Origin of the sequence: Cellulophaga baltica, from assembly GCF_018861125.1 — a bacterium.
GTDB lineage: Bacteria > Bacteroidota > Bacteroidia > Flavobacteriales > Flavobacteriaceae > Cellulophaga > Cellulophaga baltica_A.
This window is the reverse complement of sequence record NZ_JAHKQN010000013.1, coordinates 709,612-767,282: the sequence shown is the minus strand read 5'-3', so window position 1 is coordinate 767,282 and position 57,671 is coordinate 709,612. Positions and strand designations below refer to the sequence as shown.

General features: G+C 29.2%; 58 protein-coding genes (2 of these 58 only partly in view). 46 read left to right on the top strand and 12 right to left on the bottom strand.

Annotated features, from left to right (window positions below; genetic code table 11):
• The 10 genes in view from rfbD to KO500_RS05995 are tightly spaced (at most 21 nt apart) and all read left to right on the top strand, a layout consistent with a single transcriptional unit that may run on beyond the window.
• A protein-coding gene (gene rfbD / locus KO500_RS06040) for a dTDP-4-dehydrorhamnose reductase (RefSeq protein ID WP_215955601.1) crosses the window boundary here: on the top strand, window positions 1-487 show its 3' portion. It extends 293 nt beyond the left edge of the window; the window shows 487 of its 780 coding nt (coding positions 294-780); its start codon lies beyond the left edge, outside the window; the stop codon is at window positions 485-487.
• Between the two features lie 21 nt (window positions 488-508).
• Entirely contained in the window at window positions 509-1,696 is a 1,188-nt protein-coding gene (locus tag KO500_RS06035) for a UDP-N-acetylglucosamine 4,6-dehydratase (RefSeq protein WP_215955600.1), read from the top strand.
• 5 nt (window positions 1,697-1,701) lie between these two features.
• A complete protein-coding gene (locus tag KO500_RS06030) occupies window positions 1,702-2,841 on the top strand; it encodes a LegC family aminotransferase (protein WP_215955599.1) in 1,140 nt (379 codons plus the stop codon).
• Window positions 2,838-3,482 carry an acetyltransferase gene (locus KO500_RS06025; protein WP_215955598.1) on the top strand — a complete coding sequence of 215 codons (645 nt, stop codon included), beginning with the start codon at window positions 2,838-2,840 and terminating at the stop codon, window positions 3,480-3,482. The genes KO500_RS06030 and KO500_RS06025 overlap by 4 nt, the downstream gene beginning before the upstream one ends.
• Entirely contained in the window at window positions 3,479-4,480 is a 1,002-nt protein-coding gene (gene neuB / locus KO500_RS06020) for an N-acetylneuraminate synthase (protein WP_215955597.1), read from the top strand. Before KO500_RS06025 ends, neuB begins: the two co-directional genes overlap by 4 nt.
• Complete coding sequence (gene neuC, locus KO500_RS06015) at window positions 4,477-5,589, top strand: UDP-N-acetylglucosamine 2-epimerase (RefSeq protein ID WP_215955596.1); 1,113 nt, start codon at window positions 4,477-4,479, stop codon at window positions 5,587-5,589. The genes neuB and neuC overlap by 4 nt, the downstream gene beginning before the upstream one ends.
• Window positions 5,576-6,622, top strand: a complete 1,047-nt coding sequence (locus KO500_RS06010; protein ID WP_215955595.1) for a nucleotidyltransferase family protein — start codon at window positions 5,576-5,578, stop codon at window positions 6,620-6,622. The genes neuC and KO500_RS06010 overlap by 14 nt, the downstream gene beginning before the upstream one ends.
• A 1-nt stretch (window position 6,623) precedes the next feature.
• Window positions 6,624-7,301 carry a cytidylyltransferase domain-containing protein gene (locus tag KO500_RS06005; RefSeq protein ID WP_215955594.1) on the top strand — a complete coding sequence of 226 codons (678 nt, stop codon included), beginning with the start codon at window positions 6,624-6,626 and terminating at the stop codon, window positions 7,299-7,301.
• On the top strand, window positions 7,285-8,673 hold the full coding sequence (locus KO500_RS06000) for a BNR-4 repeat-containing protein (RefSeq protein WP_215955593.1): 1,389 nt from the start codon (window positions 7,285-7,287) through the stop codon (window positions 8,671-8,673). Before KO500_RS06005 ends, KO500_RS06000 begins: the two co-directional genes overlap by 17 nt.
• The gene (locus tag KO500_RS05995; protein ID WP_215955592.1) at window positions 8,673-10,040 is read left to right on the top strand and encodes a hypothetical protein; all 1,368 of its coding nucleotides are present in this window, start codon (window positions 8,673-8,675) and stop codon (window positions 10,038-10,040) included. Before KO500_RS06000 ends, KO500_RS05995 begins: the two co-directional genes overlap by 1 nt.
• Here KO500_RS05995 and KO500_RS05990 read toward each other — a convergent pair.
• The 5 genes from KO500_RS05990 to KO500_RS05970 form a co-directional block, all read right to left on the bottom strand.
• Complete coding sequence (locus tag KO500_RS05990; protein ID WP_215955591.1) at window positions 9,996-10,754, bottom strand: glycosyltransferase family 2 protein; 759 nt, start codon at window positions 10,752-10,754, stop codon at window positions 9,996-9,998. The two genes, KO500_RS05995 and KO500_RS05990, sit on opposite strands and share 45 nt — an antisense overlap.
• Window positions 10,744-11,589, bottom strand: coding sequence for an O-antigen ligase family protein (locus KO500_RS05985; RefSeq protein WP_215955590.1), 846 nt, complete (start codon window positions 11,587-11,589; stop codon window positions 10,744-10,746). Before KO500_RS05985 ends, KO500_RS05990 begins: the two co-directional genes overlap by 11 nt.
• Before the next feature lie 397 nt (window positions 11,590-11,986).
• On the bottom strand, window positions 11,987-13,186 hold the full coding sequence (locus tag KO500_RS05980) for a hypothetical protein (RefSeq protein ID WP_215955589.1): 1,200 nt from the start codon (window positions 13,184-13,186) through the stop codon (window positions 11,987-11,989).
• A gap of 9 nt (window positions 13,187-13,195) precedes the next feature.
• Window positions 13,196-13,702, bottom strand: a complete 507-nt coding sequence (locus KO500_RS17490; RefSeq protein WP_215955588.1) for an acyltransferase — start codon at window positions 13,700-13,702, stop codon at window positions 13,196-13,198.
• Window positions 13,674-14,933, bottom strand: a complete 1,260-nt coding sequence (locus KO500_RS05970; protein WP_215955587.1) for an oligosaccharide flippase family protein — start codon at window positions 14,931-14,933, stop codon at window positions 13,674-13,676. Before KO500_RS05970 ends, KO500_RS17490 begins: the two co-directional genes overlap by 29 nt.
• 163 nt (window positions 14,934-15,096) lie before the next feature.
• On the opposite strand from KO500_RS05970, the gene KO500_RS05965 reads away from it, so the two are divergent.
• Genes KO500_RS05965 through purD form a run of 3 tightly spaced genes read left to right on the top strand, consistent with a single transcriptional unit; the run spans window position 15,097 to window position 18,766 of the window.
• On the top strand, window positions 15,097-16,449 hold the full coding sequence (locus KO500_RS05965) for an exopolysaccharide biosynthesis polyprenyl glycosylphosphotransferase (protein ID WP_215955586.1): 1,353 nt from the start codon (window positions 15,097-15,099) through the stop codon (window positions 16,447-16,449).
• Window positions 16,450-16,471: 22 nt separating this feature from the next.
• Window positions 16,472-17,452 carry a UDP-glucuronic acid decarboxylase family protein gene (locus KO500_RS05960; RefSeq protein WP_215955585.1) on the top strand — a complete coding sequence of 327 codons (981 nt, stop codon included), beginning with the start codon at window positions 16,472-16,474 and terminating at the stop codon, window positions 17,450-17,452.
• A gap of 42 nt (window positions 17,453-17,494) precedes the next feature.
• Complete coding sequence (gene purD / locus KO500_RS05955; RefSeq protein ID WP_215955584.1) at window positions 17,495-18,766, top strand: phosphoribosylamine--glycine ligase; 1,272 nt, start codon at window positions 17,495-17,497, stop codon at window positions 18,764-18,766.
• A 38-nt stretch (window positions 18,767-18,804) separates the two neighbouring features.
• Here purD and KO500_RS05950 read toward each other — a convergent pair whose 3' ends face one another.
• A complete protein-coding gene (locus tag KO500_RS05950) occupies window positions 18,805-19,032 on the bottom strand; it encodes a DUF6341 family protein (RefSeq protein WP_215955583.1) in 228 nt (75 codons plus the stop codon).
• A gap of 39 nt (window positions 19,033-19,071) precedes the next feature.
• Here KO500_RS05950 and KO500_RS05945 point away from each other — a divergent pair, with 39 nt between their 5' ends.
• The 3 genes from KO500_RS05945 to KO500_RS05935 all read left to right on the top strand — a co-directional run bounded on the left by KO500_RS05945 (window position 19,072) and on the right by KO500_RS05935 (window position 21,731).
• The gene (locus KO500_RS05945; protein ID WP_215955582.1) at window positions 19,072-20,004 is read left to right on the top strand and encodes a DUF6427 family protein; all 933 of its coding nucleotides are present in this window, start codon (window positions 19,072-19,074) and stop codon (window positions 20,002-20,004) included.
• Window positions 20,005-20,073: 69 nt separating this feature from the next.
• A complete protein-coding gene (locus tag KO500_RS05940; protein ID WP_215955581.1) occupies window positions 20,074-20,676 on the top strand; it encodes a DUF4254 domain-containing protein in 603 nt (200 codons plus the stop codon).
• A gap of 8 nt (window positions 20,677-20,684) precedes the next feature.
• Window positions 20,685-21,731, top strand: coding sequence for a glycosyltransferase family 9 protein (locus tag KO500_RS05935; RefSeq protein ID WP_252732433.1), 1,047 nt, complete (start codon window positions 20,685-20,687; stop codon window positions 21,729-21,731).
• Here the strand turns inward: KO500_RS05935 and KO500_RS05930 are convergent.
• The gene (locus KO500_RS05930) at window positions 21,728-22,342 is read right to left on the bottom strand and encodes a TetR/AcrR family transcriptional regulator (protein WP_215955580.1); all 615 of its coding nucleotides are present in this window, start codon (window positions 22,340-22,342) and stop codon (window positions 21,728-21,730) included. The genes KO500_RS05935 and KO500_RS05930 overlap by 4 nt on opposite strands.
• 280 nt (window positions 22,343-22,622) lie before the next feature.
• On the opposite strand from KO500_RS05930, the gene KO500_RS05925 reads away from it, so the two are divergent.
• The 6 genes from KO500_RS05925 (at window position 22,623) to KO500_RS05900 (ending at window position 31,120) form a co-directional block, all read left to right on the top strand.
• On the top strand, window positions 22,623-23,321 hold the full coding sequence (locus KO500_RS05925; protein WP_215955579.1) for a TIGR04282 family arsenosugar biosynthesis glycosyltransferase: 699 nt from the start codon (window positions 22,623-22,625) through the stop codon (window positions 23,319-23,321).
• Between the two features lie 90 nt (window positions 23,322-23,411).
• A complete protein-coding gene (locus KO500_RS05920) occupies window positions 23,412-26,630 on the top strand; it encodes a SusC/RagA family TonB-linked outer membrane protein (protein ID WP_215955578.1) in 3,219 nt (1,072 codons plus the stop codon).
• A gap of 4 nt (window positions 26,631-26,634) precedes the next feature.
• Window positions 26,635-28,086, top strand: a complete 1,452-nt coding sequence (locus tag KO500_RS05915) for a SusD/RagB family nutrient-binding outer membrane lipoprotein (protein ID WP_215955577.1) — start codon at window positions 26,635-26,637, stop codon at window positions 28,084-28,086.
• Window positions 28,087-28,089: 3 nt separating this feature from the next.
• Window positions 28,090-29,148 (top strand): nucleoside hydrolase, encoded by a 1,059-nt coding sequence (locus KO500_RS05910; protein WP_215955576.1) that lies wholly within the window; start codon window positions 28,090-28,092, stop codon window positions 29,146-29,148.
• A 1-nt stretch (window position 29,149) separates the two neighbouring features.
• Complete coding sequence (locus KO500_RS05905) at window positions 29,150-30,136, top strand: phosphotransferase (RefSeq protein WP_215955575.1); 987 nt, start codon at window positions 29,150-29,152, stop codon at window positions 30,134-30,136.
• Window positions 30,137-30,340: 204 nt separating this feature from the next.
• The gene (locus KO500_RS05900) at window positions 30,341-31,120 is read left to right on the top strand and encodes a patatin-like phospholipase family protein (protein ID WP_215955574.1); all 780 of its coding nucleotides are present in this window, start codon (window positions 30,341-30,343) and stop codon (window positions 31,118-31,120) included.
• Window positions 31,121-31,178: 58 nt separating this feature from the next.
• Here the strand turns inward: KO500_RS05900 and KO500_RS05895 are convergent, their stop codons facing one another.
• Window positions 31,179-32,228: a ferredoxin--NADP reductase gene (locus KO500_RS05895; protein WP_215955573.1), complete on the bottom strand. Its 1,050-nt coding sequence runs from the start codon at window positions 32,226-32,228 to the stop codon at window positions 31,179-31,181.
• Window positions 32,229-32,356: 128 nt separating this feature from the next.
• Between KO500_RS05895 and KO500_RS05890 the strand changes: the two genes are divergently transcribed.
• The 22 genes from KO500_RS05890 (at window position 32,357) to KO500_RS05785 (ending at window position 52,136) form a co-directional block, all read left to right on the top strand.
• On the top strand, window positions 32,357-32,695 hold the full coding sequence (locus KO500_RS05890; RefSeq protein WP_215955572.1) for a PadR family transcriptional regulator: 339 nt from the start codon (window positions 32,357-32,359) through the stop codon (window positions 32,693-32,695).
• 11 nt (window positions 32,696-32,706) lie between these two features.
• Entirely contained in the window at window positions 32,707-33,357 is a 651-nt protein-coding gene (locus KO500_RS05885) for a hypothetical protein (RefSeq protein ID WP_215955571.1), read from the top strand.
• Entirely contained in the window at window positions 33,354-34,040 is a 687-nt protein-coding gene (locus KO500_RS05880; RefSeq protein WP_215955570.1) for a hypothetical protein, read from the top strand. The genes KO500_RS05885 and KO500_RS05880 overlap by 4 nt, the downstream gene beginning before the upstream one ends.
• Window positions 34,041-34,091: 51 nt before the next feature.
• A complete protein-coding gene (locus KO500_RS05875) occupies window positions 34,092-34,496 on the top strand; it encodes a DUF2059 domain-containing protein (RefSeq protein WP_215955569.1) in 405 nt (134 codons plus the stop codon).
• Between the two features lie 21 nt (window positions 34,497-34,517).
• Window positions 34,518-35,990, top strand: a complete 1,473-nt coding sequence (locus tag KO500_RS05870; protein WP_215955568.1) for a DUF5687 family protein — start codon at window positions 34,518-34,520, stop codon at window positions 35,988-35,990.
• Between the two features lie 34 nt (window positions 35,991-36,024).
• A complete protein-coding gene (locus KO500_RS05865; RefSeq protein WP_215955567.1) occupies window positions 36,025-36,720 on the top strand; it encodes an ABC transporter ATP-binding protein in 696 nt (231 codons plus the stop codon).
• A gap of 332 nt (window positions 36,721-37,052) precedes the next feature.
• Window positions 37,053-39,608 (top strand): tetratricopeptide repeat protein, encoded by a 2,556-nt coding sequence (locus tag KO500_RS05860; RefSeq protein ID WP_215955566.1) that lies wholly within the window; start codon window positions 37,053-37,055, stop codon window positions 39,606-39,608.
• Between the two features lie 5 nt (window positions 39,609-39,613).
• Window positions 39,614-40,027, top strand: a complete 414-nt coding sequence (locus KO500_RS05855; protein WP_215955565.1) for a bactofilin family protein — start codon at window positions 39,614-39,616, stop codon at window positions 40,025-40,027.
• A complete protein-coding gene (locus KO500_RS05850; RefSeq protein WP_215955564.1) occupies window positions 40,005-40,232 on the top strand; it encodes an AtpZ/AtpI family protein in 228 nt (75 codons plus the stop codon). Before KO500_RS05855 ends, KO500_RS05850 begins: the two co-directional genes overlap by 23 nt.
• A gap of 5 nt (window positions 40,233-40,237) precedes the next feature.
• Entirely contained in the window at window positions 40,238-40,615 is a 378-nt protein-coding gene (locus tag KO500_RS05845; protein WP_215955563.1) for a DUF6168 family protein, read from the top strand.
• Window positions 40,616-40,710: 95 nt separating this feature from the next.
• Window positions 40,711-41,907: a F0F1 ATP synthase subunit A gene (gene atpB / locus KO500_RS05840; RefSeq protein ID WP_215955562.1), complete on the top strand. Its 1,197-nt coding sequence runs from the start codon at window positions 40,711-40,713 to the stop codon at window positions 41,905-41,907.
• 39 nt (window positions 41,908-41,946) lie between these two features.
• The gene (gene atpE, locus KO500_RS05835) at window positions 41,947-42,135 is read left to right on the top strand and encodes an ATP synthase F0 subunit C (RefSeq protein ID WP_215955561.1); all 189 of its coding nucleotides are present in this window, start codon (window positions 41,947-41,949) and stop codon (window positions 42,133-42,135) included.
• A 95-nt stretch (window positions 42,136-42,230) separates the two neighbouring features.
• Window positions 42,231-42,731, top strand: a complete 501-nt coding sequence (locus tag KO500_RS05830) for a F0F1 ATP synthase subunit B (RefSeq protein WP_215955560.1) — start codon at window positions 42,231-42,233, stop codon at window positions 42,729-42,731.
• Between the two features lie 4 nt (window positions 42,732-42,735).
• Window positions 42,736-43,275, top strand: a complete 540-nt coding sequence (gene atpH / locus KO500_RS05825) for an ATP synthase F1 subunit delta (RefSeq protein ID WP_215955559.1) — start codon at window positions 42,736-42,738, stop codon at window positions 43,273-43,275.
• Between the two features lie 56 nt (window positions 43,276-43,331).
• Window positions 43,332-44,906, top strand: coding sequence for a F0F1 ATP synthase subunit alpha (atpA, locus tag KO500_RS05820; RefSeq protein ID WP_215955558.1), 1,575 nt, complete (start codon window positions 43,332-43,334; stop codon window positions 44,904-44,906).
• 69 nt (window positions 44,907-44,975) lie between these two features.
• Window positions 44,976-45,836, top strand: coding sequence for an ATP synthase F1 subunit gamma (gene atpG, locus KO500_RS05815; protein ID WP_215955557.1), 861 nt, complete (start codon window positions 44,976-44,978; stop codon window positions 45,834-45,836).
• 176 nt (window positions 45,837-46,012) lie between these two features.
• On the top strand, window positions 46,013-47,476 hold the full coding sequence (locus tag KO500_RS05810) for a lipopolysaccharide biosynthesis protein (protein WP_215955556.1): 1,464 nt from the start codon (window positions 46,013-46,015) through the stop codon (window positions 47,474-47,476).
• 22 nt (window positions 47,477-47,498) lie between these two features.
• On the top strand, window positions 47,499-47,933 hold the full coding sequence (gene dut, locus KO500_RS05805) for a dUTP diphosphatase (RefSeq protein WP_215955555.1): 435 nt from the start codon (window positions 47,499-47,501) through the stop codon (window positions 47,931-47,933).
• 46 nt (window positions 47,934-47,979) lie between these two features.
• Complete coding sequence (locus tag KO500_RS05800; protein ID WP_215955554.1) at window positions 47,980-48,996, top strand: sugar phosphate nucleotidyltransferase; 1,017 nt, start codon at window positions 47,980-47,982, stop codon at window positions 48,994-48,996.
• A 152-nt stretch (window positions 48,997-49,148) separates the two neighbouring features.
• On the top strand, window positions 49,149-50,111 hold the full coding sequence (locus tag KO500_RS05795; protein ID WP_215955553.1) for a tetratricopeptide repeat protein: 963 nt from the start codon (window positions 49,149-49,151) through the stop codon (window positions 50,109-50,111).
• 11 nt (window positions 50,112-50,122) lie between these two features.
• Complete coding sequence (locus tag KO500_RS05790; RefSeq protein WP_354668434.1) at window positions 50,123-50,887, top strand: DUF4292 domain-containing protein; 765 nt, start codon at window positions 50,123-50,125, stop codon at window positions 50,885-50,887.
• Window position 50,888: 1 nt separating this feature from the next.
• Window positions 50,889-52,136: a murein hydrolase activator EnvC family protein gene (locus tag KO500_RS05785; protein WP_215955552.1), complete on the top strand. Its 1,248-nt coding sequence runs from the start codon at window positions 50,889-50,891 to the stop codon at window positions 52,134-52,136.
• 11 nt (window positions 52,137-52,147) lie between these two features.
• Here KO500_RS05785 and KO500_RS05780 read toward each other — a convergent pair whose 3' ends face one another.
• A complete protein-coding gene (locus KO500_RS05780) occupies window positions 52,148-52,657 on the bottom strand; it encodes an acyl-CoA thioesterase (protein ID WP_215955551.1) in 510 nt (169 codons plus the stop codon).
• A gap of 58 nt (window positions 52,658-52,715) precedes the next feature.
• Window positions 52,716-53,687: an SPOR domain-containing protein gene (locus KO500_RS05775; RefSeq protein WP_215955550.1), complete on the bottom strand. Its 972-nt coding sequence runs from the start codon at window positions 53,685-53,687 to the stop codon at window positions 52,716-52,718.
• 104 nt (window positions 53,688-53,791) lie between these two features.
• On the opposite strand from KO500_RS05775, the gene dprA reads away from it, so the two are divergent.
• Window positions 53,792-54,895 (top strand): DNA-processing protein DprA, encoded by a 1,104-nt coding sequence (gene dprA / locus KO500_RS05770; RefSeq protein WP_215955549.1) that lies wholly within the window; start codon window positions 53,792-53,794, stop codon window positions 54,893-54,895.
• A 242-nt stretch (window positions 54,896-55,137) separates the two neighbouring features.
• On the opposite strand, the gene trpS is transcribed toward dprA, so the two are convergent.
• The gene (trpS, locus tag KO500_RS05765) at window positions 55,138-56,106 is read right to left on the bottom strand and encodes a tryptophan--tRNA ligase (protein WP_215955548.1); all 969 of its coding nucleotides are present in this window, start codon (window positions 56,104-56,106) and stop codon (window positions 55,138-55,140) included.
• Window positions 56,107-56,281: 175 nt separating this feature from the next.
• Here trpS and KO500_RS05760 point away from each other — a divergent pair, with 175 nt between their 5' ends.
• A complete protein-coding gene (locus tag KO500_RS05760; RefSeq protein WP_215955547.1) occupies window positions 56,282-57,016 on the top strand; it encodes a lysophospholipid acyltransferase family protein in 735 nt (244 codons plus the stop codon).
• A gap of 6 nt (window positions 57,017-57,022) precedes the next feature.
• Here the strand turns inward: KO500_RS05760 and KO500_RS05755 are convergent, their stop codons facing one another.
• Window positions 57,023-57,671, bottom strand: partial view of a hypothetical protein gene (locus KO500_RS05755; RefSeq protein ID WP_215955546.1) — the end only. 824 nt of this gene lie beyond the right edge of the window; the window shows 649 of its 1,473 coding nt (coding positions 825-1,473); the start codon falls outside the window, past its right edge — the gene reads right to left on this strand; its stop codon occupies window positions 57,023-57,025.

The following is a 57,671-nucleotide window of genomic DNA, read 5'->3' as shown; positions in this document are numbered from 1 at the left end:
AATACACATATCAACAGATTATGTATTTGATGGCGAAAAACTAGAACCATATACAATTAATGATATTCCAAACCCAATTAATGAATATGGAAAATCAAAGTTAGAAGGAGAAAAATATATTCAGAAAATATTAAATGATTATTATATAATTCGAACATCATGGTTATACAGTAAAATACATGGCCATAATTTTTACAAAACCATATTAAAAAAAGCAAAAACAGGAGAACAAATAAAAGTAACTGATGAACAAACTGGTTGCCCTACAGATTCTGTAAATTTAGCTACATTTATCATAAATCAAATTGAATCTAAAAATAAACTATTTGGTATTTATCATTATTCAGATGACAAACAAATGACTTGGTTTGACTTTGCTAAAACAATAATAAATTCTTATAATCTGAACGCGTCACAATTACTTGTTTTAGATAGGAATTATCGTACTTTTGCTAAGAGACCTGTTTTTTCTATTTTAAAAAATTAAAAAAACTCTAAACTTTAATAGATGAATAAGTTAACCTTAATAGGAAGGCAAAAAGAATTATTTACTTCAGATATTGATGAAAATTCAGAAAAGCTCTATAAAATTGTAAGCTCTTCGAAGTTTTTAGTGATTGGAGGTGCAGGATCAATAGGTCAAGCAGTAGTTAAAGAAATTTTCAAAAGAAACCCATTAAAACTTCACGTAGTTGATATAAGTGAAAATAACCTAGTTGAAGTTGTAAGAGACCTAAGAAGTTCTTATGGCTATATCGATGGTGACTTTCAAACTTTCGCCTTAGATATTGGGTCTATTGAGTATGATGCATTTATTGAAAAAGATGGAAAATATGATTATGTTTTAAATTTATCAGCCTTAAAACATGTAAGAAGCGAAAAAGACCCTTACACATTAATGCGTATGATTAATGTAAATATTTTTAATACTGAAAAAACATTACAACAATCTATCGATAAAGGTGTTAAAAAATATTTTTGTGTTTCTACCGACAAAGCTGCAAATCCAGTTAATATGATGGGAGCATCAAAACGCATCATGGAAATGTTTTTGATGAGAAAAAGTGAACATATAAAAATTTCTACAGCACGTTTTGCTAATGTCGCTTTTTCAGATGGATCATTGCTACATGGATTCGATCAAAGAATTAAGAAAAGACAACCAATTGTTGCGCCAAATGACATAAAAAGGTATTTTGTAATTCCTAAAGAGTCTGGTGAACTTTGTTTAATGTCTTGTATTTTTGGAGAAAACAGAGATATATTTTTCCCTAAGTTAAGTGAGCAATTAGATTTAATCTCTTTTGCTGACATTGCAATTAAATACCTTAAAGAATTAGGCTATGACTCTCATTTGTGTAAAAACGAAGAAGAAGCAAGAGAACTTATAAAAACACTCCCGCAACAAGGAAAATGGCCTTGTTTATTTTCTTCTAGTGACACAACAGGTGAAAAAGATTATGAAGAATTTTTTACCGAAAAAGAGACCCTAGATATGGAGAGGTTTAATAACCTTGGGATAATTAAAAATGAATTAAAATTTGATAACGAGAAATTGAATTATTTCACTGAAAACATTCAAATTTTAAAAGAAAAAAAATGTTGGAATAAAGAAGAAATTGTTTCACTTTTTTTTAAATTGATTCCAGATTTTGGACATAAAGAAACTGGTAAATATTTAGATAGTAAAATGTAAAATATATGTTGCAAGAGTTTATATCATTTACAAAAAAAACCTTCAATACTGAAGAATTTATTCCGCTACATGCTCCAATTTTTCTTGGAAATGAAAAAGAGTATTTAAATGAATGCATAGACTCTACTTTTGTATCTAGTGTAGGTAAATTTGTTGACCAATTTGAAGCAGATTTAGCAAAATTTATAGGCGTAAAACATGCCATTGCAACATCTAATGGTACTGCCGCACTACATATAGGGCTTTTAATGGCTGGTGTTCAAGAGGGTGACGAAGTAATTACCCAACCATTAACTTTCATTGCTACTTGTAATGCTATAAGTTACATTAAAGCTCAACCAGTATTTGTAGATGTAGATAAAAAAACACTAGGTTTATCAGCAGAAAAATTGAAACACTTTTTAGATAAAAACGCAGTAGTAGTAAATGAAGAGTGTATTAATAAAATAACAAAAAGAAAAATAAAGGCTGTAGTACCAATGCATACTTTTGGTTTTGCCGCAGATATTACTGAAATTATAGACATCTGTAACCAATATAGCATTAATGTTGTTGAAGATGCTGCAGAATCTTTAGGCAGTTATTACAAAGGAAAACATACAGGAACACATGGTTTAGTTGGTGCATTTAGTTTTAATGGTAATAAAACCATAACTACTGGTGGTGGTGGTATGCTAGTAACTAATGATGATTCTATTGCTTTAAAAGCAAAACACATAACCACCACTGCAAAAATACCTCATCCATGGGATTATGAACATGATATGGTAGGGTTTAACTATAGATTACCAAATATTAATGCCGCGTTAGGTTGTGCACAACTAGAAAAACTACCTTATATTTTAGAACGAAAAAAAATATTATCTAATAAATATGATACTTTTTTCAAAAACAAAACTATACAATATTTAAAAGGGCCTAAAGACTCTAATTCTAACTATTGGCTTAATGCGATAATTTTAGAAAACTTAAAAGAAAGAAATAATTTTCTTAAAGTAACAAATGAAAATGGAGTTATGACTAGGCCTATTTGGAAATTAATGACCAAACTAACTATGTTTAAAAATTCACAAATTGGAAACCTTGATAATGCAGAATGGCTTGAAGAGAGAGTTGTAAATATTCCTAGTAGTGTAATAATATGAAATCACTTTATATTGTAGGTGCAGGCGGTGCCGCAAAAGAAATTTTTTTGTTGATTAAAGAAATTAATCAATTAAACCCTATTTATAAATTTAAAGGCTTTATTGATGTTTCTACCCAAGATTTTCTAAAAATAGGAGATGCAAAATATCCCATTATAAATGAAATAGAATTTTTAAACCGTAATAATAACGAAATAGCTATTATTTTTGGATTAGCTGATATAAATAAACTAAAAAAAATTGTTAGATTATATAAGCAAAATGACAATTTTGAGTTTCCTAATTTAATACATCCAAGCGTACAACTTGATAATAGTATTAACATGGGCATAGGAAATGTAATTACTACACAATGTGTTTTTACAGTTGATACATGTATAGGTTCATTTAATTATATTAACAGAGGAACACATATTGGCCACGATTGTAAAATAGGTTCATATAACGTAATAAACCCTTGTGCAGTTATTTCTGGCGGTGTAGAAATAGGTGATAAAAATTTAATTGGTACTAGAGCAACAATTCTACAATATTTAAAAATTGGATCAAAAAATACAATAGGCGCAAGTGCATTATTAACTAAAAACCTAGAAAATAATTTTTGTATGATAGGTGTTCCAGCAAAACAAATGGTAAAATGAATAAAACACTAATTATTGCTGAAGCAGGTGTAAACCACAATGGTGATATTAATTTAGCGAAAAAACTAATAGATGTAGCTTCTAATGCTGGAGTTGATTATGTGAAATTTCAAACTTTTAACTCAAAAAAATTAGTAAGCAAAAATGCTGAAAAAGCTAAATATCAAAAAGAAAATACAAAAACAAATTCTAGTTCTCAATTAGAAATGCTTCAAAAATTAGAACTAACTAAAGAAATGCATTTAGAACTAATTAGGCATTGCAAAGAACAAAATATTAAGTTTTTATCTACTGGTTTTGATTTAGATAGTTTAGATTTTTTAGATAAGTTAAATATTGATTTATTTAAAATACCTTCAGGAGAAATAACTAACCTACCCTACTTAAGAAAAATAGGTTCCTTTGGAAAACCAATTATTATTTCAACTGGTATGGCTGATTTAAAAGAAATTGAAGATGCAATTAATGTTATTTTAAATGCAGGAGCATTAAAATCTTCAATTACTGTATTACACTGTAATACAGAATATCCTACTCCAATGCAAGACGTTAATTTAAACGCCATGCATACTATAAAACAATCATTTGATGTGCCAATAGGCTACTCAGATCATACCTTAGGTATAGAAATACCTATTGCCGCTGTTGCCCTTGGCGCAACAGTAATAGAAAAACACTTTACACTTGACAAAAACATGGAAGGGCCTGACCATAAAGCCTCATTAGAACCACATGAGTTAAAAGATATGGTAACTTCAATACGAAATATTGAGAAAGCTATGGGGCATGGTATAAAAGAACCTAGCAATAGTGAAATAAAAAACAAGCCTATTGCAAGAAAAAGTATCATTGCTAAAACAACTATAAAAAAAGGTGAAATTTTTAGTGAAAAAAATATCACAATAAAAAGACCCGGAACAGGTATTTCTCCAATGCTATGGGATAAAGTAATTGGGCAAAAATCAAGTAAAGATTATTTAGAAGATGATATAATATGAAAATAGGTGTTTTAACAAGTTCAAGGGCTGATTATGGTATATATTTACCTCTTTTAAAAAAAATAAAAAAAGATTCTTTTTTTTCACTTGAAATAATAGCTTTTGGCACCCATTTATCAAAATTTCATGGCTATACAATCAATAACATTATTGAAGATGATTATGCTAAACATCATAAAATAAGCTCATTAATTACAAATGATAATGAGCAAGATATTTCAACTTCTTATGCGCTTACTGCATTAAAGTTTGCTGATTTTTGGAGTCAAAATAAATTTGATTTAATTATTTGTTTAGGTGATAGGTTTGAAATGAATGCTGCAGTACAATCAGGAATTCCATTTGGATTAAAATTCGCACACATACATGGCGGAGAAACTACATTAGGTGCTATTGATAATATTTACAGGCATCAAATAACCTTAGCTTCAATAATTCATTTTACAGCAACAAAAGAAAACGCAAATAAAGTAGCAAAACTAATTGGTGATAATAAAAATATCTATACAGTTGGAGCATTAAGTTTAGATGAAATAAATGATTATACCCCTATTGAGAAAAATTTATTTTACAAAAAATTTAATCTTAAAAATAAACCATATGTTTTAGTAACATTTCATCCCGAAACAATATCAGTTTCAAAAAATAAAGAGTACGCAAAAGAAATGAGAAAAAGTTTAGTAATTATAGCTAAAAAAATAAATATTGTCATTACAATGCCAAATGCTGATACAGTAGGGAGTGTTTTTAGGGAAGAAATTTATGAATTAAAAAAAAATAAACCAGAAGAAGTAACGTTAATTGAAAATTTTGGGAAAATCAATTATTTTTCAGCAATGTGGTATGCCAGCTTTTTAATTGGAAATACTTCTAGCGGAATAATAGAAGCTGCTTCTTTTAACAAATTTGTGCTTAATGTTGGAGATAGACAAAAAGGAAGAACACAAAGTGATAATGTTATTGATGTTGCCTTTAATAAAAAACAAATTATTTCAAAAACTAATTCTATTTTAGAAAAAGGGAAATATCAAGGTTCAAATGAATATTTTAAAGGAAACGCCTCCTTGAACATTTTAAATAAAATTAAAGAATTTTATGAGAAATTATAAAGAACACTTATTAAGTGCTGATAAAACAATAAAACAAGCACTTCAAATATTAAATGAATTGGCTAGCGATGCTATTTTATTTATTGTAAATATTGATAATAAGCTTATCGGCTCTTTAACTGATGGAGATGTCAGAAGAGGTCTTTTAAGAGATGTTTCAATACAAGATAATGTAAAAGAAATAATTCAAGAAAACCCTCGATTTATAAAAAAAGGCGAAGATAATATTCAAAAAATTATTGAATATAGAGAAGGTAATTTCAAAATTCTTCCTGTTTTAGATAAAGACGATAGGGTTGTTAATGTTATTAATTTTAGAAAACTCCGATCATATTTACCTATTGATGCTGTTATAATGGCAGGAGGAAAAGGAACTAGGTTAAGACCTTTAACTGAAAAAACACCAAAACCTTTACTAAGAGTTGGTGATAAACCAATAATTGAACACAATTTAGATAGGTTAGCTTTATATGGCATTGATGATTTTTGGTTATCTGTAAAATATTTAGGGGAACAAATAGAAGATTATTTTGGAAATGGAAATGTGAAAAATATTTCTATAGATTATGTTTGGGAAGACGAGCCTTTAGGAACTATTGGTGCTGTTTCAAAAATTAAAAATTTTAATCATGACTATGTTTTAATAACTAATTCAGATATACTAACCAACTTAGATTATGAGAACTTCTTTTTAGATTTTATTAGTCAAGATGCTGATTTAGCTGTTGTAACTATACCGTATCAAGTCAACATTCCATATGCAGTTTTAGAAACTAATAAAGGTTTTGTGAAAAGTCTTAAGGAAAAGCCTACTTATACCTATTACTCAAACGGAGGTATTTATTTAATAAAACGTTCAGTATTAAAATTACTTCCAGAAAGTAAATTTTACAATGCTACTGATTTGATGGAAGAATTAATCGCAAAAGAATACAAGGTTTTATCATATCCATTAGCAGGCTATTGGTTAGATGTTGGTAAGCATGAAGATTTTGACAAGGCGCAAAAAGATATTAAAAAAATTAAATTTTAAAATGAAAGCATTAGTTGTAATACCTGCACGCGGAGGCTCAAAAGGTGTCCCAGGTAAGAACATTAAAAAACTTAATGGCAAACAATTAATAAACTATACAATTGAAGCAGCTAGGCACCTGTTTGAAGATAAAAATATTATTGTTTCAACTGATGATAATAAAATAAAAACAGCAGTAGAACAATCTGGCCTAAAAGTTCCTTTTTTAAGACCAGCTTATTTAGCCACTGATGAGGCAAATAGTTACGATGTAATAATGCATACCTTAAAATATTACCTTGAAAAAGGCAGTAAACCTGAAGTAATTATTTTACTTCAACCAACATCTCCATTTAGAACTCAAAAACACATTACAGATGCTTTAAAATTATATAATAGCTCTTTAGACATGGTAGTTTCTGTAAAAGAATCTTCATCAAACCCATATTACAACTTATTTGAAGAAGAAGAAACAGGTTACTTATTAAAATCTAAAAAAGGTAAATTTACTAGAAGGCAAGATTGTCCAAAGGTTTGGGAATATAATGGAGCTATATATATTATTAATGTATCCACTTTTTTAAAAGGTGATTTTTCAACTTTTAAAAAAATAAAAAAATATGAAATGGATGAACTTTCATCGATAGATATTGACACCAAATTAGATTGGAAAATTGCAGAATATGTTATTAAAGAATAATACTATAAAAAATACATCAACATTAATTCTTTTAATAGCATTTAATCTTATTTTTTGCCAAAAAAAGAACAACAAAATTTCAATAACTTCTATTTCAAAGCAAGGTTCATCTAGAGCCACTGCTTACATTGATTCAAATAAAATAATAGAAACTAAAGATAAAATTTTTGTTACTTATCTTATACATAATACTAACAAAGAATATATCGCTTTAAAAGAATACGATAAAAATACCAAAAAATGGTCAACAGAAATTGTTTTAGATTCAGTATCCGATAACCATGGCGGAGGGTCTATTGTAATAGATTCTAAAGGGTATCTTCATATAGCTTATGGTCCACATGTTGGGCCATTTAACTATAGAAAATCTAAGTATCCAAATAATTGTAAAATATGGGAAGAAAAAATCTTAATTGGAAGTAATATGACATACCCATCTTTAGCAATTAATAAAAATGACGACTTATATTTATTAGGCAGAAATACAGTTTCTAGAGGCGCGTGGTCATTAATGCTATTTTCTAAAAATGTGAATGAATTAAAATGGACTAAAGGCAAAATATTATTAAAATCAAACTTTGAAAAATTACCTTCATTTGGTAAATTAAAAGATAATCCAAAAAATTTAACCGTAAAAAATGGTTATACAAGGTGGAATAAATCAATAATTATAGGTGATGATGATATTATACATATTTCATTTAAAAATTATGAATTTCATCCAAGAAATAAAAAATATAAATTTACTGACAACAGAAATGGAGGATCTTATTTTGTTGGTTATATGTATTCAAAGGATAATGGGAAAAGCTGGTTAAATAATGGAAAAAAATTAAGCCTTCCTAGTTATTCAGCAGATATTGAACTTGTATCAGGAAATTCAAATCCAGAGTTTTCAATGGCAAATTACGGTATAAGTAACATAGCTTTCAATAATGGAAAGCCTTACTTTGTTTACTCTAAAGAATTAAACAGATCGTCAAAGTTATTTCTTACTTTTAAGAAAAAAGGTAAATGGTTTCATAAAGAAATTAAATTAGATAAAAATAGTACTGATTACCTTTATAGCCCTTCTGCAATTTCTTTTTTCAAAAAAAAATTATACATTGTTGCTACAGCAATGCCAAAAGATCTTTACTTAAAAAATGAATTATGGGGAAAAAAACAGCAACACACGAGTTTAAAAATATTAAAATTAGATTCATCTTATGATCTTTTAGAAACCTATTCAACTAAAGATCTTAATATAAAAAGCCCTTCTTGGCTACCTAACATAAGTAGGTATGACAATAATGGTCCAAAATTATTATTTACTCAAGGCCTAAGTAATTCAAAAAACACAGAAGTCTATTTTATGAAAATAAAAAAATAATGTCCTATAGCCAAATTGAAAAAGATTTTGATGTTTCAAAAATTAAGCACAAAAACACCTGTATCTGGCCAATAATTAAAAGTTATTTAATTACACTAGAACCTTCAAAAAATGAGATCTTAAAAAAAACATCCTCACAAGTAATTTGGACTTTACTTAAAGGTGTGGTTCCTGATATTTTTTCAATATATAAAGTTTACAAATCTGATAATTGGGTTTTTACAAATTCAGAAAGAAGGTATGCAATAAATAACATTCATTTTGATAGAATTACTTCTGGATTATTAAAATACACTACGAACTATGTTCTTTTTGAAAATCCAATACCTAAAGGAAAAACTAAATTTAAAAAATTACAAAAAGGGGAATTTATAATAGGAATGTCTTTCATTTTTTTTATTCAATTTATTCTTTTAAAACTTATAAAAAAGCCAAATATTAAAGGATTAAAGAAACTGGAAAAATACTTAAAAAAAGATTTAGAAAGTATTAAAAATATTTATCACAGATACCATGTGGGGTTTTTGTTTTATAATTTTATATTTAAATTTAAAAAACCAAAAGCAGTATTTGTAGTTTGTTATTATTCAAATTTTGGGTTGCTAAAAGCTTGTAAAAAAAATAAAATACCAGTTATTGAACTTCAACATGGCTTAGTTACAAAAGAACACCGTGCTTATAATTTTTCTTCATATTATGGAGATGAGTATATTCCTGATTATTTTTTAAGCTATGGGCCCTATTTTACCAATATTATAAAATCAACTAATTTTGTAAGTGAAGAGAATATACTTGATTACGGCTATTCTTTCATATTTGAAGTAAATAAAAATTTAGAAAAAAGTATTGAGTTTACTGAAATTTCTAAAAAATTTGAGAAAGTTATTTGTATAACTGGCCAACTAGAAAATACTGATACTGAATTGTTATCATTAATAAATTCTGTTGCTGAAAAATTTAGCAAAATCTGTTTTATCTACAAACCAAGAAATACAAATAATAATGTTAACTTTTTAAAAAGAAATAATATTTTAAAATGGGAAAAAATAAATACTTATGAACTTATAAAATTTAGTGATTACCATATGACGGTATATTCAACTTGCGCTTTAGAGAGTTTAGCTCTTGGCACCCCAAATATATCTGTTGATATTGATGGCCTTTATTCAACCCACTTAAAGGGTATTATTGGTGCAAATAAATACAACCATGTTGTTACTGATAAAAAATCATTAGAAAGTCTCTTAGACCACATTAAAAGTTCTAAAAATAACTCAAAAAAGGTCGCTGAATCATCAAATTATATATTTTCACCTATGATATCAAGAGATTCTTTCTATAATTTTTTTAATAAAATAGTAGAATAAAAATCTTACCATTAATAATAAACTCATGAATTTATTATAACCTAATGCATTGTTATAAAAGTTAAAATTATACATAAACAAATCAAATTTATTTGCTGAAATTGAATTGTCATGTTTACGATAATTTGTTAACTCTAATGGTAAACAATATGCATATTTAGACTTTTTTACAATGTTAATAAAAAGACTCCAGTCTTGCCTTTTTCGCATATTAACCATGTAAATTTTACCTAATTTTTCTGCATCATATATAACTGTTGAGGTTAAGATATAATTATTTCTTAATAAGTCATTTTTAGAAACTTTATTCTTACAACTAATTAATGTGTTTTTAGTTTTTGAAAATTGAATATAATTAGTGTATGTAAAACTATAATTGTTTTTAAGCATAAACTCTAATTGCAACTTTAACTTATCCTCATTCCAATAATCATCATTATCAAGAAAAGCAATAAAAACTCCTTTTGCAGCCTTAATAGCCGAGTTTCTTGTTATTGCTGCGCCTTGATTGGTCTCAAGTATAATTGGAGGTAAAATTCTTGAATCATTATAACTATTTATAACCTCTACGCTTTTATCTTTAGAATTATCATCACAAATTATTAACTCCCAATTAGTATATGATTGGTTAAGTATTGAATCTATACATTCTTTAAGATAGTCAGCACCATTATAATTTGGAACTACTATAGATACTAATGGATTATTCATCATTTGTAAGGGTAATATTGTTGTTAATTATTTTAGTTTGTGCAAAGATGGCTAAGAAAATTACAAATAAAAATACACCGCGTTGACGGTATAAAATGCACTCCATTAATAATAATATTGAAAAACATATCCAGAAAAAACATATGTATAATAAGTTTTCTTTAAAGCAGTTTCTTATTATTAAAATTAATAAACTAATTAATACCAAAACACCTATATAACCCCAATCTATAAAATTATTTATATATTGATTATGTGCATTATATGTACTCGTTTTAAAAGGGAATTTAGTAGTAAATTTTAAATCATAAGTGTCTTTTATCTTTTTATCTGCTAAACCTGTGCCATCTATACCCCCACTACTATCAAAACAAGCTTCTAGCCCAATAATATATACCTTTAACCTATTATTCACAGAATAATTTCTTTCTAAAATTAAATCTCTTTTTTGGTACCATTCAAACACTTGAGAATACCTATTAAAAAGAAGAGTATCTTTGAATAAATAAGCTGATGAAAATAAAAGGGAAATAGTTAAAATAAAACCAAAAAAATATTTAATATATTTTTTATTTTTTAATGAAATTACTAAAAGAAATAAAAAGCCTCCAAGAATTATTGATATTATAATTGCTCTAGACCCCATCATAAAAAGGTGAAGTAACAAATAAAAACCAAGTAATATTCTAATTTTTATAGTAGTTATTTTAAACTGATATAAGAGTATTCCTGATAAAAACGAATAGAGACTAAGGTAAATATGTTCAAAATTTCCTCCATCAGTATATCGTGTATATAAAAAACGGTAATATTCTCTGCCTGCTTGAGAAACAAACAAAGATTGGTTTTTTATAATATCTATTATTGCATACGTATCAAGTAATATTAAAAAAATAAAATTTACCGTTATAAAAATCTTTATAAGATTATAAATATGATTTTTATAAAAAAGAAAGTAGTAAAATATTAAAGGAAAAAACAAAAAAGGTAATAGCCGAATTAAATAATTAGGTTTAGAATTTATATCAAAAAACAAGCCTAATAATGCCAATAAAAAATATAAGATCATTAAAACACTTATATACTTTTCTTTTAAAAAATCACTAAATTTATTTAACTTTTTAAAACATAAAAATATAGCAAATATAATAAGTGCTATAAATGATATTGAACTTATATTCTCTTTTGCAAATAAGCTTATAAAAAATATAACGCCTAAATAATATCCAATTTTTCTAAATAATTTTGTTTTCAATATTCTTTAATTTTAAATAAGGAATAAATAGTATTGCGGCAAAATTAAACATAACTAAAATCATCCTTAATACACTCGTATATGAAATTTCTGCCATACCAAGCAAATAGAAAAATATAAAAATGTTCCACCAGAGGTAAAGTCTTCTACTATCCATATTATCTGTCCCTTTGATAAAAAAGAAAGTAAAAATCAAAAAAGTCACATAAATAAACATGGTAATAAAATAACCATACCTTACATGTAAATCACCAAGAAAAATTGTTGGTGCTGCTCCTTTTTCATTTACACTAGGATATATAAATTGAAACGTTTCTCTTTTTATAACTTGATAATCATAAATGTTTCCTTCGTACAAACCTTTTCTGTCTAGAGAAATTCTTGTTATAAAAGCAGAACCTTGGGTAACAAAAAACCTACGAGGTGGTGACTCTAAAAGGTAAAAAAAAGTTTCTTTATTAAATTCTCGACCCTTACTTAGGGTATAAATAGTTAGCAAACCAACTAAAGAAACTAAACCAATTAATAAATATTTAAAATTAAAACGAATACCCGAAAAAAATAAAGCGAAAATTACAAAAAATGAGACTAAGCCTTTATGACCCCCTGAGGTAAGTATAAATATTACTAATAAAAGCATTAAAATTTTTGAAATATTACTTTTCAAAAACTTAATAAAAAAGAAATAACCCGATGGTACAAATACCATAAAAAAAGATGAAAATGTATAAAACAATTTTACTTTACCTGATTGATCAAGCCTATCTGGCAAATGTCCTGTTAATACAAATTTGGTTAAAGGTAACTCATTAAAATAGAAAAGTAAATACCCTAATACTAGCGTATACCATAGTACAAAATATAAAAAAATAACTGTAACATTTCTATCTCTATAATTTTGAAAAAAACGATTAAAAAAACTTTTATTCAATCGTTTTAAAAAATAAAAATAAACTAGGGTGCAGAAAAAAACAGAAATTCCATAAATTTCAAACAGTACTAAATCTTGATCATCAAAGCTATGTGCGTATGTTGTAAAACCAAGCTCATAATAGATTGGCGGACCTATAAAAATTAGACTAACAAAAAAGAAATGAATAATAAAAGTACTAGTATACAATCCTTTTCTAATTATATAGAATAAATTAAAAATAAAAATTAATAAAAGTAGATATATCATACTTTCTAATTAAAAAAAAGATTTTTTATTTATTAAATCATCGTAATGATCACTGTTTCTTTTCGAAAATACTTTTGCAGGATGCCCCCCCGCAATAGCTAAAGCTTCAATATCAGAAACAACAACGCTTCCGGCTTGAATAATTGCCCCTTCTCCTATTTTTACACCTCCTAATAACGTTACATCCATACCTAACCAAACATTATCTTCAATAATAACATTTTTAGAAATAATAGTTTCATCATATGGTAATTTTTTACCATTATAATCATGTATATCTGTAATAATTTTACAACCTTTTCCTGAATGAAAATTATCTCCGATTAAGACATTACCTTTCCCATAAACATGTAATCCATTAAAATGAAGGTTTTTTCCTGTTTTTGTTTTATTGGTCAAATAAGTAAAGCCATTAGCCTTAATTTGTGCCTTAAAATCATTATTACTTAATTTTGCAATAAATGTAAATATGAATGTCCTTATTTTTCTAAATAACGTTATTATTAATTTTTTCATTTTTATTATTAATTAACAATTTTTCAAGTAATAAATAAAGAACTAAGTATGATACTAGGGTTGCAAATGCTGCCCCTAGAAGGCCATATTCATTTATCAAAAAATAATTCAAAATAAGATTAATTACCGCTGTAATGAATGATAATTTAGCGATTGAAATAGTCTTTTCATAATAGAACAAATAAGCAACTTTAAATCTATAAAGACCATTAAAAAAATAACCCAAAATTAAAACTCCATATATTTTATTATCTACGATATAATCATATCCAACATAATATTTATATATCAAAGGTATAATTAAAAATAAAACACATGAAAAAGCAAATAACACAATAATATACTTCTTATATAAATTGGGTATTTTATTTAAAAACTCTTCTTTTTTAGAAGTCATATTCTTCATAAAATATGGGGTCCATGCCATATTAAATGAATTTATAAGCAGGCTCAAAAGCATACACAATTGGTAAACAACAGAATACTTACCTAATTGTGAAACATCCAATATATCAGCAATAAAATATCTATCTGCGTAATTAAGGATACTAGCAAACAAAGTATGAAATATTAAAGGAGTAGAGTAAATAAAAATTTTCTTTAAAACTTCTTTATTAATTTCAAAACTAATTTTACTTTGATTAATCAAAAGATAAAGCACATAAAAAAAAGTAATTGATGTTGAGCAAATTATTGCTAATACACGCAACATATAATCATCTATATAATATAAAAAAATAACCGTTAATGATATTTCTAATAAAGATTTTAAAATTCTAACTATAGCAAATTGTTTAATTTTTTCTTCATTTCGTTTCAACATTAAAAACCCTTCAATAACTATGTTTAATGACACATAGATTATTATCAATAAAATTAAAATTTTTAAGTTTTCTGGAATTAAAAAAATTTTAGTTAAAAATAATACTACTGCACTTGCGATTATAAAAAAAAAACCTAAAAGAAAAACAGATGAAAAAAGTGAAGAAAGGTATTTTTTTTTGTCAGAAAAAACATAGTATAATTTACTAATTGATTGAACAAAGCAAAGTCCTATTAATGGTGTTATGAAAATTGCAGATGTTGAAAACAAATCCAATATACCAATATCCTCTGGTGTTAAGTTTAAAGTTAGAATTGGAAGAACAATAAATGGTGTTATTGAATTAAATAAATTTATTAATGTATATCCACTAAAATTTAGTATTAGAGATTTATTTTTAAAATTCATTTAAAATAATTAATTTATCCATTTAGTTATTAGAACAAAAATAATACTATTATATAAAGATTAAGAAAGTTTTGCTATTTTTAAATCAAAGAAAGAAGAACTCTTGTTATGTAATAAACTTTAAAAATATATATTTGTTTTAAATATTAATTATAACTTTTGAATGTTTAATAAGCAAAATAATTTTATAAGTTTTTTAACTCCAATCATTTATTTAGTAGATATATTAATTATAAACTTTTTCGCAAAATTAGTTATAACTAATTTTCAAAAACCATTTTTGTTTAATATTTACATAACAATATGTTGGATTCTAATTTCTATAATTACTAAATTTTATTCAATTTATAGATTTTCTAAAATAACTTATATTTTAAAAAATTTCATAAAACAGTTTAGTCTATTTTTTTTAATTCTTTTTGCATTTTTAGGTTTTTTTAAGCAATTAAATATTAGTAGATTATTTTTTCTAAAATATTATCTAATTGTTACGATAATAATTTTCTTACTTAAGTTTGGAAAATATATTTTATTATTAAAATTTAGAAAAATTTTTAAAGATTATAAATCTAAAGTAGTTGTTATTGGTAAGAATAAAAAAACAAGTCAACTAATAAATGTTTTTAATATAAGACCTGAATACGGGTATAATTTTGTTAAAGGGTTTGACACTAAAGAGAAAGGGTTTAATCTTAAAAATGTTTATAATTACATATTAAACAATAATGTCAATGAAATATATTGTTCTGTTTCTGAATTAAAAAATTCTGAATTAAATGAAATAATAAATTTTGCAGATAATAATATTAAATTATTAAAATTTATTCCAGATAATAAGAACATTTTTTCTAAAAAATTGAAATTTGAATACTATGATTATATCCCTGTATTATCCTTAAGAGATATTCCTCTACACAGCTCTCTAAATTCAGTTTTAAAAAGATTTTTTGATATCATTTTTTCAATATTTGTCATAATTGGCTTATTATCATGGTTAACCCCTATAATTGCTTTAATTATTAGACTTGAATCAAAAGGCCCTATTTTTTTTAGACAATTAAGAAATGGAATTGATAATAAAGAGTTTTATTGCTATAAATTTAGATCAATGGGCTTAGATAATGGCGGAGATAGGTTTCAAACAGTAAAAAATGATATGCGTGTTACAAAAGTTGGTAAATTTATAAGGCGAACCAGCATAGACGAATTACCTCAATTTTATAATGTGCTATTTGGAAATATGTCTGTTGTTGGCCCAAGGCCACATATGCTAAAACTATCTTTAGAATATGAAGCCATCGTAGATAAATATATGTTACGTCAATTTGTAAAACCTGGTATTACAGGATTAGCTCAAGTCAGAGGATATCGTGGAGAAATAGAAGAAGATTCTGATATAATAAATAGAGTCAAATTTGATATTTTCTACGTTGAAAATTGGTCACTAATATTAGATTTAAAAATTATTTTACAAACAATTATTAAAGCAATTAATGGTGATGAAAATGCTATTTAAAATACATAATTCATTAAGATAAATGAAAAAAGTACTTATAACCGGTGCAGCAGGTTTTTTGGGTTCACATTTATGTGATCGTTTTATTAAAGAAGGATTTTATGTCATTGCAATGGATAACCTTATAACTGGAGACCTTAAAAACATTTCTCACCTATTCCCTCTTGAACAATTTGAGTTTCATCATCATGATGTAAGTACATTTGTACATTTAGAAGGTAACGTTGACTATATTCTTCATTTTGCTTCACCTGCAAGTCCAATCGATTATTTAAAAATACCTATTGAAACTTTAAAAGTTAGTTCATTAGGGACTTTAAATCTTTTGGGGTTAGCTATGCAAAAAAAATCAAGAATACTCGTTGCTTCTACTTCGGAAATTTATGGTGACCCACTTGTTCACCCACAAAATGAAGATTACTATGGTAATGTAAGTTCTATAGGGCCACGTGGTGTTTATGATGAAGCAAAACGCTTTATGGAATCTTTAACCATGGCTTATCACCGTTATCATGGTTTGGATACGCGCATTGTTCGTATTTTTAATACATATGGATCTAGAATGCGATTAAATGATGGTCGTGTAGTTCCCGCTTTTATGGGACAAGCTTTACGTGGTGAAGATTTAACAGTATTTGGTGATGGATCACAAACAAGATCTTTCTGCTATATTGATGATCAAGTAGAAGGTATTTACCGTTTATTAATGAGCGACTATACTGATCCGATTAATATCGGAAATCCACATGAAACCACAATACTTGAATTTGCTCAAGAGATTATAAAACTTACAGGCACAGATCAAAAGATAATTCACAAACCTTTACCTCAGGATGACCCTCTACAGCGCCAACCGGATATTAGTAGAGCTAAAGAAATATTGAGCTGGGAACCAAAAACAAACCGTGCTGAAGGTTTAAAAATTGTTTATGATTATTTTAAATCGTTATCTCCTGAGGAGCTTCAAAAAAAAGAACATCGTGATTTCTCTAATAAATCATAGCTAATTCAAATCCAATAGATATTTTTGCACAAACCTTCAATTATGAACATTCTTATTCTTGGAGCGGGTGGTAGAGAACACACACTTGCTTGGAAATTAAAACAAAGCACAAAACTTACACAACTATTTGTTGCACCTGGTAATGCTGGAACAGCATCTATAGCAGTAAATTTAAATATTGGTGTCAATGATTTTGACTCAATTAAAAATGCTGTTGTTGATCATAATATAGATATGGTTGTTGTTGGACCTGAAGATCCGTTAGTAAATGGCGTTCATGATTTCTTTTTAAATGATGAAACTTTAAAAAATATTCCTGTAATAGGTCCGCAAAAAGCCGCAGCTACTTTAGAAGGTAGTAAAGATTTTGCGAAAGAATTTATGATGCGTCATAACATTCCTACTGCTGCATATCAAAGTTTTACTTCTGATACATTAGAAGATGGTTATAAATTTCTAGAAACATTAAAAGCACCTTACGTTTTAAAAGCTGATGGTTTAGCTGCTGGTAAAGGAGTTTTAATATTAAATAATTTACAGGAAGCTAAAGACGAACTAAAAACAATGCTTGTTGATGCTAAGTTTGGTAGTGCAAGTACGACTGTTGTTATTGAAGAGTTTTTAGACGGTATAGAATTAAGTGTTTTTGTTTTAACTGATGGTGAAAATTATAAAGTTTTACCAACTGCTAAAGACTATAAACGTATCGGTGAAGGTGATACTGGTTTAAACACTGGTGGTATGGGCGCAATTTCTCCAGTTCCTTTTGCGAATAAGGAGTTTATGGATAAAATACACACAAGAGTTGTAAAACCTACTGTAGAAGGTCTTAAAAAAGACGATTTGCCATATAAAGGATTTATATTTATAGGATTAATTAAAGTAGACAACGACCCAAAAGTAATTGAATATAATGTCAGGTTAGGTGATCCTGAAACTGAGGTTGTTATTCCTAGAATAAAAAATGATTTAGTTGAGGTTTTTGAAGCAGTCGCGAATCAAACTTTAAATACGATCGACTTAGAACTAGATGAACGTACAGCAACAACTGTTATGGCAGTTTCTGGCGGTTATCCTGAAGCTTATGAAAAAGGTATTGAAATATCAGGATTTGAAAATGTAAATGATGCTACAGTTTTTCATGCAGGTACAACTTTAAAAAATGACACAGTAGTAACTGCTGGCGGTAGGGTTTTGGCTGTTACAGCTTTCGGAAATGATTTTAAAGAAGCACTAGAAAAATCATATGAGAGTATGGAAAAGATACATTTTGATAAAATGTATTACAGAAAAGATCTTGGTTTTGATCTATAAGAATTAATAAAAAAGCCCTTTTTAATAAAGGGCTTTTTTTATTTTCCTAAATAAGAATGAGCAGTAACATCTTTTCTTTCTTCTCCACCTTCGTTATATTTTTTCAATTCTAACATCCAGTAAGTAAAGGCTACAGCACCAACTATCATGAATATCCAGTTTAACGTATTTGCTGCCCACCAGCTATGCATAAAACGCAACGCATCAAGAGGGATAAATAATACGTTTACAAATAAATCTTCAATTGCTTTAAAAAATGATTCCATCTTAATTATATTTACCACACAAAAATATAAAAACCCAAGATGATATCAAGCATTTTTGGCAAAACAAAACCAATTAATTTCATTATTATACTTACTTTCTTGTTTGTATTCTATTGGGTTACGGTTTATTTTATCTTCTCAACACCTTTTATTACTGAACATTTACTGGGTTATTTGCCTGCAGTTAGTGCGTTATTAATTAATGTACTTTTAATCGATTTTATTATAAAACGCAATAAAATAACAGGTAGTAACTCTTTTACTATTTTATATTTTGCATTACTAATAATCGTTTTTCCTGAAATTTTGATGGATCAAAATAGTATATACTGTACTTTTTTTATCCTTTTAGCGGTTAGACGACTATTAAGTATTAAATCATTAAAAGATGTTAAGCGTAAGATTTTTGATGCCACTTTATGGATATTAATTTCCAGTTTATTTTACGACTTAGCACTACTCTATCTCGTATTAATCTACGTTACAATTTATATTTATGACCCTAAGAATATTCGCAATTGGTTGGTGCCAATAATAGCAATAATAACATTTAGTATTTTACTATTAATGATTACCACATTAATAGGTCAAAAAGACTTTATTTTAAATCACTATCAATTTTCTGTGAAAATTACATGGGAATATATTTTAGAATGGAAAAGTAGTCTTAAAGTAATCTTATACATTCCTACAGCACTAACCTTAATTATATTTACATTTATAAAACTTGCTTCATCTGGCCAAGGGCGAATCAATACAATGCGACTTGTAACAGTTTTCTTTTTTGTAGGATTAATAATTACTATAATTAAATCAACACATGAAATTGCACCAATATTAATTACATTCTTTGCTACTTCAGTTTTTATGACTAATTATATTGAAAACATTAAAAAACCAAAAATCAAAGAAGTGATTTTAATTTCTTCTATAATTGTTCCTTTAATAGTTTTATTGGTAAGATATACTTAAAATTTCTAACTAGATTCTTCACCAAAAATTGAATTAAAAAAAAGTATCTTTGTTATAAATTTTGAGTTTATGTTTAGTGAATTTGCATTTGCAATTTTTGAAAAAAGTATAGAAAAATATCATATTGAAGATGATGTATATCAATCTTTTGAAAACCCATACACAAAGGATGAAATCTCACATTTGCTATACAGAAAAAATTGGATAGATACTGTACAATGGCATTATGAAGATATTATTCGTGACCCTAACATAAACCCTGATGATGCATTAATTTTGAAACGAAAAATTGATGCTAGCAACCAAGATAGAACTGACTTAGTTGAATATATTGATAGTTATTTTTTAAATAAATACCAATCGGTTAAAATTAAGGATAACGCTACAATAAATACAGAAAGTCCTGCTTGGGCTATCGACCGTTTGTCTATACTTGCGCTAAAAGTATATCATATGAAAGAAGAAGCTACAAGAACTGATGCTTCTGAAGAACATATTAAAAAATGCCAATCTAAATTAGCAATCCTTTTAGAACAGAAAAAAGATTTATCTACAGCAATTGATCAGTTAATAGCAGATATTGAAAATGGTAGTAAATACATGAAAGTCTATAAACAGATGAAAATGTATAATGATGATGAGTTAAACCCTATACTCCGTGGTAAAAAATAATTTTACCAATGATTCAAACATCAAAAAAACATATACTAGTTATTAGGTTATCTGCAATGGGTGATGTTGCAATGACAGTGCCTGTTCTAAAAGCATTAACACAACAGTATCCTGATATTAAAATTACTATGCTTACCAGAGGTTTCTTCAAGCCTATGTTTTCTCAATTGCCGAACGTAACTATTTATGAACCTGATTTAAATGGAAAACATAAAGGAGTTTTAGGACTTTTAAAATTGTACAAAGAATTAAAGAATTTAAAAATTGATGCAGTTGCTGACCTACATAATGTTTTAAGGAGTAACATACTAAAATTTTACTTTAAGAAAAGTAAAATTCCTTTTTATCAAATTGATAAAGGAAGGAATGAGAAGAAAGCTTTAACGGCAAGTAAACAAAAAAAAATAATTCAACTTAAAACCACACACAAAAGATATTCTGACGTATTTGAAAAACTTGGTTTTAAAATAGACTTAAATGAAATACCTAAAAACTCAAAAATTTCCATTGCGCCTGAAACTCAAAAACAGTTAGGGGTTGACACAAAAAAATGGATAGGTATTGCTCCTTTTGCTGCTTTTAAAGGCAAAATGTATCCATTTGAACTTATGGAACATGTGGTTAATGAATTAAATAATACTGGTAAGTATAAAATAATTCTATTTGGTGGTGGTGACAATGAAAAATTACAGCTAGACACTTGGCAAAATAAGTACAGTAATTGCATTAATATGACCAAGAGGGTTTCTTTTTCAGAAGAACTTGCCATTATCTCGCAATTAGATTTGATGCTTGCAATGGATAGCGGAAATGCTCACATTGCTGCTATTTATCAAATACCAACCGTTACATTGTGGGGGGTAACTCATCCATTTGCAGGATTTTATCCTTTTAATCAGAATCCAACAAATGCGTTATTAGCTGACAGAGAAAAATTCCCATTAATACCAACCTCAATTTATGGAAACAAATACCCGAAAGGCTATGAGAAAGCAATGGAAACAATTACTCCAGATGTAATTTTAAATAAAATAGAACAGGTGTTATATAATTAAGCTGTTTGTTTATTAGCCATAGCTCTAAGGTAAAAACGTATTTGTTGCATATATCTATATCTAAGTGCTGTTGCACTACCTTCAACCATTAAAGTTCTTATTCCTAAGAACGAAGAAATAATATAACTAGCAACACCTTCACAGTCTATATGACGGTCTACATAACCATTGAACTTTCCTCTTTGTAAAGTAGACACTAAATTAACCTCCCAAATTTTCAAAGTATCGTTTAAATACTTCATAATTTCAGGGTTACTTCCATTAAATTCCGTAATAAAGTTTTGTAATACAAATCCATAATCATATTCGTTATGTTCTGCAGTTTGCAAAGCATCTTCTAAACAATTAGTAATAAGGTCTATTGGATTATCGTGCCCTTCAATTGGCTCAATAAGCATACTATATACTTTTTTCACCACTAGGCTTTGAAGTATACTAATGAAAAATTCTTCCTTTGATTTGAAGTGATAATAGAAAGCTCCTTTAGATAAGTTTAATTCTTTTAAAATATCATCAACACTAGTACTATAATATCCATTTTTATAAAACATTTCAAGTCCAGTAACTTGCATTTTGTGCATGGTAGCAATACGTTTTGTGCTTTTTTGCATAAGATTGGGGTTTTGGGGTAAACAGACCCATAGGTCTTTAACAAAGTTAATTAAGATCATAGTTACAACTTAAGAATCAGGTTAAACCATAACTAAAACTCGTTGAACCTCATAAAAATGGTATAATAAAGCTGATTCTTAAAAAAACCAAACCCATTAGTCTGTTTTATCGTAATTACAACGATACTAATTATAAAAAAGTTGACTATTTTTAGAACTAATATTATTATTTTTAAAATGTAAGTTAAGGTTAAAACTTTTTTCCCGACAAAAATCAATAATGATACCAAATAACAACAAAACAGTTTTATTCGTTTTCTCACTTTCTGCATCTATTGAAGCAGAGAGAAAACCAATATTTGGGTCTAATAAAAAAAAAGCATCAAAAAAGTTTTTTAATCTACTTAACCAAAAAACTTTAAATGTTGCAAAAGAAAGTGGTGTTGATGTTGTTCTTTTAGATGAAACTAAACAAAAAGGTTCTACTTTTAGTGAGCGTTATTTTAATGCTTATAAGACTTTATTTGATAAAGGGTATGAAAAGGTTATTTCAATAGGAAATGACACTCCTAACTTAACATCGCTTCACATAAAAAAAGCCATATGGTTATTATCAAATCAAGATATAGTTTTTGGCCCTTCAAAAGATGGTGGTGTTTACCTTTTAGGGTTTAATAAATCTACTTTTGATGAAAAAGCGTTTAAAAATTTCTCTTGGCTAACGAGTAATTTATCAAGAGAAATAAGAACTTTTGCTTTAAAAAGCTCAAACTCACTTTCAATTTTAGAAACCTTATCAGATATTGATTCTAAAAACAATGCATTAGAGTTTGCATATTCAAATAGTAATTCAACTTTAGCTTCTTACATATTAGATAATTTCAATGTAGAGGAAGAATTAATTGACACTGCAATTGTCAATGTTGCATCATATGGTTCACTCAATACTTTTTCCTTAAGAGGCCCTCCAACCTTATAATATTTCCGTAGTAGCATATAAGATTAATCTAATTTTAAAGGAATTAGGCCCATCTTATATAATAATTCATCCAACTTATTACTCAATATTATGAAAATAGCATTAATAGCTGTATTTCAGTTATTTGCCATATCCCTATTTGCTCAAACAAATACATTTAGGGCAATTGTGGTCGATACCGAAAACCAACCAATACCATTTGTTACCATTAACGAAGTAACTACAAATAATTATACTGTTACAGCTGAAGATGGTTCATTTACTTTATCAACAAATAATAAAAATTTTAAAATCAATATTTCATCAATCGGATATCAAAGTCAGAATATAAATATAATTGATAATATTTTTCCTAAGATAATAACCCTCGAAACAGACACCGAACAACTTAGTGAAATTGTGGTAACTGCTTTAGGTATTGAAAGAGAGAAACAGTCATTAGTTTCTGCTGTAACAACTGTTGCTCCAGAAAAACTTACCGAAGTTACATTAACCAACGTAGTAAATAGCTTAGCTGGTCAAGTTGCTGGGGTACAAATAACAAACGGTTCTTCAGGTGTAGGTTCTTCCTCTAGAATTGTTATTCGTGGTGAAAACTCATTAAGTAGTAGCAACCAACCTTTATTTGTAGTTGATGGTGTACCTATAAGTAATGAACAAATTACCAGTAACCTTGTCAACGATGGCGCATTGCAAGAAGTTGATTTTGGTAATGGCGGATCAGAAATAAGCCCTGACGATATTACTTCAATTTCTATTTTAAAAGGTGCCGGTTCTGCAGCTTTATATGGTGCAAGAGCAGCAAATGGCGTTGTTGTAATTACCACCAAAAAAGGAAAAAACAAAAAGGGTTTTGGGGTTACAACAAGTAGCTCTTTAACAGTTGAAACATTATTAACACTACCTGAATATCAAAATGTTTATGGCGGTGGTTCTAACGGTCAATATTCTTTTCAAAACGGAGCTGGAGCTGGTATTAATGATGGTGGTTTAAGTAGTTATGGTCCAAGATTAGATGAAGGACTTCTAATCAATCAATTTGATAGTCCGTCTACTGATGCAAACGGAAATGTTGTTCGTGCTGGAGATGTAATTGCTAGAACTTTAGCTGATGGAAGCCTTTCTCCTATTACAGCAACGCCATGGGTATCAAACCCAAATAACGTACGTAACTTTTTTGAAACCGGAATTACCAAACAGAATAATATTGCCATAAACTCATCGGGTGAAAATGGTAATAGTCGTATCTCATATAGCAACCTAAGAAATGAAGGTATAGTGCCTAATACAGATTTAGATCGTGACGGAATTTCATTAAATATTCACCAAATTTTAAGTGACAATGTAAATGTAAACGCTTTTGTAAATTATATTAATACACGAAGTAATAACCGGCCAAATTTAGGTTATGGTTACGAAAATCCACTTTATGGTTTTAACTGGACTGGTAGGCAAGCAAATATTGATTCATTTAAAGATTATTGGCAAGCCGGACAAACAAATATTCAGCACTTTGATATTAATTATAATTGGCTAACAAACCCTTATTTAACAGTTTATGAGAACACCAATAGTTTTAATAAAAACAGATTTTTAGGAAATGCATCTGCAATTTATAATGTAACCGATAAACTCGATGTTACAATTCGTGCGGGTATTGACACCTATAATGATAAAAGAGAATTTAGGCGTGCAGTAAGCACAAATGCAAACCCTGATGGGTCCTATAGAGAAGATAATGTTTATTTTAGAGAGTTAAATACTGATGTATTAATTTCTTATAATGACGCTATAAACGATGATTGGAACTACACAATTTCAGCTGGGGGAAATCGCTTTGATCAAGATATTGAGTATAGTTATTCAGAAGCTTCTCAATTAGCGATACCCGATATTTACACCTTAGCAAATTCTAAATCCGCTATTGTTTCAGAAAGTAATACGTTTACAAAACGAATCAATAGTATTTATGGAACTGGAAATTTATCATACAAAAATGCTCTTTATTTTGATTTTACCTATCGTAATGATTGGAGTAGTACATTGCCTGAAGATAGTAATTCATTTGGTTACTACTCAGCAGGTTTTAGTTATGTAGCTACTAATGTTTTTAAACTACCAGAAGCAATCTCTTATTTAAATTTTAGATTTAGTGCTGCAAGTGTTGGTAATGATACCGATCCGTATCAAACAAGTCAGAATTTGTTATTAAACCAAAATTATGGTTCTGATTTTAGAGTAACTAATGAAACAGTTTTAAAAAATTCAGAATTAAAACCTGAACGTTTAAATGCACTTGAAGCAGGTTTTGAAGCTTGGTTCTTAAATGGAAGATTACAATTAGATGTTGCCGGGTATCAAAACACAAGTGTTGATCAAATTATATCAAGACCAATATCACAAGCTAGTGGTTTTGCTAACTTTAATGAGAATGGTGGCAAAGTAAGGACTCGTGGACTTGAAATTTTGTTGAGTTCAACAATCATTAAAAAGAATGATTTCCAATGGCAGAGTTCAGCAAATTTTTCAACATCTAGAAGTATCGTAACAGAGCTCCCAAGTGCTGTTGATCAATTTGTAACCGGAACAGCGAGTATCTTTTCTGGTGGAGGCGGATCAAACACAGTTTTTTATATTGCTAGAGAGAATGGTCGTGTTGGAGATATGTACGGAACCGGATTTATTGAGTTTGATGATCAAGTTGTACATGATGCTAATGGTTTTCCTGTACAAGACCCTAATTTACGTTTATTAGGAAATTATAATGCAGATTTTCAAATTGGTTTTAATAATAAATTCTCATTTAAAAATTTAGACTTTACCTTTTTATTTGATTGGAGACAAGGCGGAACAATTGTTTCAAGAACCAAAGCGCTAGGGAGTACTTCTGGTGTTTTAAAAGAAACTCTATTTGGTAGAGAAACTGGTATTATAGGTGAAGGTGTTGTAAATATCGGAACAAGTGAAAGTCCGGAATATGTTTCAAATACAACTGCAGTATCAGCACAGGACTATAACAATGCCTTTTTTGATCGTGGTAATGAAGCAAGTGCATTATATAGCGCATCTTATATTAAACTACGGCAGGTAAGCATCTATTATAATTTTTCAGAACAACTCGTAAATTCAATTGGCTTTAACAAAATAAAACTTGGTTTAGTCGGCAGTAACTTATTACTATTTACTGAGAATCCACATTTTGACCCTGAACTAAATGCTTTACAAGAGCAAAGTATCACTTACGGAGTAGAAGATTTCTCTTATCCTTCAACAAGAAGTATTGGTTTCAGTTTAAAAACAGAATTTTAAAATCATGAAAAATTATATAAAAATATATTTATCAATTATCATAGCAAGCACAGTATTTACTGCATGTTCTGAAAATTTTGATGAAATTAACGAAAACAATAACAACCCTGAATCGGTTAGTCCACAGTTTCTATTAACCAACGTCATTTCAGTTTCGTCAGATTTAAATGCTTACGAACAAGGTTTTAGGCAATCAAATTACTTAGCACAATTTTCCGCAAGTATAGAATTTGAGCGTATAGATCGATATGAAATGGGTTCAAATAGTGAATACTGGAATTCAATCTTTCAGCTACAATCTGATATTCTTTCGATAAAAGCATCAACAACAACAAATGAAGCTTATAATGCGGTTGGTAATATTATGCAGAGTTATTTATTCTCACAACTTACAGATTTATGGGGTGATGTTCCGTATACAGAAGCGTTGGGAGCTTTAGATGGTAATTTTTTACCTAAATATGATACACAAGAAAGTATTTATACAGATACTGAAACAGGAATTATTGCTGTTCTAGAAAATGCTGTAACAGTTTTAGAAAATACTAATACAACTATTAAAGGTGATGTTTTATTTAGTGGTGATTTAACAAAATGGGTGAAGTTTGCCAACTCACTTCAAGTACGTTACTTGATAAGAATTAGTAAACGATTGACAGATTTTAGTGCTTTACAAACACTAGCAGACTCTGGTAATTTAATGCAATCAAATGAAGATAATGCGGTGCTACCCTATTTGAGTTCTACACCAAACCAATTTCCCTTATTTACGGCATCATCTGGCACGTATAATGAACATAGAATGACGGCAACTGTAGATTCCATTTTAAAATCTTGGGATGATCCGCGTATGATGACACTATATAATCCAACAGGATCAACAACAAATAGTGACACACCAGAATATCATGGTTTAATAAATGGACAATCAACAAATACAATTTCAAGCAGTGGTGTCGATTTAAATAACATTTCTTTATTCGGGAGTATTTTCAGAGATGTAGCTGATGGTGTTGATGCACAGTTTATGCAATATTCAGAGGTTCAATTTGCATTAGCTGAAGCTGTAACCAAAGGATATATTTCAGGTGATGCTAATACATATTATCAAAATGCAATTACAGCAAGTTTTGAATACTACAATACTGAAATTCCTGCCGAATATTTTACTAAACCGGAGATTGTTCTTGATGGCAGTGAAGATGATATTACAAAAATATTGACTCAAAAATGGCTAAGCTTAATTTCCGTAGGCCATGAAGCTTGGTTTAACGTTCGTAGAACTGGTATTCCTTATTTAAAACCTGGCCCTGATAATTTAAATGAAGATAGGTATCCGGTTCGTTACTTGTATCCTGAATCTGAACAAGCATCAAATAACGCAAACTACCAAGAAGCATCGGATAGAATTGGTGGTGATGATATTAATAGTAAAGGTTGGTGGGAAAAAGATTAAATTATGATAAAAAAAATTAAACTTTTCGGTATATTATCAGTAACTACAATGCTCCTAGCATGTAATTCTAAACATAAAAAAACTGTTATTTCTTCAGAAGAAATGAAAACAGATATCGTTACAACTGAGCCAAAGTTGAATGAAGGTAAAAAAGTGTGGATTGATGCAGATTTAGCCGTTGGAATGAAAAACATTGGTCGCCCTGGGTTTTCTGATGTTGATGATGGTTATGCTGTCTTACAACTTTTAAATGCTCCTAATATTGAAATAATTGGCATAAGTACTGTTTTTGGTAATACAAGTGTAGACAATGCTTTTACTATCGGAAATTATATTAACAAACAATTTATTAAAAGGAATATTCAAGTTTTTAAAGGGTCAAGTCAACCTATTGATATTTTTAACGTAAGTACTAATGATGCTGTTGAAGCATTAGCAAAAGCGTTAAAAAAAGATAAAATGGTAATTTTAGCTATAGGTCCTGCGACCAATATCGGGTTATTACTTTTAAAGTATCCTGAATTAAAATCACAAATACTAGAAGTAGTATTAGTTGCCGGCCGTAGAACGCCAAACGACGAGTTTAATATTGGAACAAAAGGTGTAATAGCAAGAGATTTAAATTTTGATTTAGACAATAATGCTTTTCAAATTTTATTAGATCATGAAATACCTGTTGTTTTATGTCCTTTTGAGGTATCTAGTAAGGTATGGATAGAGCAAAAAGATCTGGAAAAATTGAAAACAGTTGATAAAGCTACTGAATGGTTAGCAACAGCTTCTCAACCTTGGTTAGAACAATGGAGAGCACAAGGAGCAACAGGTTTTAATCCGTTTGATGCTTTAGCAAGTCATTATATAATTTCACCAGAAGATATTATTTCTGAACCATTATTAGCACGTTTAGAATTACATATTGATGATACTGTAAAAGAAAATGAAAAGGAAGTTTATAAACAATATTTACTATGTGACGTTGATAAAGGTACACCAGTAAAATATTGTTTTGATGTAGTACCAGATTACCATCAAAAACTAATTGATAGCTATAAAAAGAATTAAAGTGATAAAATTAAATAACAACATTGCTGCTCTTACAACATATTTACAAGCACAGAAATGGCTTAATAATAATGAAAGCATCAAATCGGTTGAAAAACCAGGAGAAGGCAACATGAACTTTACATTAAGGGTCATTACCAATCAAAGATCTTTTATTTTAAAGCAAAGTCGTGATTATGTAGAGAAATATCCTCAGGTAGCAGCACCAACAGAACGTGCTTTGCGAGAAGCTGAATTTTATGAGTTAATACAAACTGTACCTCAGCTTAAAGAAATGATGCCTAATCTTATGAATTTAGATAAGCAGAATAATGTAATGCTAATGGAAGATTTAGGTTCAGGAAAAGACTATTCTAATCTATATGAAGAGGGTAAATATATTCTTGAAGAAGATTTATACACTGTTATTGATTTTATATCAAAATTACACACAAGTATTACAACAGAAACAACGGATAAAAAAATCACTAATAGAAAGATGCGTGAGCTTAATCATGAGCATATTTTTATTTATCCGTATCTAGACGATAATGGTATAAATCTCGATGATATTTTGCCTGGTTTACAAAAACATGCTACGCTTTTAAAACAAGATGAGAAATTAAAAAGCAATGTGCTTGAACTTGGTAAACTTTATCTTGAAGATGGAAATATATTATTACACGGTGATTATTTCCCAAATAGCTGGCTAAAAACAAAATCTGAAGTAAAAATTATTGATCCAGAATTTTGCTTTTTCGGTTTTGCAGAGTTTGAAATTGGTGTAACAATTGCCCACTTAAAAATGGCAAAACAATCAGATGAAATAGTAAAAAAAGCATTAAAACTTTATAAAGATAAATGTTCATTAGATGATCAATTAGCAGAAAAATTTACGGCTATAGAAATCATTAGAAGAATAATTGGTTTAGCACAATTACCACTTGAAATTGGCTTAGAAAAACGAGTAGAATTGCTAAATGAAGCACATAAAACATTAATAAAATAATTTTTTATACTTCATAAGTAAAGACAACAAAATGATTTAAACAAATTTCCTTTAAACACAATGCTTACCCGATAAAAAACATAATTTTTAATATTTAGTAAAAAGAAAAATTCAACACAAACCAATCGGTTTAAAAAATATGTGCCAATAAACTTTAATTTATAGTAAATTTGATTCGCAATCAACCTTAAAAAACCTACTACTATGAATACATCGCTTTCAAATTCTAAAAATATAGGCCTTGTACTTTCTGGTGGTGGTGTTCGTGGAATGGCTCACATAGGTTTGATAAAAGCAATGCGTGAATTTGAGATTGAAGCCAACATTGTTTCTGGCAGTAGTGTGGGGGCTATTGTAGCCGCACTTTATGCAAATGATGTACCTGCTAAAGATATGTTGAATTTTTTTAAAACTACCCCAATATTTCATTACCACTTTTTCACAGTAATAAAAGCTGGTTTTATTGATACTGATAAGTTTTTTACCATCTTTAAAAATTACTTTCCTTTAGATACTTTTGAGTCTTTAAAGAGAGAATTACATATAGTAGCTACAAATCTTCAAGACGGGGAAGAAGAGTTTTTTAATTCTGGTGAATTAGTTAGACCTTTATTAGCATCAGCAGCTTTACCTCCAGTTTTTAGTCCTGTTGAAATAAATAATCTTTTGTATGCTGATGGTGGTATTATGAATAATTTTCCAATAGAGCCCATGAAAAGCAAAGCTGATTATATTATTGGTAGTAATGTATCAATCATTAATCACATTGATAAAAAAGATCTTAAAAACTCTATAAAACTAGCCACAAGAGTTACCAATTTAATGATTTATGCTTCTTCAAGAAAAAAAATGAACTTATGCGATTTACTTTTTGAACACAGTGCTGTAGACCGTATTGGAGTTTTAGATAAAAAAGGAATTGAAAAAGCCTTTGTTGTTGGTTATGACAATGCTTGCCGTGTTTTTGAAAAAATCAAAATATAAAAAAAGCTGTACCAAATAAATAGTACAGCCCTTGTTATTTTACAATAATGAATCAATTTTAAACATCATCAAAATCTACTTTTATTGTAGCTGTCGTTGGGTGCGCTTGGCAAGTTAAAATTAACCCTTCTTCTATTTCTCCATCAGTTAAAATCTGATTTTTAATCATTTCAGCTTTACCTTCAGTTACTCTGGCAATACAGCTACTACATACACCTCCTTGGCATGAGTAAGGTGCATCAATGTTTTCTTTTAGAACAGCATCTAAAATCAACATCTTTTTATCCATTGCAAAAGTGAAATTTTCATCATCTACTACAACAGCAACTTGAGTTTTACCATCCAAATCTTCTGCCATTGTATCAACAGTGTTTGAAGTAGTAAACAACTCAAAATGTATTTTATCTTTGGTAATACCTGCTTCTTGTAACTTTTCAGAAACTAAATCAATCATTTCTTCTGGTCCACATAAATAGAACGCATCAAAAGCAATATCTTTCCTTTTATTTTTAACTATATAAGTTACAGTAGAACCATCTATTCTTCCAAATAAAGAACCTTCTTCATTTACTCTACTAAACACATGCTGTACAAAAATTCTATCGCCATACTGTTTTTGCAATGCTTCAATTTCTTTTAAAAACATTGTTTCATCAGCACTTTGGTTACCGTAAACTAAGGTAAACGTACTATTTAAATGACTTTTCAAAACTGTTTCAGCAATACTCATTACAGGTGTAATACCACTACCTGCTACAAAAGCACCAACATGTTTTTCTGTGTTTGATGGTTCAAAAACAAAACGGCCTTCTGGTGGCATTAATTCTAAAACATCACCAACTCTTATTTTGCTATTAGCATAAACTGAAAAAGTACCATCAGTAACTTTTTTTACACCAACTGTAATTTTACCTGAACCAGGAACTGTAGAAATTGAATATGCTCTACGCAAAGTTACACCATCAATTTCCTTATTAATCGTTATATATTGTCCTGCACTAAAAGCAAAAACATCTTTTAAAGTATCTGGAATTGCAAATGAAATTGCAACTGCATTAGAAGTTAATTGCTGTACTGCATTAACTTTTAGAGAATGAAAATCGCTCATCTAATAATTTTTAAGCAAAATTACGGAAAGGACCAGTGATTTAAAACTGATTAGGAATAAAATGTAATACATAAACTTCTTATGCATAAGATTTTTAGGTATATTTGATTTAGTAGAAGTAAAAAATTATGAGCAATTCAAAGTTATATAAGGGCAGTTTAAACACCATCATTTTAAAACTATTAGATGAGCAAGGAAAAATGTATGGGTATGAAATTACGCAAAAAGTAAAATTGCTTACAAAGGGAGAATTAAAAATAACTGAAGGCGCGCTCTACCCTGCTTTACACAAATTAGAAGCTGAAGGACTTTTAGATGTTGAAGTTGCTAAAGTAGATAATAGGCTTCGCAAATATTATAAACTTACGGAGCAAGGAGAAAAGGAGACAGTAAATCGTTTAGCTGAACTTGAAGAGTTTATACGAAGTATGCAAAATTTAGTAAACCCAGATTGGAGCATAAATTAAAAAAACTAAGAATGAAGCTAGATAAAGATCAAATTATATTTATCGATACTTATTTGAAAAATTCAGATATCAGTTTTATTGATATTCGAATGGAAATGCTAGACCATATAGCTTCTGAAGTTGAAAATAAAATGAAAAATGAAAACTTATCTTTTTATGAAGCTTTTAAAAGTTATATGGTAGTCAACAAGAAAAAGCATTTAATTCTATACAAAAAGATAGTAAGAAATACAGATAAAAAATTAGTACTACAAATTCTAAAAATATTAGGTAAACCATTAACTATTTTAATTTTAATTTTAATTTTATGTTTTATCATATTGAAATTAGCCTCATTTTATTTTGATATTTCTTTAGTTTTAAAGTTTTTTCCATTTATATGCTTGGTTGGGTTGGGTTCTTATTATTACATCACAACTTTATTATTAGGAAAAAATAAGCGTTTTTCTGGAATAGAAAGAATAAGTTTTGTGCTCATAGCTTTTATGCAAATACACCAGTTTTTTTATAATCCATTTTATAAAAATATAATAGAGACAACTAATTTGAATTTAAACATTATGGCTTTTTCATTTAGCATTACTATGATGATTATAATAATTCAAATTATAAAAAAATACAAGCTTGAATATACAGATCTGTATAAAAATATGACAGCATGAAACTAACCAATAATCAAATTAAACAATTATATACATTCACTAGAGATCACTTTGTTTATCATTTTGATTTACAAACTGAGCTTGTAGATCATTTAGCAAATGGAATTGAGAGAACATTAGAAAAAAAACCTGCCCTATCATTTGAAAGTGCGCTTCAAATAGAGTTTAAAAAATTTGGCGTTTTTGGTTTTCAAGATGTTGTTGAAAAAAGAAAGAAAGCTCTAAATAAAAAATACTGGAAAATAATATTTACGTATTATAAAAAGTATTTTTCTTTGCCTAAAATAATATTGACAGCTTTTCTAACTTTTTTTCTTTTCACTTTACTAAATAATATTTCACTAAACGTTCGGCATTATTGCCTCATTGGGTTATTTATATGCTTTTTAATTCCAATATATATTCAGTTAATAAAGTTAAATCGATATTTAAAGAAGAGAGAGCGTAAATGGTTATTCGAAGAAATATTACTGACTCAAATGGGTTTAGCTAATTTATTTCTAATACCTATTCATATTTTAAACATCAAATTAAACCTTAATAATACATACATTTTAGGTGTAACAAGTTTTTTCGTAGTAGTTACCTTATTACTTTTTCATGTGATGGTATTTAAAATTCCTAAAAAAGCTGAAAAACTACTTGAAGAAACTTATCCTGAATACAAAATGATGAACACTTAGTAACGTTTCACTTACTTCTAATACTAACATTAAAAATAACACAACACAATTATGAAAAAACTAATTTTTGCAATCGTTTTATTTACAGCCATTACTTTACAAGCACAAGAAACGACAACTATACAAGTAAAAGCAATTAGCCTTATTAAGGCCTCTGGTGCAACTAGCGCTTTTGATGATGCAATCGCACAAATAGGTGCAGCAGTTCCAGCTGACAAAAAAGATGCTTACACTGCAGAGGCAAATGGTACATTAGATGAAATTTATGTTCAATTAGCAGATTTATATGCTGAAGAATTTACAGAAAGTGAAATTGATGAGTTGAATAAATTTTACCAAACAGATTTAGGAAAAAAATTAAGTGTGAAACAAAATTTAATTACTCAAAAAGCAATGATGATTGGTCAAACTTGGGGTATGAAAGTCGGTGGAATAGCACAAAAATATATGCAGTAAATAAAACTAAATAATGCCAAAATGCTCAAACACTTTATAAGTCTTCAATGGAAATCATTTTTTAGAGCAGCATCCTTAAAAAGTAATTTAGCTATAAAGATATTAACCATTTTTATGGCTTTATACCTTATTACAATTTTTATTGGTGCCGGAATTAGTATTTATTTTATAATTGAAAAAGCTGAAATTGGGAACCCTTTTGATATTATAAACAAGTACGTGGTTTATTATATTGTTGGCGACCTCTTTTTTAGGTACATGTTACAAAAAATGCCTGTAACCAATATTAAACCCTTACTATATTTACCATTTAAGAAAAATCAAGTTGTACATTTCTCGTTGGGTAAAACCATACTATCATTTTTTAATTGGACTCATGCTTTCTTTTTTATTCCTTTTTCAATAATACTAATAACAAAAGACTATAGTGTTCTTGGAGTTATTTCATGGCATTTAGCTATGATTGCAATTATTTATTCGAACAACTTCATAAATATTCTTGCTAATAATAAAGACAATATTTTCTATACTACAATAGTACTTTTTGCAATTTTAGGGCTTTGTCAATATTTTCAAGTATTTGATATTACATTATATACCACAATAGTCTTTGATTCCTTTTACAGTATACCTTGGTCAGCACTAATTATGATTAGCATTGCAATAAGTTTATATTATGCAACATTTCATTTTTTTAAAAGAAACATGTATTTAGATGCTGGTTTAAAAACGAAACAAGATATTGCAAAATCTGAGGACTTAAGTTGGTTAAATCGATTTGGGAATTTAGGAACGTTTTTAAAAAATGATATTAAACTCATTAAAAGGAATAAGCGCTCTAAAATGTCTGTAATTATGAGCATTGCTTTTATATTTTATGGTTTTCTATTTTTTTCAAAATCAATAAGTGTTTACGAAGGTCCTGTATGGAAAATTTTTGCAGGTATTTTTATTAGTGGAGGTTTCTTATTTAGCTTTGGACAATTTGTACCAAGTTGGGATAGTTCATATTACCCTCTACTGATGAGTCAGAATATAAAATATAAAGAATACCTAGACTCAAAATGGTATTTAATAGTAATTGCAACTCTTGTAAGTACAATTATAGCTAGTTTCTATTTGTATTTTGGTATTGACGCTTATTTAGCTATTATAGTTGGTGGTATTTACAATATTGGTGTAAATTCTTATTTAGTTTTATTGGGTGGTGCATTTATCAAAACACCTATTGATTTAACGTCTTCTAAAAAAGCTTTCGGAGATAAACAATCATTCAATTTAAAAACAATGATACTTACACTACCAAAACTTGTGTTGCCATTAATAATTTATGCATTAGGTCATTATTTAATTAATCCAACAGCTGGATACCTATTTGTAGCTTTTTCTGGTATAATCGGTTTTGCTTTTAAAAACTATATGTTTAAAAAAATTGAACAAGTTTATAAAAAAGAGAAATATAAAACCATAGCTGCATACAAACAGGCCAACTAAAAACTAACAGTCACTTTATTTAAATACCCGAAAAATGATAACTGCTAAAAACATAACAAAGAGCTACGGCAAAACAACCGTTTTAAATATAGAGAATCTTGAAATACCAAAGGGTCAAAGTTTTGGGCTAGTAGGGAATAACGGTGCCGGAAAAACTACATTTTTCAGTTTACTTCTTGATTTGATTGAACCTACAACAGGTCAGGTTCACAATAACGGAGTTCAAGTTGACACTAGTGAAGATTGGAAACCTTTTACCGCAGCGTTTATTGATGAAACATTTTTAATTGGTTATTTAACAGCGGAAGAATACTTCTATTTTATTGGAGAATTAAGAGGCCAAAACAAAGCAGATGTAAATGCGTTACTCTCTAATTTTACTGATTTTTTTCATGGTGAAATTTTAGGTCAGAGTAAATACTTAAGAGACTTATCAAAAGGAAATCAGAAAAAAGCAGGAATCGTTGCCTCATTTATTGGTAATCCTGAAGTAATTATATTAGATGAACCTTTTGCAAATCTCGACCCTACAACACAAATTAGATTAAAGGAAATTATAAAAGATTTGGCAGCAAACCAAAATGTAACTGTATTAGTTTCTAGTCACGATTTAATACACGTAACTGAAGTTTGTGAACGTATTGTGGTTTTGAACAAAGGTGAAATAGTAAAAGATATTGAAACCTCCACTGAAACATTAAAAGAATTAGAAGTCTTTTTTGCTGGATAATTCGTTTCAAGATTGATTTCAAAAAAATTAATTTTAGTGTAATTTAAAAAAGCTCCTAAAATTCGCAAACCAACTAGGTAGTTGGTTCGCAAATTCTATTTTTAAGTATAACTAACCTATTATATCGACTTAGCATATAATAATATCGGTTATAAGTATTATTTACCACCGAGAATAGTACTCAAACTTTAAAACAGACCGTATGGTTTGTAAAAAATCAGTAATTATATCTATTAGATTCGCTTTAATAAAAAAATAATGCGCATTTTGTCGATGAACTACATAATAATCAAACTGTTTTTAAGTTTAGGTTAGTAGATAAATACAGAAAATTGAAGCTTCAGTATAAACTTATTACAACTGCATTATTTGTAGGAATGGCATTTAATGCTTGTTCTACAAAAAAAGATGCCTTAATAAATCGCAATTGGCACGCACTTAATACAAAATTTAATGTTTTGTATAATGGAAATATTGCTTTTGAAGAAGGTAGAGAAGAACTTAATGCGAGTTACCAAGATAATTATTGGGAAGTTTTACCTATTGAACGCTTAACGATTCGTGAAGAAGTAATTTTAGAATCTGAAAGTAAAAATGCTAAATTTGAAATTGCCGAAGAAAAAGCGGCAAAGGCCATACAAAAGCACAGTATGGATATTGATAATGAAGAGCGTAATCCACAAACAGATGAGGCTTTTTTACTATTAGGTAAAACACGTTACTTTGGGCAACGTTTTTTACCTGCACTTGAAGCTTTCAACTATATTTTAAGAAAATACCCGTCAAGTGATAAATTAAATGAAGCTAGAATTTGGCGTGAAAAAGTTAATATAAGACTTGAAAATGAAGAGCTTGCTATAAAAAACTACAAAAGTCTATTAAAATATGACGAGTTAAGCGATCAAGAATATGCTGATACCAGAGCAATGATGGGGCAAGCATATATTAATTTAAAAGTTATTGATACAGCTATTCAACAATTAAAAATAGCCGCTGCTTACACTAAAAAAAATCCCGAAAAAGGACGATATTACTATATCATTGGTCAATTATACAATCAACTTGGTATTAAAGACACTGCTAATATTGCTTTCAATAAAGTAATTGAATTGAATAGAAGGTCTCCACGTGAGTATATGATTAATGCTCACCTACAAAAAATTAATAACACTCCAATTACTGCTGAAAACAAATTAGAGTTATTAGAGTATTTGACAGAATTAGAAGAAAACAGAGAAAACAGACCTTACTTAGATATTATTTTTAGACAAATTGCCAACTATCATTTAGAAAATGAATCTGATAGTTTGGCCATTGCTTACTTTAACAAATCACTTAGAGCAACCAATAATAAAAAACAATTGAATGCTTTAAACTATGAGAATTTAGGTGAATTCAATTTTGAAGAAAAAATATACAAAACAGCAGGTGCTTACTATGACAGTACATTGACAAACTTACCAGAAAACACAAAAAAATATCGTGCTATAAAAAAGAAGTTTGACAATCTTGAAGATGTTATATACAATGAAGATATTGTACAATACGCTGATAGTGTTATTACCCTGTACAAGTTACCTAAAGAAAAACAATTTGAATATTTCGGAGATTACATAGCAAAGCTCAAAGAAAAAGATGCACTTGCTGCCGAAAAAGAAATTGAAAGACAAAATAGAGGAATCAATGCTTTTGCTCAAACTAAAGCAGGAAAACAAAATAAGGGTAAGTTCTATTTTTACAATATTACTAGTCTTGGTTATGGTAGAACTGATTTTAGAACTCGTTGGGGTGATCGTACCTTAGAAGACAATTGGAGATGGGCTAATAAGGTCAAAAACAATCTTAATGATGATGGTGCAATTGTAGGTGCAGATAAAAACTCAGGAACTTTAGATATACCAGAAGATCAAAAATATGATGTAGATTTTTATATGAGTCAAATACCAACAGATGTTGCTGTTATTGATAGTTTAAAAATGGAAAAAAACTTAGCTAACTATCAATTAGGTTTAATTTATAAAGAAAAATTTAAAGAAAATTTATTGGCAGCAGGTAAACTTGAAACCGTGTTAAATTCTAATCCTGAGGAACGTTTAATATTACCTTCAAAATATAACTTATATAAAATTTACGAAAAGACTGGCAGCCCGTTAATGGCACAAATGAAAGATGATATACTAACAAATCATTCAGATTCGAGATATGCCGAAATTATTTTAAACCCCTATGCTGTTCTTGAAGGTGATGCAAATAGCCCTGAAGTTATTTATACAGATTTGTATAAACAATACACCAATCAAGAATATTTAAAAGTAATTACTGGTGCCGAAGAAAACATAAATAAATTTACAGGAGATCCAATTGTTGCAAAATTAGAAATGCTTAAAGCAAATGCAATTGGTCGAATTCAAGGCTTTACAGCTTTTGAAGAAGCATTAAACTATGTGGCATTAAATTACCCAAACAATGCTGAAGGTAAAAAAGCAAAAGCAATGATTGCTGACCAATTACCCAAATTAGCTCCAAATGAGTTTTTAAAACCTAACAGTGAAAAAAAAGCAGAGAATTGGAAATTAATTTTTGAATTCAACTCTTATGAAGATAAGCAGATGAATGATTTAAAAGAATTGCTTGAACAATCTATAGTAGATTTAAAATACAGAAATACAGTATCAATTGATGTTTATAATGTAGAAAAGAAATTTGTAGTTGTTCATGGCTTTAAAAGTGATGAATTTGCATTAGGTTATGCTGAATTAATAAAAAATAACAAAGACTACCTTGTTCCATATAAGAATTTTGTAATTTTATCTTCGAACTATAAAATCATACAGGTTCATAAAAATATTACAGAATACAAAAATCGAGACACAACCCCAAAACCGTAGAACACATGTTTTCAGACAATAAAAAACAAAAAGGAATGCCAGAAATAGGAGGACAGCCTAACAGAATTGAAAAAAACACCCGTATCAAAGGTGACATTACATCAGAAGCAGATTTTAGAATTGATGGTAAATTAGATGGTAACGTAAAAACATCTGGTAAGGTAGTCATTGGTAAAGACGGTTATATACACGGTAAAGTAGAATGTGTAAATGCTGATATTGAAGGTAGCTTCAACGGTGAACTTTTAGTGACAAACTTATTATCATTAAAATCTTCAGCAAAAATTGAAGGTGTTGTTTCTGTATCAAAATTAGCAGTAGAGCCTGGCGCAACTTTTAATGCTGCTTGTACAATGGGCGGTGGTAAACCAGTAAATAAATCTGCAACCCATTCAAATGGAACCGCAAAAGCATCCTAAAAAAACAAACAAAGGTTTACAAACAGCCGCAAAACTATCAGGTATTGGTATTCAAATGGGAATAACAATTTACTTAGGTAATTTGCTAGGTGCTTGGTTAGATAAAAAATTTGAAGCAAATTATTTAGAAATAGTTATTACACTTATTGCTATTTTTGTAGCCACATATGCTATGATCCGTCAGGCAAATAATTTAAATAACTAAGCACCTTGTTAAAATCTATTCTTCAATATATTATTGTTTTTACAATATTATTTATAGTGGGTAAATACACTCACTTTTTTATTTTAAATAATGATATTACATTTCCGTTAGGTGAAGTTTACCTATATCATTATGTATTTTCATTATGTATTTGCTGTCTATTCACATATTTGGTACATGAAGATATTTTAAAAGAACAATTGGGATTAATTTATTTAGCAACACTTTTTTTAAAAATAATTTTTTTTACAATACTATTTAAAAGCACCATGTTTGGAGACACTCCTATAGCTCAGCAAGATAGAGTTTCAATGCTAGTTCCTATGGGTATTTTTCTATTCACAGAAGTATTCTTTATATCTAAAATATTAAGAAGAATTTAGTTCGTTAAGAATAAAACAAAAAAATATTTGATATTTATTTTTAATAACTACCTTTGCACAAAATTTTAAGGGAGTAATTTTTCGAATCGTTTATAATGAATATAGCATCAAAATACCTTAGTAGAGTAGCTTTATTAATTATCCTTTTGAACTCATTTCAAGGATTTTCAATTTCTGACAAAGAAAAACAAGAGCATTCTATTGAAAAAGGTGAAGAAATAAATACAAAGGATGGTATAAACGATTATATCGCTCATCACCTTAAAGATTCTCACGATTTCCATTTATTTTCATATAATAATGATGCTGGTGAACGTCAACATATTGGCTTTCCATTACCAGTAATAGTTTGGACAAGTAATGGTTTAGTTACTTTCATGTCTTCGCAGTTTCATCATGATGATGCTGGTCATGTAATTGTCGAACGTAATGGAACAAAACTTACAAAGATTCATAGCAAAATTTATGAGTTAGATGCTTCAGCATCACATGTGAATTTTGATGAACACCACCACCCTACTAACGCCCATAAAGTTTTAGACTTTTCTATAACCAAAAGTGTTGTTGGTATGTTATTGGTAGGTTTATTAATGATTTTAGCTTTTGGAGCTTTAGCAAGAGGCTACAAAAAGAGTTCAATACCAACAGGTTTCTCTAGGGTTTTAGAACCACTAGTAATTTATGTTCGAGATGAAATTGCTCGTCCAAATATTGGCGAAAAGCATTACCGTAAATTCATGGGTTTCTTACTTACTGTGTTTTTCTTTATCTGGATTTTGAATTTATTAGGTTTAACACCACTAGGGTTTAACGTTACAGGTCAAATAGCCGTTACTGTTTGTTTAGCGATATTTACATTTTTTGTAGTTACTTTTAGTGGTAATAAAGATTATTGGAAACATATTTTTTGGATGCCAGGTGTACCAGTTCCAATGAAAATAATTTTAATGCCTATTGAAATATTAGGTATGTTAACTAAGCCATTCTCTTTACTTATTCGTTTATTCGCAAACATGACAGCTGGTCACTTTGTGGTAATGAGTTTAATTGCCTTAATGATTACTTTAAAAGAATCATTCGGTCCAGTAGGTTCAACAGGCTTATCATTAGTATTGGCATTATTTATCTCACTTATTGAAATTTTAGTTGCTTTCTTACAAGCATTTATATTTACTATGTTATCATCTTTATTTATTGGTATGGCCGTTGCAGAGCACGATCATGATCATGAACATGATAGTCATGGGCATGAAATAGAAGATGCAGAAGACGTAAGAGGTGATTTCATTTAACAAGAGTTTATTTTTTAATTTAATATAAATCAATTTACTATGTACAATTTAATTGGAGCAGGATTAATCGTAATCGGTGGTGGTATCGGTCTAGGTATGATCGGTAGCAAAGCAATGGAAGGTATTGCTAGACAACCAGAAGCAGCTGGAAAAATCCAAACTGCGATGATTATCATCGGTGCCTTATTAGAAGGTTTAGCATTCGGTGCATTAATCTTAGGGAAGTAATTCCTAAAAGTAAAAAAGAACCGCTTTCTGTAACGGTTGGTTACAGAAACGGTTTTTTAAAAATTAAAAAATAAGAAATTTAACTTTTTCACATAATGGAAACTTTATTAAACGATTTTTCTCCAGGCTTATTTGTAATGCAAGCCGTTATCTTATTAATATTAATATTTTTAATGATAAAATTTGCATGGAAACCAATTCTTAATTCTTTAAACGAGAGAGAAACTGGTATTGCAGATGCACTTGCTGCAGCAGAAAATGCAAAAAAAGAAATGCAAAACATCACGGCTGATAGTGAGCGTTTGCTACAAGAAGCTCGTACTGAAAGAGAAACTATGATTAAAGAGGCTCGTGACATTAAAGAAAAAATGTTAGCGGACGCTAAAGATCAAGCTCAAGCAGAAGGTGATAAAATTCTTAAACAAGCTCAAGAAGCTATTGAGAGTGAAAAGAAAGTTGCACTTGCTGATATAAAAAACCAAGTTGCTTCATTATCTGTTGAAATCGCAGAAAAAGTAATCCAAGAACAACTATCTAACAAAGACAAACAATTACAATTGGTTGAAAATATGTTAGGTGATATCAAATTAAACTAGAAGCATGAGCGAATCTAGAGCAGCATTACGATACGCAAAAGCAACCTTAGACCAAGCGGTTGAAAATAAAGCATTACCTGCTTTAGAGGAAGATATGCGTTCTATTGCTCAAACTATAAATGAAAACAAAGAGCTATCAGATGTGTTAAATAGCCCTGTTGTTAAAAGTTCAGATAAAAAGAACATTATTTCTGAAATTTTTAAAGGTTCAAATCAAATCACTCAAGGTTTAGTTGATGTTTTAATTGACAATAAAAGAGTAGGACTTTTAAATGAAGTAGCTCTAAAATATATTATATTAAATGAAGAGTTAAAAGGGCAAGGTGTAGCTTTTGTTACAACTGCAGTACCTTTAACTTCTGATTTAGAGAAAAAAATATTAGACAAAGTAGTTGAATTAACTGGGAAAAAAGTTGTTGTAAAAAATACAATTGACGAAAAAATTCTTGGTGGTTTTGTACTTAGAGTTGGAGATTTACAATATGATGCAAGCATCGCGAGTAAATTAGGAAATTTAAAAAGAGAATTTACAAACAGTTTATAATTATAATAACGTGGTAGAAAAATTATATTTGTACCACAACTTATATCTTTAATAACATGGCAGGAGTAAAAGCCGCTGAAGTATCAGCAATATTAAAACAACAGTTATCAGGATTTGAAGCTAGTGCATCTTTAGACGAAGTAGGTACAGTTTTGCAAATTGGTGATGGTATCGCAAGAGTTTACGGATTATCTAATGCACAATATGGTGAGTTAGTTGAATTTGAAGGCGGATTGCAAGGTATCGTTCTTAACTTAGAAGAAGACAACGTTGGTGTTGTATTGTTAAGCCCATCAAGAGATATTAAAGAAGGTACTGTTGTAAAACGTACACAAACAATTGCTTCTATAAAAGTTGGTGAAGGTATTGTTGGTCGTGTTGTTAATACATTAGGACAGCCAATAGATGGTAAAGGTGCTATTTCTGGGGACCTTTACGATTTACCATTAGAGCGTAAAGCTCCTGGTGTTGTTTATCGTGAGCCAGTTACTGAGCCATTACAAACTGGTATTAAAGCAATTGATGCTATGATTCCTGTTGGTAGAGGTCAACGTGAGCTTGTTATTGGTGACCGTCAAACTGGTAAAACAACTGTTTGTATTGATGCCATCTTAAATCAAAAAGAATTTTACGATGCTGGTAAGCCAGTATATTGTATATATGTTGCTATAGGTCAAAAAGCATCTACAGTAGCAAATATTGCTCAAACATTAGAGGATAACGGTGCATTAGCTTATACTACTATTGTAGCAGCTAACGCTTCTGACCCTGCTTCTATGCAAGTTTATGCTCCTTTCGCAGGTGCAGCAATTGGTGAGTACTTTAGAGATACAGGTAGACCTGCATTAATCATTTATGATGATTTATCTAAACAAGCCGTTGCATATAGAGAGGTTTCTTTATTATTAAGAAGACCACCAGGACGTGAGGCTTACCCAGGTGATGTATTTTACCTACACTCTCGTTTATTAGAGCGTTCAGCTAAAGTTATAGCAAATGATGCTATTGCAAAAGATATGAATGATCTTCCTGAAGCATTAAAGCCAATCGTAAAAGGTGGTGGTTCATTAACTGCTTTACCAATTATCGAAACTCAGGCGGGTGATGTTTCTGCTTATATTCCAACAAACGTAATTTCTATTACTGATGGTCAAATATTCTTAGAACAAGATTTATTTAACCAAGGTGTACGACCGGCAATAAACGTAGGTATTTCTGTATCTCGTGTTGGTGGTAACGCACAGATAAAATCAATGAAAAAAGTATCTGGTACATTAAAACTAGATCAAGCACAATTCCGTGAGCTAGAAGCTTTCGCAAAGTTTGGTTCTGATTTAGATGCCGCTACTTTAAATGTAATTGAAAAAGGTCGTCGTAATGTTGAGATTTTAAAGCAAGCTCAAAACGACCCTTATACAGTTGAAGATCAGGTTGCAATTATTTATGCTGGATCTAAAAACTTATTAAAAAATGTTCCTGTTAATAAAGTAAAAGAATTTGAACGTGATTTCATTGAGTTCTTAAATGCTAAACATAGAGATACATTAGATACTTTAAAATCAGGTAAATTAACTGATGAAGTTATTGATGTTTTAGTATCAGTATCAAAAGAATTATCAGCAAAATATTAATTAGATTTCATTCAGTATTGATTGCTACATTTAAAAACATAGTAATCAATACTCAATTCTAAATACAGAATGGCAAACTTAAAAGAAATACGTAACAGAATATCATCCGTTTCTTCAACGATGCAGATTACTAGTGCTATGAAAATGGTATCAGCTGCAAAACTGAAGAAAGCACAGGATGCAATTACTGCTATGCGTCCTTATTCGGATAAGCTTACGGAACTTTTACAAAGTTTAAGTGCTAGTTTAAATGCTGAATCTGGAAGTCAATATGCTGATAACCGCGAAGTAAATAAAGTTTTGATTGTAGCTATAACTTCAAACAGAGGTTTATGTGGTGCTTTTAATACAAACATCATTAAACAAACTACAGTTTTAGCAAATGAAATTTACGCAGGTAAGCAAGTTCACTTTATGGCTATTGGTAAAAAAGCTAACGATATTTTAGAAAAAAAATATACCGTTATTAATAACCATAGCGATATTTATGACGAGCTTACTTTTGATAATGTAGCTGCAATTGCCGAAGAATTAATGGGGATATTCACCGATGGTTCTTATGATAAAATTGAAATTGTTTACAATAAGTTCAAAAATGCTGCTACTCAAATTATCATGACTGAGCAATTTTTACCGATTGTTCCTGTAACATCTGAAGAAACAAATGCTGCAGATTACGTATATGAGCCATCAAAATTAGAAATTGTAGAGCAATTAATACCAAAGTCACTTAAGACACAATTATATAAAGCTATTCGCGATTCATTTGCTAGTGAACATGGTGCTCGTATGACTGCTATGCATAAAGCAACAGATAACGCAACAGAATTAAGAGATCAATTGAAGTTAACTTATAATAAAGCCAGACAAGCTGCAATTACTAATGAAATATTAGAAATTGTTGGTGGTGCTGAAGCATTAAATAACTAAATACTTCAAATTATTTAAAAATAGAAAAAACCTCATCTTAACATGAGGTTTTTTCTATTTTAAGAAATTGCTGGTTAGCTTAACAATAAATTAGCTAAACTATTCTTTCTAAACGAAAACAACTTACTTTGTTCTAAGGCTTTAAATAAGTACTTTTAAGCTCTAATATTTCAACGTTGAATCCATTTAAGAAACTTTTTAAACAAACCTTTATATATGGTTTAGCTACAGTACTACCAAGAATGTTGTCATTTTTTCTGGTACGTTTATATACTGATGTTATGCCACCAGGTTTATATGGAGAGGTTTCAATTATATTTTCATGGTTTGCAATATTTAATGTCTTTTTAGCTTATGGAATGGAAACCGCTTTTTTTAGATTCTTTCATAAGTCTAATGACAGGTCACAAGTAGTATCGACCTCATTAATTTCAATACTAATATCTACAGGCATATTTTTTACCTTCGCTTTTATATTTAAAAATCAATTTGCAAACATTTCTAATATTCATGTCAAATACATTGAATATGCAATTTATATACTAGTACTAGATACTTTAGTAATAATCCCCTTTTCTTGGCTTAGAGCGAATGAAAAACCAATGAAATATGCAATTATAAAAATTGCTAATGTTTCTATTAATTTAGGTTTGAACATATTCTTCTTAATACTCCTTCCAAAGTTGATTGAAAACAATCCAGAGTCAATTTTTGAAAGTGTTTACAGGCAAGATTATCAAATATCATACATATTCTTATCAAATTTATTTGCAAGCAGTATAACGCTTCTATTTATGTCCAATTTGTATATAAAAAATAAGTACATTTTTAACAAAGAGCTTTGGAGAAAGATGATGAACTATGCAATGCCTGTTTTAGTTGCTGGAATTGCGTATACAATAAATGAAGTTTTTGATAGAATTTTACTAAGCTGGTTGTTACCAGAGAAAATAGCAGAAATAGAAATCGGAAAATATGCAGCTTGTTATAAACTAGCATTATTTATGACATTGTTTGCTACAGCATTTAGAATGGGAATAGAACCTTTCTTTTTTAGTCATTCAAACACAAAAAATCCGCAAAAAGCTTATGCTCAAATTACAGATTATTTTGTAATTATAGGATCAGTAATTTTATTATCTGTTATTGTTTTTTCAGATGTTTTAAAATACATTTTTGTGAACAATGAAGCATACTGGGAAGCAATGAAAATTGTACCACTTATAATACTAGCAAATTTTTTTTTAGGAATATACCACAATCTCTCCGTTTGGTACAAAGTGACCGATAAAACAAGATATGGTGCATTTATATCATGTATAGGGGCTGCAATAACATTAATAATAAATTTAATATTAATACCAACATTAAGTTACATGGCATCAGCAATTGCAACATTGTTAGCTTACGGAACAATGATGATACTCTCCTATTGGTTTGGGAAAAAAAATTATCCGATACCATATAATCTTAGAAAAATAGGATTTTATTTATCAATATCAATCCTATTTTCAATACTATCATTTTATGTTTTTAATAGAAACCTTATAGCAGGGAGTGTATTATTAATTATATTTTTAGGAATGACTTATAAACTTGAAAATGAAAAACTAAGACAAGTTTTTATCAAAAAAAAATAGTTTACAAAAAACAACACATCAGATGGAAATAAAAATTATTAATAAATCAAATCACGACTTACCTGAATATGAAACTTTAGCTTCGGCAGGAATGGATTTAAGAGCCAATTTGGCTCAAGTAATAACACTTAAACCCTTAGAACGTATAATTGTAAAGACTGGACTTTTTATTGAATTACCCATAGGGTTTGAAGCACAAGTTAGACCAAGAAGTGGATTGGCGGTAAAAAAAGGAATTACCGTTTTGAATGCACCAGGAACCATAGATGCAGACTATAGAGGAGAAATTGGCGTTATACTTGTAAACTTATCAAATAATGAATTTGTAATAGAAAACGGAGAACGAATCGCACAGCTAGTAATAGCTAAACATGAACGTGCAAAATGGAATTTAGTAACAGAACTTACCGAAACAAAGAGGGGTGAAGGTGGTTTTGGCAGTACAGGTGTAAAATAAAAAGCACCGTATTTACATTAATAAGTATCAACAAATACAAAACATTATGAAAATTATAGTACCGATGGCTGGTCGTGGTTCACGATTAAGGCCTCATACTTTAACAGTACCTAAACCATTAATACCAGTTGCAGGAAAACCGATTGTACACAGATTGGTTTCAGACATTGCAGGAGTATTAAATGAAGATATTGATGAAATTGCTTTTATATTAGGTGATCCAGCATTTTTTGGGGAAGATGTTGTCGAGAGCTTAAAAGAATTAGCAATCGAATTAGGTGCAAAACCAAGTATTTACAGACAATTAGATCCAAAAGGAACGGGGCACGCAATTATGTGTGCAGAACCTTCACTAAGCGGACCAGCAGTTATCGCCTATGCTGATACATTGATACGAGCAGATTTTAATTTAGATAAAGATGCTGATAGTGTTATTTGGACTAAGAAAGTGGAAAATCCTTCAGCGTACGGTGTTGTAAATTTAAACGAGAAAGAAGAGATAGTTGAACTCGTAGAAAAACCAGAAACATTTGTAAGTGATCAAGCAGTAATAGGTATCTATTACTTTAAAGATGTTGCGGTTCTTAAAAATGAATTGCAATACGTATTGGATAATAACATTATTCATGGCGGTGAATACCAAATTAATGATGGTATTAAACGTATGATGCAAAATGGTAAAATATTTAAAACGGGTACTGTAAGTGAATGGATGGATTGTGGTAACAAAAATGTTACTGTTGAAACTAACCAAAGAATGTTAGGGTTTTTAGAAAAAGATGGAGAGACATTAATTTCAAAAACTGTAAAATTAGAAAATGCAAATATTGTTGAACCTTGTTTTATTGGTGAGAATGTAGTATTAAAAAATACAACTGTAGGGCCTTTTGTATCAATAGGTGATAATACTGAAATAGAAAATTCTACTATAAAAAACAGCATCATACAAACAAATACAAAAATAACAAACGCCAATCTTGATAATGCAATGATTGGTAACCATGCAAAATACAATGGTAATTTTGAAACCGTAAGTATTGGCGATTATTCTGTTTTAGAATAGTTAAAGTTTAAAAACAAATATTTAAAATGTACTAATTTGGTCAATATATGATCGATTAGTACATTTTTGTTTTAAACGAATTCATATTAAGGTTGGTACATTTATTGTTTGCCAATAGTTATTCTTATTTTTGATTATTGTTAAGAGTTATAATGAAAAAAGCACACAATTGTTTTTATTCTTGCTTGGGGTTTTTACTAATCTCTAGCGTTAGCTTTGCGCAAGAAAAAAACACTTTAAACAATGAAGACAGTGCATCATTATTTTTAGAAGAATATTCTGATACTTTTCAAGAAGCATTTTTTGAAGCATTAAAACAAAAAGGTATAGAAAATTATGACAAAACCATTAATTTATTACTAGACTGTAAAAGAATAAAAGATGATAATAATGTAGTAGATTTTGAATTAGCTAAAGCATACAAAGAAACCAAACAATATGATTTAGCGGAAGAATACGCAATAAACGCTGTAAACTCTGACCCTGAAAATTATTGGTATTTAAATACTTTAGTTACAATTTTAAGTTCTAAAAGAAGTAGCATTGGTACTATTAAAAATCAAATACCTGAAGGAAATATCATCTTTAAACAAAATCTTGCTGAAATTTATTATGACCACAATAATTTTTTAGCAACTACCGCAGTTCTAAACACCTTAGAACCATCTGATTTCACCAGGAAATTAAACTCCAAATTAAAAGTCAGTATAAAGCAAGCAGAAGAAAAGTCAACAAGTTTTAGTTTTAGTACTACAAACAATACAAAAAGTAAAAGCGGTAATTCGACTGATGAAAATACTACTATTGAGCATTACAAAACTAGAATATTAGGTTTACTACGAAGTAAGAGCTATATTTTACTTGATAACCTATCAAAAGATGCGTTAGAAAACTACCCAGCACAACCTTATTTCTATTATGCAAGAGGTGTCGCGCTAAATCACAAAAAAAAATACCGTGAAGCTATTCAAGTATTAGAAGAATCATTAGATTATATGCTAGATGATATTAAGTTGTCAAATAAAATATATGAAGAGCTGGTTGATGCATATACCGCAATTCATAATACAGTAAAGGCTTCAATATATAAGCAAAAAATAAAACCCGGATTTTAAAAAATATTTCTGTGATAAAAAAAATAATACCAATTGTTATACTTTTATTTATAACATCTTGTAAATCAACAAAAGTTGTAACCGGAGGAGCAATAAATACAAATTTAAGCCCTAAAGCCATAATCAAAAGTCATTATGCCAATGAAATAGATTTCAATACAATTTCTGGTAAAATGAAAATTGATTATAATGATGGTGAGAATTCTCAAGGCTTTAGCGTAAGTCTTAGAATAGAAAAAGATAAAGCTATATGGATTAGTGCACCATTGGGAATTGTGAAAGCATATATTACTCCTGAGAGAGTTTCTTTTTACAATAAATTAGATAACTCATATTTTGATGGAGACTTTAGTTATTTAAGTAAAATATTAGGTACGGATTTGGATTTTGAAAAAGTTCAGAATTTGTTATTGGGCCAAGCAATTTTAGATTTAAAAAAAGGGAAGTATCAAGCTACAGTAACAGCTGAAAGTTATAATTTGAAACCAAAAAACGCTGCTGATTTATTCAAAATCTTATTTCAAGTTGAACCAAAGCATTTTAAAATAGCTAAGCAACAAATCTCACAACCTGAAAAGAATAATCTTTTAAATATTAAATATTCTAACTATCAAGAAGTGTCTAATAGAATATTACCAAATGAAATTAATATTGTCGCCAAAATGGATGGCAAAGAAAGTAATATTGATATTGAATATAGAAATATTGAATTGGATAGAAAAGTTAAGTTTCCATATTCAATACCAAATGGTTTTAAAGAGATTATTTTAAAGTAATATGCATCCTCTTAGAACATACCGTCTTTTATTAAGCTTAAGTTTTATCTTATGCTTTGCTTTTGGTTATACTCAAACTTCTGAACAAAAAAACCTTGAAGCAAAACGAGAAAAATTACAAAATGAAATTCAACAAATAAATAAATTACTATTCGCTGAAAAGAAAGAAAGAGGAAACGTTTTAGATCAAATGAACGCTCTTGATAAAAAGATTTCAGTACGTGAGCAACTTATTAGAGTTACTAATGAGCAATCTAATTTGCTAAACCGACAACTAAATGCAAATATTAGAAACATTGCTAAGCTTAGAAATGAGTTAGAAACATTAAAAGAAGATTACGCATTAATGATTCAGAAGTCATATCAGAACAAATCACAACAAAGTAGACTAATGTTCTTACTTTCTTCTGAAAGCTTCTTTCAGGGCTTTAAAAGGCTTCAATACATGAAGCAATACACGCAATTTAGGAAAGAGCAAGGTGAACAAATTGTTACAAAGGCAGAACAACTTAAAAACTTGAATCTTGAACTTACAGAACAACGAAAAGAGAAAGACAAATTAATTGCTGAAAATACAAGTGCAAAAAAGGAATTGCAAAAAGAAAAGAATTCTCAAAATGTACTGTTAGCAACAATCAAAAGAAACGAAAGCAAGTATGCTTCGTCTATTAAAAAGAAAGAACAAGAAGCTCGAAAAATTGATCAGCAAATAGAAAACTTAATTAAGAATGCTATTGTAAGTGCTAACAAAAAATCTGGAAAAACAACTTCAACAAAAAATAGCTCTACTAGTAACGCTAAATTTATTTTAACCCCAGAAGCTAAAGTATTAGCTGGAAAATTTTCAGCAAACAAAGGGCGCTTGATTTGGCCTGTTGAAAAAGGAATCAAAAGTATCGGTTTTGGTGTGTACAGAGACCCAGTATACCCAGGAATAAAACACCAAAATAATGGCGTAATTATAGCCACGGAAAAAGGTGTTAATGCTAGAGCTATTTTTGAAGGTGAAATACTAGCAGTAATAAGTGTTCCTGGTGGTAAAAAAGGGGTGCAAATTAAACACGGTAACTACATTAGCACCTATTATAATTTAACATCGGTAACTGTAAAAAAAGGAGATAAAGTAAAAGCTAAAGAAACATTAGGAGAAGTTTATACTAACGGATCTAATAAACAAACGCTATTAAAATTCTACTTGTATCAAGATACTTCCCGTTTAAATCCTGAAGAATGGATTTACCAATTGTAACTCTATAAATATTAAGAAAATAAAGCTTTCAATTCTGTAGCATCGTCAGGTTTCATTTTCCCTGATAAAACTAAACTAAGTTGTTTTCTTCTTAATGCTCCTTCGTAACGCTCTTTCTCTAGTTCTGTTTCTGGGCTAATTTCCGGAACAACTGTAGGCTTACCAGAATCATCAACTGCAACAAAGGTATAAATAGCATCATTTGCTTTAGATTTAGAGCCTGTAAATCTGTCTTCTACCCAAACATCAATATAAACCTCCATAGAAGTTCTAAAAGCTCTTGAAACACGTGCATCAACAGTTACAACACTACCATTTGGTACAGCTTGGTTAAAGGCTACATGATTAACAGAAGCGGTAACGGTAATTCTACGACTATGTCTACGTGCGGCAATACTTGCTGCTCGATCCATACGTGCTAATAATTCTCCTCCAAACAAATTATTTAAAGGATTGGTCTCACTAGGTAAAACCATATCAGTCATTATTGTTCTAGATTCACTCGGAGTCTTCGCAATCATACCTCTAAAATTTTAAGAAAGTTATAGTAAACTTAATCTATTAAAATAAACCTACTATTTATTGTTGAAACAACCAAGCGTCACTTGATTCTGTACGCTTAATTTTTCTAAGATAGTTTACTGCATCATTTGAGTCGGTAAAGTTTTCAAAACTTACCACATGAAAACCAAATTTATTTACACCAATATAACTTGCATTATAACCTTTACGCTGTAATGCCGTGATTTTTTTATCTGCATTTTCTTTTACTTTAAAAGCACCAGCAATAATATAATATGTCATTGTATTAGGTGTTTCTATAGCCTCTTCAGTTGAGGCTAAAACTCTGGCTTTTAAATTCAAAGCTGGTAACTCTAACGGTGTTGTATCGAAAAATGTAGCTTCTTCTATATTTTTTGATACTTCTTTCTGTGCTGTTTGTTGTGCTAACTGTGAATTAAATTTATTATCCTTAAAAACTTTAAAACCAGATAAACCTACAGATACACCCAATAAAACTACTGCCGCATATTTTAAGTATGATCTAAATTGATTTTTCTCTCTTTTTTCAGGAGTAATTATAAAAGGAATTTCTTCTTCTAAAGCTACTACTTCTTCCTTTAGTTGCTCACGAGTAATTATTGGAGAAACGCATGAAGAAAGGCCGAAAGAAGTTGTTAAGTAATTTTCTTGATTTGCTGGTTCAAACTGAAGTTTGCCTTCTTTATTAAACCATAATTTACCAATACTACCTAAAAGTAAACGCTCGCCATTATTGAGTTTGTTCTTCCACTCTTTTGAAACCTCAGCTATTTGAGTTAACATATCTTCGTATGTTGTTTTTTCAGCATCAGCAACGTAAGAAACCAACAAACCGTCATTGGATTGTAGTTGTTCGTTGAAAGAAACCACTTTTGAAGGTGGGTGAAACGTGTGATTTGCTTCTTTTATATATGCAGATTTTGTTTGTGTTAAAAATGCACCAAATTCTGGTACCATTACACAATTGTACCTATATAATAATTCTTCAATGTAGTGTTCTAGTCTCATCGAGACAAAGATTGTAAAAATTTAGCGGAACTAAAACCTTTAAGATTACTTTTTATTAACATTAAATTTGATGTATTTTGTGGGCCAAATACGAACCAAAACAAATGATTGATACTGAACTTCTTGCAACACTTCGATTGCAACGAATCCCTAATATTGGTGATGTAACAGCGAAAAAACTTATTTCACATTGTGGAAGTCCCACTACAATTTTTGAGGATAAACTGCAAAACTTATTAAAAATCGAAGGTATTGGTACCTTTACTTTAAAAAACTTATTTAACGAAAAATATTTAAAGGAAGCTGAAGAAGAATTTAGATATATTAAACAGGAAAATATTAAGGTAACCTATTTTTTAGATGCTGATTATCCTAATTATTTAAAGCATTGTATTGATGGCCCGATACTCCTATTCAAAAAAGGGAATATACAACTTGAAAACAGAAAAATTATAGGTGTTGTTGGTACACGAAAAATCACAAGTTATGGCACAGCTTTTTGCGAAAAATTAATTGAAGATTTAGCACCATTAAACCCAATAATAGTAAGTGGATTTGCTTATGGCGTTGATATTTGCATCCAGAAAGCAGCAATTAAACACGGTTTGCAAACTATTGGGTGTTTAGCACATGGTTTAAACCAGATTTACCCTAAAGTTCATGCTAAATATACATCAGAAGTTGAACAAAATGGTGGCTTTTTCACAGAATTTTGGTCAAATAGTAGCCCTGAGCGTGAAAATTTCTTAAAAAGGAATAGAATAGTTGCCGGAATGAGTGAAGCTACAATTGTTGTAGAATCTGCAGAAAAAGGAGGAAGTTTAGTTACAGCAGATATCGCACATAGTTATAATCGAGATGTTTTTGCTGTTCCTGGTCGTGCTGGTGATAAATATAGTGCAGGTTGCAATACACTTATAAAACAACAAAAAGCACAAATGTTAACCTCAGCAGCTGATTTGGTATATGCGCTAGGTTGGCAATTAGACGACAAAAAAAATAAAACAATACAGAGACAACTGTTTATTGATTTAGATGAAAGCGAACAAAAGATTCACAATTACCTACAATCAAATGGGAAGCAACTTTTAGATAGTATTGCACTTGATTGTCAAATGCCAATTTTTAAAGTATCATCTACATTATTAAACATGGAAATGAAAGGTGTGATTAGACCATTACCAGGAAAACTGTTTGAAGCTTTATAAAAACCTAGCATGTTCATCAAAATAATACACAAACACTTAATAATTCCTCCAATAAATAGTGACAAATAACCAACTGAATAGTTTGTATTTTAAAAATTCAATAATGAAATTGAGTTTTTAAAGCAGTTCAACCTTAAAAAGTGAAACTAAATCTATACATCCGTATAATTTCAAAAGCTTTATAAAACAAAAAACCGACTCTTTAGTCGGTTTTTCTATTTCTTGATATTTAGGTATAAATATTAATATCCAACTTTTTCACGAACTCTTACAAGCACCTCATCAGCTATTTTACCAGCTTTCTCTGCTCCAATTTTCAATACTTTATCAATTTCATCTGTATTGTTAATGTAATAATCAAACTTCTCACGAGCATCAGCAAATTTATCGACAACAACTTCATATAAGGCTTGTTTTGCATGTCCGTAACCATAATTACCATTAATGTAATTTGCTCTCATTTCAGCTACTTGCTCTTCACTAGCCAAAATTTTATATAAAGCAAAAACATTATCGGTATCTGGGTCTTTAGGGTCTTCTATTGGAGTACTATCCGTTTGAATACCCATAATTTGTTTTCTTAACTTTTTATCTGTTTGAAAAAGGTTAATCAAATTATTTTTACTCTTACTCATTTTTGATCCATCTGTACCCGGTATATACATAGTTTCTTCTTGAATCTTACCTTCAGGTAATACAAATGTTTCTCCTAATTTCGCATGAAAACGAGAAGCTACATCACGTGTCATTTCAACGTGTTGCAATTGATCTTTACCAACAGGTATAATTTCAGCATCATACAATAAGATATCTGCCGCCATTAACATTGGGTAAGTAAATAAACCTGCATTTACATCATCTAACCTATCTGCTTTATCTTTAAATGAATGCGCTAAAGTCAAACGTTGATATGGAAAAAAACAACTAAGGTACCATGAAAGCTCAGTAGTTTGTGGAACATCACTTTGGCGATAAAAAACAGTTTTATTAATATCTAAACCAAAAGCAAGCCAAGTTGCAGCAACTGCATAGGTGTTATACCTTAATTCTTCACCGTTTTTGATTTGAGTTAACGAATGCATATCTGCAATAAACAAAAATGATTCATTATTTGGGTCATTAGCCATTTCTATTGCTGGCATAACAGCACCTAAAATATTCCCTAAATGTGGTGTTCCTGTGCTTTGTATTCCTGTTAAAACTCGAGCCATTTTACTGTATAATTAGCTTGTAAAGGTAAAACAATTCATAAAAAACAAAAATTGAATCGGCACAATGTTTCTCTAAATTTTAGCTAGTTGAAATTACAATAAAAAATAGTTTACGATACAGTTATTTAAACCTACTAAAGAGCTTTAAAAGTTTTAAAATGTTATTTTTGATTTCATGATAAAATTTCTACAAAAAATAGGCAGTGCTTTATACCAAATATGGTTTTATATTCTTGTAGCGATTCCTATTTTGATTCTTTGGCCATTACTAATCCTCTTTACAATTTCAGAAAAAGGATACCCGTATTTCTTTTGGATTGCAAGGAATATTTGGGCAAACTTTATAATATATGGTATGGGTTGTATTCCTGTTGTTAAAAGAGAAGAAAGAATAAAAAAAGGAGAAAGCTATATGCTAGTGGCTAACCACACGAGCATGTTAGATATTATGCTGATGCTAAAATTAAGTAGAAACCCTTTTGTATTTGTAGGCAAAAAAGAGCTTTCAAAAATTCCTGTTTTTGGATTCTTTTACAAACGTGTATCTATTTTGGTTGACCGTAGTGATCCTAAAAGTAGAACTGCTGTATACCGTAGCGCTCAAAAAAGACTAAAAGACGGATTTAGTATTTGTATATTTCCTGAAGGAGGCGTTCCTGATGAAGATATTGTTTTAGATCAGTTTAAAGATGGAGCTTTTCGAATGGCTATTGCTCATAAAATTTCTATTGTACCTATGACTTTTCATGATAATAAAGCAAGGTTACCATTTACTTTTACGGAAGGAAAACCAGGAAGAACTAGAGCTACTATTCATCGTTTTTTTAAAACCGATGATTTAAATGAAGTAAATAAAGCCTCATTAAAAGAAGAAATAAGAACAGTTATTTTAACTGAACTAAAAAACTAAAAATTATTAAAATTTATAATTAACACCACTATAAATACCAAGTGAAAAAGGTTGAAATTCACCTGAAGTATTTGAGAACGTATTTAATTGGTATTTGAAAAGTGGCTCTACATTAAACATAAATTTTTCAGTAATTTTATAATTAAAACCAAAACCAACATTAGTACTAAAGTTTATAGAATTAATATTGTTAGCTTCCCCTACTTCAGTTCTTTGATCACCTGAATTTAAATAAACACTATTATCAATTAAAAATAAAGAACTTAAACCTCCAATTACATCAAACCCGAAACGTTTGTCTATTAAAGCATAATTAAGCTCAAAAGGAACTTCTATGTAACCAAATTGCTGCAATAAACCACCTTCATATGAACTACTTTTTGCAGTAACATCATTTGAAACAATTAATTCAGAATCAATATTATTTAGTGAACTACTCACAGCAATATTTGTAGCATTAGAATTGTAACTTATATTTTCTAATTTACCTATCGATTCGTTATTAAACGAAGAGGTATATTCTATTTGATTGGTTGTATACCCGTATTCAACTTTATGAATACCCGATCTAATTTTTAATTTTTTACTAACCTCATAAGCAACAGAAACACCGTAGCTTAAATTAACCTCACCAGATTTAGCATTTTGAACAAAT

Coding starts and splice junctions, on each gene's coding strand:
- KO500_RS06035 (WP_215955600.1), top strand. CDS start 509: ATGAATAAGTTAACCTTAATAGGAAGGCAAAAAGAATTATTTACTTCA.
- KO500_RS06030 (WP_215955599.1), top strand. CDS start 1,702: ATGTTGCAAGAGTTTATATCATTTACAAAAAAAACCTTCAATACTGAA.
- KO500_RS06025 (WP_215955598.1), top strand. CDS start 2,838: ATGAAATCACTTTATATTGTAGGTGCAGGCGGTGCCGCAAAAGAAATT.
- neuB (WP_215955597.1), top strand. CDS start 3,479: ATGAATAAAACACTAATTATTGCTGAAGCAGGTGTAAACCACAATGGT.
- neuC (WP_215955596.1), top strand. CDS start 4,477: ATGAAAATAGGTGTTTTAACAAGTTCAAGGGCTGATTATGGTATATAT.
- KO500_RS06010 (WP_215955595.1), top strand. CDS start 5,576: ATGAGAAATTATAAAGAACACTTATTAAGTGCTGATAAAACAATAAAA.
- KO500_RS06005 (WP_215955594.1), top strand. CDS start 6,624: ATGAAAGCATTAGTTGTAATACCTGCACGCGGAGGCTCAAAAGGTGTC.
- KO500_RS06000 (WP_215955593.1), top strand. CDS start 7,285: ATGTTATTAAAGAATAATACTATAAAAAATACATCAACATTAATTCTT.
- KO500_RS05995 (WP_215955592.1), top strand. CDS start 8,673: ATGTCCTATAGCCAAATTGAAAAAGATTTTGATGTTTCAAAAATTAAG.
- KO500_RS05990 (WP_215955591.1), bottom strand. CDS start 10,754: ATGATGAATAATCCATTAGTATCTATAGTAGTTCCAAATTATAATGGT.
- KO500_RS05980 (WP_215955589.1), bottom strand. CDS start 13,186: ATGATATATCTACTTTTATTAATTTTTATTTTTAATTTATTCTATATA.
- KO500_RS17490 (WP_215955588.1), bottom strand. CDS start 13,702: ATGAAAAAATTAATAATAACGTTATTTAGAAAAATAAGGACATTCATA.
- KO500_RS05970 (WP_215955587.1), bottom strand. CDS start 14,933: ATGAATTTTAAAAATAAATCTCTAATACTAAATTTTAGTGGATATACA.
- KO500_RS05965 (WP_215955586.1), top strand. CDS start 15,097: ATGTTTAATAAGCAAAATAATTTTATAAGTTTTTTAACTCCAATCATT.
- KO500_RS05960 (WP_215955585.1), top strand. CDS start 16,472: ATGAAAAAAGTACTTATAACCGGTGCAGCAGGTTTTTTGGGTTCACAT.
- purD (WP_215955584.1), top strand. CDS start 17,495: ATGAACATTCTTATTCTTGGAGCGGGTGGTAGAGAACACACACTTGCT.
- KO500_RS05950 (WP_215955583.1), bottom strand. CDS start 19,032: ATGGAATCATTTTTTAAAGCAATTGAAGATTTATTTGTAAACGTATTA.
- KO500_RS05945 (WP_215955582.1), top strand. CDS start 19,072: ATGATATCAAGCATTTTTGGCAAAACAAAACCAATTAATTTCATTATT.
- KO500_RS05940 (WP_215955581.1), top strand. CDS start 20,074: ATGTTTAGTGAATTTGCATTTGCAATTTTTGAAAAAAGTATAGAAAAA.
- KO500_RS05935 (WP_252732433.1), top strand. CDS start 20,685: ATGATTCAAACATCAAAAAAACATATACTAGTTATTAGGTTATCTGCA.
- KO500_RS05930 (WP_215955580.1), bottom strand. CDS start 22,342: ATGCAAAAAAGCACAAAACGTATTGCTACCATGCACAAAATGCAAGTT.
- KO500_RS05925 (WP_215955579.1), top strand. CDS start 22,623: ATGATACCAAATAACAACAAAACAGTTTTATTCGTTTTCTCACTTTCT.
- KO500_RS05920 (WP_215955578.1), top strand. CDS start 23,412: ATGAAAATAGCATTAATAGCTGTATTTCAGTTATTTGCCATATCCCTA.
- KO500_RS05915 (WP_215955577.1), top strand. CDS start 26,635: ATGAAAAATTATATAAAAATATATTTATCAATTATCATAGCAAGCACA.
- KO500_RS05910 (WP_215955576.1), top strand. CDS start 28,090: ATGATAAAAAAAATTAAACTTTTCGGTATATTATCAGTAACTACAATG.
- KO500_RS05900 (WP_215955574.1), top strand. CDS start 30,341: ATGAATACATCGCTTTCAAATTCTAAAAATATAGGCCTTGTACTTTCT.
- KO500_RS05895 (WP_215955573.1), bottom strand. CDS start 32,228: ATGAGCGATTTTCATTCTCTAAAAGTTAATGCAGTACAGCAATTAACT.
- KO500_RS05890 (WP_215955572.1), top strand. CDS start 32,357: ATGAGCAATTCAAAGTTATATAAGGGCAGTTTAAACACCATCATTTTA.
- KO500_RS05885 (WP_215955571.1), top strand. CDS start 32,707: ATGAAGCTAGATAAAGATCAAATTATATTTATCGATACTTATTTGAAA.
- KO500_RS05880 (WP_215955570.1), top strand. CDS start 33,354: ATGAAACTAACCAATAATCAAATTAAACAATTATATACATTCACTAGA.
- KO500_RS05875 (WP_215955569.1), top strand. CDS start 34,092: ATGAAAAAACTAATTTTTGCAATCGTTTTATTTACAGCCATTACTTTA.
- KO500_RS05870 (WP_215955568.1), top strand. CDS start 34,518: ATGCTCAAACACTTTATAAGTCTTCAATGGAAATCATTTTTTAGAGCA.
- KO500_RS05865 (WP_215955567.1), top strand. CDS start 36,025: ATGATAACTGCTAAAAACATAACAAAGAGCTACGGCAAAACAACCGTT.
- KO500_RS05855 (WP_215955565.1), top strand. CDS start 39,614: ATGTTTTCAGACAATAAAAAACAAAAAGGAATGCCAGAAATAGGAGGA.
- KO500_RS05850 (WP_215955564.1), top strand. CDS start 40,005: ATGGAACCGCAAAAGCATCCTAAAAAAACAAACAAAGGTTTACAAACA.
- atpB (WP_215955562.1), top strand. CDS start 40,711: ATGAATATAGCATCAAAATACCTTAGTAGAGTAGCTTTATTAATTATC.
- atpE (WP_215955561.1), top strand. CDS start 41,947: ATGTACAATTTAATTGGAGCAGGATTAATCGTAATCGGTGGTGGTATC.
- KO500_RS05830 (WP_215955560.1), top strand. CDS start 42,231: ATGGAAACTTTATTAAACGATTTTTCTCCAGGCTTATTTGTAATGCAA.
- atpH (WP_215955559.1), top strand. CDS start 42,736: ATGAGCGAATCTAGAGCAGCATTACGATACGCAAAAGCAACCTTAGAC.
- atpA (WP_215955558.1), top strand. CDS start 43,332: ATGGCAGGAGTAAAAGCCGCTGAAGTATCAGCAATATTAAAACAACAG.
- atpG (WP_215955557.1), top strand. CDS start 44,976: ATGGCAAACTTAAAAGAAATACGTAACAGAATATCATCCGTTTCTTCA.
- dut (WP_215955555.1), top strand. CDS start 47,499: ATGGAAATAAAAATTATTAATAAATCAAATCACGACTTACCTGAATAT.
- KO500_RS05800 (WP_215955554.1), top strand. CDS start 47,980: ATGAAAATTATAGTACCGATGGCTGGTCGTGGTTCACGATTAAGGCCT.
- KO500_RS05795 (WP_215955553.1), top strand. CDS start 49,149: ATGAAAAAAGCACACAATTGTTTTTATTCTTGCTTGGGGTTTTTACTA.
- KO500_RS05785 (WP_215955552.1), top strand. CDS start 50,889: ATGCATCCTCTTAGAACATACCGTCTTTTATTAAGCTTAAGTTTTATC.
- KO500_RS05780 (WP_215955551.1), bottom strand. CDS start 52,657: ATGATTGCGAAGACTCCGAGTGAATCTAGAACAATAATGACTGATATG.
- KO500_RS05775 (WP_215955550.1), bottom strand. CDS start 53,687: ATGAGACTAGAACACTACATTGAAGAATTATTATATAGGTACAATTGT.
- dprA (WP_215955549.1), top strand. CDS start 53,792: ATGATTGATACTGAACTTCTTGCAACACTTCGATTGCAACGAATCCCT.
- trpS (WP_215955548.1), bottom strand. CDS start 56,106: ATGGCTCGAGTTTTAACAGGAATACAAAGCACAGGAACACCACATTTA.
- KO500_RS05760 (WP_215955547.1), top strand. CDS start 56,282: ATGATAAAATTTCTACAAAAAATAGGCAGTGCTTTATACCAAATATGG.